Origin of the sequence: Demequina sp. (assembly GCF_047975725.1) — a bacterium.
Lineage (GTDB): Bacteria > Actinomycetota > Actinomycetes > Actinomycetales > Demequinaceae > Demequina.
In genome coordinates this window covers 113,963-170,166 of sequence record NZ_JBKEED010000020.1, presented here as the reverse complement: position 1 = coordinate 170,166, position 56,204 = coordinate 113,963, and the positions used below count along the sequence as shown (strand labels likewise).

Below are 56,204 nucleotides of genomic sequence, written 5' to 3'. Positions count from 1 at the left end.
ATGTCGAGTCCGGCCGAGCCGCCGTGATCGACCAACTCGAACGCACATCGTCCCTGGACAGGGCCGCTATCGAACAGGCGCTCGCGACCTACGAGGGCGACGACGCGGTGCAGCACCTGCTGTCCGTGTCGAGCGGTCTCGAGTCGATGGTCGTGGGCGAACGCGAAATCTCCGGCCAGGTGCGGCGCGCACACATCGACGCGCAGGCCGGCCAGCACCTGTCGCCCCTGCTTGACCGCCTGTTCCAGTCCGCGCTGCGGACGTCGCGCGTGGTCGCCTCCTCGACCGGCCTGGGCACCTCCGGCCGCTCCGTCGTCTCGGTGGCCTTCGACCTTGCCTCCGAGACCGTCACGTGGGAGGGCGCGCGCGCCCTGCTCATTGGCACGGGGGCCCTCGCTGAGACGGGCGTGGGCTCGCTTCTCGCTCGGGGCGTCACCATCACCGGCGTGTTCTCGCCGTCGGGTCGCGCCGCCGACTTTGGCGCGCGGCACGGCATCGACGCCCTTGACCAAGACCAGTTGCGCGAGCAGTTGGGCGCCGTCGATCTTGTGCTCGCGTGCTCCGGCGGAGAGTCGATCGTGCTGACCCCCGCACTCGTGGCTGCCGCCCGCCAGGACGTCGAGGCACCCTTGACCATCGTCGATTTGGCCCTTCACCGGGACGTCGCGCCTGGAGTCGCCCAGTTGCGCGATGTGCACGTCGTGGACCTCGAGGCGGTGGGCTCGCATGCGCCCGGCGAGTCGGTGGGTTCCATCGAGGCGGCTCGCGCCATCGTGGCGCACGCCGTGGCGCGTTTTGGCGACGGAGAGTCTGCGCGTTCGCTCGATCCCGCCGTGGTCGCTCTGCGCGAGCACGTCTTTGGCCTGCTCGAGCGAGAAGTCGCACGTATTCGCCCGGCCGCGGGCGCATCGGACGCCGCGATCGCCCAGTCCGAAGAAACCGAGCAGGCCCTGCGTCGCTTCGCCAAGACTCTGCTGCACACCCCGACCGTGCGCGCCCGTGAGCACGCCCAGGCCGGCCAAGCCGAGCGCTACCTCGAGGCCATTCGCGCGCTGTACGGCATTGGCGTGGATGTGCCCGCAGACGCCTGCCCCGCCCCCGAGATGGGCACCGACATCCAGGTAGACCTGCCCGCGCACGTCTCGTACGCGGACGAGCGCTAACCCCGCCCTCCCCCCCCTTTCGAGCCAAATGGATCCATTTGGCTCGTGAAGGACGTGGCGCCTGGCTGGTGAAGGGCGTGCCGCCTGGCTGGTGAAGGGCGTGGCGCCCACGCCTTTGGCGACCCCACAGGGCGGCAGCCCGCAGCAGCCGCCATTGTGGCCGCCATTTGAGCAAGGGCCGTGTTGGATTAATCGAGAATCATGGGTTAAGTTAGGCGAGCCTCACCTGCACATTTGGCGTGCACCCCCCACCCCCCACAAGGAGCCTGATGCGCCGCCGCGCCCTGATCGCGCTCGCCGCAGCCGCGGTGTTGCTGATCGCCATCGCGATGTCGCTGGCCATTGGCTCCCGCGCGATCGACCTCGGCACGGTGTGGGACTCGATCTTCACGTTCGATGCTGGCGACCCTGAGCAGCTGATTGTGCGCGATCTGCGCGCCTCACGCACCCTGATCGGCGTGCTCGCAGGTGCGGCTCTTGGCGTGGCGGGAGCGCTCATGCAGTCGTTGACCCGCAATCCGTTCGCGGACCCCGGCCTGCTCGGCATCAACGCCGGTGCCTCGCTCGCCGTGGTGCTCGCGCTGACCACGGGCTTTGCCACGGGTTTCGCCGCCCAGGTGCCCGTCGCGTTCATCGGCGCAGGCGCGGCCGCGGTGATCGTGTACGCGATCGGTGCGCGTGGCGCCGCTGCGGGAGCCCCCGTGCGCCTCGCCCTCGCCGGCGTCGCCCTCACCGCCCTCATCACCGCGCTGGTCAATGCCGTGCTGCTGGTCGACGACGCCACGCTCGACCAGTACCGCCTGTGGGTCGCAGGCTCGCTGACCGGACGCCAGGCACACGACGTCATGGCACTCATCCCCATCGTGCTGATCGCCCTCGCCGCGGCGCTGATCGTGTCGCGCCAACTCGAAGCCGTCGCGCTGGGTGAGGACGCAGCACGGGCACTCGGCGTGCGCATCGGCGCCATCCGCACCATCGTCATCCTCATCGTGACGCTGCTCGCGGCGGCCGCCACCGCCGCCGCCGGGCCCATCGTCTTCGTGGGCCTGGCCGTTCCCCACGTCGCTCGCGCGCTCGTGGGTGCTTCGCTGCCGTGGTTGCTGGTCGTGAGCGCCTTCGGCGGCGCCGCCCTGGTGCTGGTGTGCGACGTGATCGGCCGTGTGGTCGCTCCGCCGTCGGAGATCGGCGTGGGTATCACCACGGCATTCATCGGCGGCATCATCTTCGCGCTCATGTCGCGCCGCATGAAGGTGGTGGAGCTGTGAAGATCCTGCGCATCGGCCCACTGGGGATCACCACGCATCGGCGCACGTTTATCGCGGGGCTGGCCCTAGTCGCCATCCTCGCGGGCCTGCTGATCTTCGCGCTGACCGCCGGCAAAGCCGACATTACGGTGCTGGACTCCATCAAGGCCGCCATGGGCATTTCCGTGGGCGCACCCGCCGACTTCATCGTCGGCCAGGTGCGCGCACCGCGCGCGCTCACGGCAATCCTCGTGGGCGCCATGCTGGGACTGTCGGGCGCCATCTTGCAGTCGCTGACGCGCAACCCCCTCGCCTCCCCCGACTTCATCGGCATCACGATGGGTGCCGGTACTGGCGCGGTGCTGACCCTGTGGCTCGTGACGGCAGGCTCGCTATGGGTCACGGCAGCCGGCGCCATCGCGGGCGCACTCCTGACGTCGGCGTTGATTCTCGCGCTGTCGTGGAAGCGTCACGGAATCGTGCCCCTGCGCCTGATCCTGGCAGGCATCGGCGTGGGCTTCGTCGCCCAATCGATCACCCAGTACCTGCTGACCCGCATGGACGTTCACGACGCCGCCAACTCGCTGGGCTGGCTCGTGGGCACCACGACGGGACGCACCTGGACACACGTCACCGTGGCCGCCATCTGCTTCGCCGTGCTCACCCCTATCGTGCTGTGGAACGCCCGCGCGCTACGCACCATGGAAATGGGGGACGATGCGGCAAAGGCCCTGGGCATTCGGGTGGGTCCCGCTCGCGGCACCCTTGCCGTGTGCTCGGTGCTGCTGGCCGCATCGGCCGTCGCTATCTGCGGACCCATCGGCTTTATCGCCCTGGTCGCCCCCGCGCTCGCACTGAGGGTCACCCGCAATGCCGGTGCCACCCTGATTCCATCCGCGCTCATGGGCGCGACGTTGCTGCTGGCCGCCGATCAGTTGTCGCAGCAGATGCCGCAGATCTTGCAGTTCCCTGTGGGCATCTTCACCGCCGCGATCGGCGCCCCGTACTTGCTGTGGCTCGTCTGGCGAGCATCCCGAGGAGGTCCGTCATGAGCAGGCTCGAGACCAAAGGCGCGGTGATCGGGTACACCGGACCGCCCATCGTGCGCGGGGTTGACGTGTCCATCCCCGACGGCCAGATCACCGCGATCGTCGGCCCCAACGGCTGCGGCAAGTCCACGTTGCTGCGCGCATTGGTGCGCCTGCTCAGCCCCCGCGAGGGCAATGTGATCCTCGACGGCGACGACATCCACCGGATCCCCACCCGCGAGGTCGCTCGGCGCGTGGGCCTGCTGCCCCAGTCCCCCATCGCACCCGCCGGCATCACGGTGAAGGAACTCGTGGCCCGCGGCCGCACCCCGCATCAGAAGGTGCTGCGCCCGTGGAGCGACGTCGACGAGACAGCCGTCATGTCTGCCCTGCACTCGACGCAGCTCACGGAGATCCAGGACTCGGTGGTCGACGAACTCTCCGGCGGCCAGCGCCAGCGCGCGTGGATCGCGATGACGCTCGCGCAGGACACCCCGCTCATGCTCCTCGACGAGCCGACCACGTACCTGGACATCGCCCACCAGTACGACGTCATGGACCTGCTGCACCGGCTCAACACGCGCCAGGAACGCACCATCGTCATGGTGGTGCACGACCTGCACCAGGCCGCGCGGTACGCCCACCACGTGATCGCCATGTGCGACGGCGAGGTGGCGGCGTCGGGTGCGCCCAAGGAGGTCTTCACCGAGGAGCTCATTGCCCACGTGTTCAGCCTCAACGCCCGCGTACTCGACGACCCCATCACGGGGACCCCGATGGTGGTTCCCGCCCACGCGCCTGGAGCCACCCGATGACCGTCACCGCTCCCCAGTTGCGCTCCGCCGCCGCTCTCACGGCCGCCGTGCAAGGCCTCGCCTGCCGCGTCGACACTGCTGAGGGCCGATGCGTCATCGCCGGGGCGGCGACAGACGCCCAGATGTGTGCGCTGGCCTTCCGCCAGTTTGTGATCAAGGGCGACTGGTCGGACGTGGGCGCTCCCACGTGCCTCGCGATCGATGGTGTCGACCCCACCACGGGGTTCGCCGCCAAGCCCGGCGAGCGCTACCTCGTCAGCCCGCTGTCTCCCCAAGCCACGATCGCCGCATTGCGCGAGGCCGGCTGCGTAGCGCCGCCCTTCCAGGCCATGGTGCGCGGCGACGACGAACTCGCCGTGTCCGTCGTGCGCCTGAGCCGCGTGGGCGTGGACTCGCCCGCGCTCGAGGACCCCGAGCTCGACGAGTTGTCGCTGGAAGTCTTCTCCACCTGTCTCATCGCCCACCTCACGGGCACCACCGACGTCCCAACCCATCACCCCTGATAAAGAAGGAATCCCCATGCACTCCACCAAGCGCACCGTCGCAGGCACCTCGGCCGCTGTCGCCGCCGCGCTCCTGCTCGCCGCGTGCTCCGCTGACACCGGCGAGGCAGAGAACACCGACGAGCCCACCACGGCCCCCACCACCACCGCGACGGACGACGGCGCGACGACCGGCGCGTTCCCGGTGACCCTCGACACCGCCATGGGTGAGGTCACCGTGGACGCCGAGCCGCAGCGCGTCGTGACGCTCGGCTCGCACGAGCACGAGTACCTGTACGCGCTCGGCGTCGCCCCCGTGGCCGTGCCCGTGTCGTGGCAGGGCTACGACAACGGCACCGGCCCGTGGGCCGACGAGGACCGCATCGCCGCAGGCGCGGAGCCCGAGCTCTTCGAGCCCGGCACCACCACCTACGACGCCGAGGCGATCGCGGCCTTCGAGCCCGACCTCATTGTGGCCACCTACCCCAACCACACCATGACGCAGGAAGAGTACGACCTGCTGTCCGGCATCGCCCCCGTCGTGACCCGTCCGGCCACCGACTCGGCCGGTGCCGAGACCGTCGAGTGGGGCGTGACCCTGGCAGACGAGCTCACTCTCCTCGCGCAGGCGACCGGCACCACCGACAAGGCCGAGGAGATCATCACCGAGATCGACGAGGCCTACGCCGCCGTGCGCGAGGCACACCCCGAGTGGGAGGGCCTGAGCTCGCAGGTGGGCGGCTTCTACGAGGGCCAGGCCTTCGTCTACGCCGCCTCAGACACCCGTAACCAGTTCCTCGCCAACCTGGGCCTCGACGTGGCCGCGGTGGAAGGCACCGAGGCTGCATGGCTCCAGATCAGCGCCGAGCAGCTCGACGTCCTTGGCGAGCTCGACTCGGTCGTGTGGCAGGTTGCCACGACGCCCGACGCTCGCGGCCAGCTTGAGGCGCTGTCGCTGTTCCCGTCGCTCAAGGCCACCGAGGTCGGCGGCAACCTGTGGCTGTCTGACTCGGTCCTCGAGGGCGCCTTCTTCGCGAACTCCCCCTCGTCGATCCTGTACTCGATCGACGCGTTCGTGCCCATGCTCGAGCAGGCGCTCGACGGCGACCCCGCTACCGAGATCGTCGAGTTCTCCTCGGCGAGCTAACGCTCCGGTGAGGGCCGATGCGCGGGCAACTGCCGTATCGGCCCTCACCACCCGCTTCACCCATCCCCGATTCCTGGAGAACACCATGACCGACTCCTACGTGGTTCACGTCACCGCGAGCGAGCAGCTCAGCCCCCACCTGCGCCGCGTGACCCTCGGCGGTGACGCCCTGCGCACCTGGGAAACCACGGGCAAGCCCGACGAGTTTGTGCACGTCCACATCCCTGGCGAGAACCCCGCCGAGGGCTGGGAGGACGACCACGACATCGCGCGCCATTACACGATCCGCCGCTGGAACCCCGAGGTTCCGAGCCTGGAGATCGATGTCGTGACGCACGGTCACGGACGGGGCGCCTCGTGGGCCCGGGACGCCAAGGTGGGCGATGTGTGCGCCGTGTCGACCGCGCACGGGTACTACGGCACCCCCGAGGGATCGACGCACCGACTGCTCGTCGCCGACGCGACTGGGCTGCCTGCCGTCGCCCGAATTCTTGAGGAGGCCTCTCCCGAGGAGACCTTCGACGTCCTCATCGAGCTCATCTCGACCGACGACGAGATTGCGCTGCCCTCGCCCGCCACCGTCAATGTTGAGTGGCGCGTGTCGGGCAATGGCCGCGGCCCCTCGGCCCTGGTGAGCTGCATGCGCTCCATGCCGGTGCCGTCGCATGACACGTACGTGTGGGTGGCCGGCGAGTCCGCCGAGTCGCGCCGCGCGCGCACCTTCATCCGTTCCGAGTGGACGCGCCACCACAGCCTTTACCGGATTGTGGGCTACTGGCACGTCGATGCCGAGGAGCAGATGCGCAAGTGGGACGCCCTGTCCGACGAGCAGAAGGCCCGCTACATGGAGATCTGGGACGAGTCCCGCCCGGACGAGGTCAACTGGCTCGAGCTCGAGCCTTACCTCCAGGAGCTGGGCCTCTAACCCCTCCTTCCCGTCAAATGGATCCATTTTCTCGGGCGGGGACGCACAATCTCCCGTCAAATGGATCCATTTTCTCGGGTGGGGACGCACAGGGCCGATGCGGTGGTGACCACCGCATCGGCCCTGTGCTGTCTGAGGCGCCGGGTTGGGCTACAGGTCGAGCCTTTCGAGCATGTCCGTCACGAGCGCTGCGACGGCCGAGCGCTCGGAGCGTTCAAGCGTGACGTGCGCGAACAGCGGATGCCCCTTGAGAGCCTCGATGACCGCGGCGATGCCGTCGTGCCGTCCCACCCGCAGGTTGTCGCGCTGCGCGACATCGTGGGTGAGGATCACGCGGGAGTCCTGGCCGATACGGCTGAGCATCGTCAGCAGCACGTTGCGTTCGAGCGACTGGGCCTCGTCGACAATCACGAACGCGTCGTGGAGTGAACGCCCGCGAATGTGGGTCAACGGCAGCACCTCGAGCATGCCGCGCGCCATGACCTCCTCGACTACCTCGGAAGACACCATCGCGCCCAGGGTGTCGAACACGGCCTGAGCCCAGGGGTTCATCTTCTCGGACTCGTTGCCCGGCAGGTAGCCCAGGTCCTGGCCGCCCACCGCATAGAGCGGCCGGAACACCATGATCTTCTTGTGCTGGCGGCGCTCCATGACGGCCTCGAGCCCCGCGCACAGCGCGAGCGCCGACTTGCCGGTTCCGGCTCGCCCACCCATCGACACGATGCCCACGGTCTCGTCGAGCAGCAGGTCGATCGCGATGCGCTGCTCGGCGCTACGGCCGTGGACGCCAAACACCTCCTGGTCTCCACGCACCAGTCGGATCTGGCCGTCGTCCGTGACCCGGCCGAGCGCCCCGCCACGCGGCGAGTGAATGACCAGGCCAGTGTGCACGGGGAGCGTCGCGACGTCCTCACCACAGTCGGCCGCCGCAGGGGCGCCAATGCGCTCCGACTCATACAGGCCCGACATCTGCTCATCCGTGAGTTGAATCTCGCGCATGCCGGTCCAGCCGGAGTCGACCGCGAGCTCGGCCCGATACTCCTCCGCCTCGATGCCGAGAGCGGAAGCCTTCACGCGCATCGGCAGGTCTTTGGACACCACCGTGACGGCGAGCCCCTCGGCCTTGAGATTCGCGGCCACCGCAAGGATGCGGGTGTCGTTGTCCCCCAGCCGGAAGCCGCTGGGCAGCACGTCCTGATCCGTGTGGTTGAGCTCGACGCGCACCGTACCGCCCGCCTCGTTGGCGGGAACCGGCTCGTCGAGCTTGCCGTACTTGACGCGGAACTCGTCGAGCGTGCGCAGCGCCGAACGGGCAAAGTACCCCAGCTCAGGGTGATGGCGCTTGGCCTCGAGTTCCGTGATGACGACGACGGGCAGCACCACCGCATGTTCGGCGAACCGTTTGAGTGCCCTCGGGTCGGACAGCAGCACCGACGTGTCGAGCACGAACGTGCGCAACTCGGTCGCCGTCGCGGCGTTGGTGGAGGGGGTGGTGTCGGGCTGAGTGATACTCACAGGGGCTCCCCGCGGTTGGGCCGCAGGGCGCGAACGCCCTACGGCGTTCGGTTCAGACCGGGACCAAGGTGGTCCGGAATCGGATAGGTACCACGAGGCCGACGCTACGCCCGGGTCCTCGCGGGGCCCGCAGACACGCCGGGCGTCACGTGTTCGTCACATGGGGCTCGGTACGGCCCTGACTGACGAGTCGACCAAGCTCAGCGCCCGTGCCGACGCTCCCGCTGCGAGAAGGCGCGCAGCGCGCGCAGAAAGTCCACGTGCCGAAAGTCGGGCCAGTACGCGTCGCAGAAGTAGAACTCCGAATGCGCCGACTGCCACATCAGGAACCCAGACAGCCGCTGCTCCCCCGAGGTCCGAATCACCAGATCGGGGTCGGGCTGGCCCTTGGTGTACAGGTGCTCGGCGATGTGCTCCACCGAGAAGGTGTCGGCCATGTCCTCGACCGTCTTGCCCTCGGCGGCACCGGTACGCAGGAAGGCTCGCACCGCATCGGCGATCTCGTGACGTCCGCCGTAGCCCACCGCGATGTTGACGTGCAGGCCTTTCACGTCGGCGGTGCGCGCGACTGCGGCGGTCAGCCGTGCGGCGGCCTCGGAAGGCAACAGATCAATCGCGCCCACGTGCTGCAGGTGCCAGCGGCCGTCGTCGGCGAGAGATTCGACTGCGTCGCAGATGATGCCCAGCAGCGCGTCAAGTTCTGCGGCATCACGCGAGAGGTTGTCGGTCGACAGCATCCACAGCGTCACCACCTGGACGCCGGCCTCGGACGACCACCCGAGCACTTCTGAAATCTTGTCAGCACCACGCCGATGGCCGTGCGCAGCCGAGGCCCCAGAGGCCTTGGCCCACCGACGGTTGCCGTCGAGGATCACCGCGATATGGCAGGGAACCTCGCCCTGCTCGCGAAGGGTGCGAGCCAACTGCCGCTCATAGGGTCCGTACAGCAGACTCCGCAGTCCCATCGGTGTCCTTTCTGGTCCTGACACGCTGGTGCCCACGGTACTCCGGCCTCGTAACCTACGGTAACGTAGGTTCATGGCCGAGAACCTCCCCGTGCCCGGTAAGCCGCTCATGCGCGGTTGGCTGCACCTCGGAGCAGCCCCGCTCGCACTCATCGCCGGAATGGTCCTCGTGGTGTTCGCTCCCACGCTGGCCGGCCGCATCTCGACGGCAATCTTCACGCTGACCGCCGTCATGCTCTTTGGCACCTCAGCGGTCTACCATCGCGGCGACTGGTCGGATCGAACCAAGGCCGTCCTGCGCCGCATGGATCACGCCAACATCTTCCTCATCATCGCGGGCACCTACACACCACTGACAGTGCTGCTCCTGGACGGCACCACACGCATCACGGTGCTCATCATCGTGTGGTCGGGCGCCCTCATCGGCCTGCTGCTGCGCATCTTCTGGCTGGGCGCCCCGCGTTGGCTCTACGTGCCGCTGTACGTTGCGCTTGGATGGGTCGCGATGGGCTACATCGTGCCGTTCTACGAGGCAGGCGGCGCAGCAGTCGTCACGCTCATCATCGTCGGCGGCCTGTCGTACACCGTGGGCGCAGTCTTCTACGGCACCAAATGGCCGCGTGGGTCGGAGCGCTACTTTGGGTTCCACGAGATCTTCCACGCGCTGACGATCCTGGGCTTCCTGTGCCACTACATCGCGATCGCGCTGGTGGTGTTCCAGGCCCAGTAGGGCCGATGCGCGGGCAACTCCCGCACCAGCGCTCAGTAGCGCACGGGTTCAGGAATGCTGGGGCGCCTCGGGCTCGGCCGGCGATGCCGGAGTCGGCGCGGCCTGTGCGAGTGTCGATGGCGCGGCGGTGTCGGCCGGCGGGTGGGTGCGGACCTTGCGCAGGTGCTTGGTGAGCGAGCGGGACAACAGCACCGCTCCGACCACGAGCACGAATGTCGCCACAAAGGCGAGGAAGCCTGGGCCTCCCGTGAACTCCAGCACGCGCACCTCTCCATTCCCTAGGTGCTCTATCCTGCCTCATGATGAGCACACCACACGACCTCCCCGAGCTCGAGCCCAGCGGCGCGCGGCCGCGTCTCAGCGCGCGTGGGTGGACGCTCGTCGGCATCGGCCTGGCCGTACTGACGGCGGTGACCGTCTGGGTGGGGCTCGCCGTCTCCAGCCAGCCGGTGCGCTGGCGCGACGTGGGTTACGACGTGGTCTCCCCCACCGAGACCACGGTCACCTTTGACGTCTTCCTCTACACCGATGCCCCTGCGTACTGCCACGTACACGCCATGAATGTCCAGTACGCCGAGGTGGGCGTGGCGGAGGTCGAGATCGACCCGGCCGCCGGGGCAGAGCAGCGCATCACGGTGCCCATCGCGACCGTCGAAGAGGCGAACACCGCGCTCGTCCGCGGGTGCGGAACTCGGTAATTCACCAGGGACTTTTGCTTCCTGAGCCCTCCTGGTAGCCTGGCCTATTCTGTCCAGCAAGGAGAGACACGTGACCGAGACCACCAGTACCTGGCTGACCCAGGACGCTTTCGACCGCCTGCAGAAGGAGTACGACCACCTCGTGGGTGAGGGTCGTGCTGCGATCGCCAAGGAGATCGACGAGCGCCGCCAGGAGGGCGACCTCAAGGAGAACGGCGGCTACCACGCCGCCCGCGAGGAGCAGGCCAAGCAAGAGGCCCGCATCCTTCAGCTGCGCCACATTCTGCAGACCGCCACGGTCGGCGAGGCCGAGCACTCCGATGAGGTGCAGTCAGGAACCGTCGTGACCGCCCAGGTCGCCGGCCGCGAGATGAAGTTCCTCGTCGGTTCGCGCGAGGTCGTGGGCTCGACCGACCTCGACGTGTTCAGCGCGCAGTCTCCTCTGGGAGCGGCCGTGCTCGGCAAGTCGGTGGGAGACGAGAGCAGCTACACGGCACCCAACGGCAACGAGATCACCGTGAAGGTGATCGCCGTGGAGCCTTTCACCGGCTAACACCCCAACGCTCAAGCGAGCGGGGCCGGATCCTGGTGGATCCGGCCCCGCTCGCTATCTGGCGTGCCCGCATGCGCTCGTCAGGGTCGGGTGAGCACCACCGCGACTTCGCCGTGGCCTGTGTGCGGGAACATGTCGAACAGCCGCGCCTGCTCGGCGCGGTAGTTCGGCATCCACCCCAGGTCGCGCGCAAGCGTGTCAGGATTGCAGCTCGAATAGACGATGGTGCGCGCGCCGCTGGCGTCGAGCCAGCGGCTCAGCGACTCACCCAAGCCACGCCTGGGTGGGTTGACGACGATGCCCTCTGGCGCATCGGCCCTGCTCGAAGCCCAGCCGACGGCATCGCCTGTGATGAACTCGACGTCGGCCATGGCCTGGTCACCCTCGGCGAGCCGCTCGTCGCGGGTGCGTTGCGCCGAAACGATCGCCTGCTCGCTCACTTCGACGCCTGTGACCGCGCGACCAGGGGCGGCCGCGTGGAGCGCAAAGCCACCCACCCCGCAGTAGAGGTCCCACAACGAGGCCGGGCGCGCGTTGGCAATCCACGCTGACGCCTGGCGGTACAACGCCGCCGCGACGTCCGTGTTGGTCTGGAAGAAGCTCTGCGGGCGCAGGTGCAAGTCAAAGCCGTTGACGCTCATCGTGAGGGTCTCGCGCTCGGTGAGCACGATCTCCCGCTCACCCTCGACCACGGCTTTGTGCTCGGCAAGCACGTTGAGCGAAGCGACGGCCAGCGTCGGTAACTGGTCTTGTAGCCACGGGAGGTGCTTGCGGATCCGCGCGAGAGCCTCGGTTGACCGCATGACCCACCGGACCATGAGGGCACCGTCGGGGGCGACGGACACGAGCACGTTCTTGAGTTCGCCGGTCCTCCGTGGCACGGAGTAGGGCTCAAGCTTGGCGACCGTGACGAACTCGGCGAGCACGGGGAACGCCTGCGCGAGAGCGGCCGGGTAGAGCGGACAGTCGCGCAGGTCCTGCCCCGTGCCGTCGGCGGCGAGAATGCCGATCGTGGGCGCGTCGACCGTGCCAGCGATCACCATCTTGGCCTTGGTACGGAAGCCCTGCTCGGCACTAGCACGTGCCGGGAGCCACGTCAGGTCCGGTGCGAGCGGTGCAAGCAAGCCGGCCACGCGCTCCTGCTTATGCGCGATCTGGTCCGGGTAGGGTGTCTCGATGACGGTGCACGATGCGCACAGCCCGGCGGCGAAGTACTCGCACCTCATGCGGTCGTTCAGGAGTCGGGGTCGCGCACGTCACGCGGCTTGCGCGTCACGATCTGCTCGCTGTGGGTCTCGGTCTCGGGCGCCTCATCGGCGGTGGCGACCGGAGCCTGCGTGGTACCGGCGCCACGCACCGTGATCTCCCCCGTACGCGACATGCGTTGGCGCGCACGACGGATCGCTTCGCGCGATCGTTCGGCGATGACAGGCACTTGTGACGTGATCGGCGGATCTTCTTCGTCACCGGGCCGGTACTCCTCGCGCAGACCCCGGATGAAGGCGTAGCCGGTAGCCAGGATCGGCACAGCGATGACCGCGCCCACCAGGCCCAGCATGAGCGTGCCTGCCGACACCGTCAGCAGGATCACGAGCGGGTGGATCGACGCCGCCTTGCCAAACAGCCAGGGGTACAGCACGTTGCCCTCGAGTTGCTGCACCAACAGGACCGCCGCGAGCATCCACAGCGCCGAGGTCAGTCCGCCGTCCACCAGCGCCACGAGCGTGGCGATCGCGCCCGACAGGGTCGCACCAAACAGCGGGATAAAGGAGAACAGGAACACCAAGATCGCGAGCGGGAAGGCCAGCGGCACGCCGATGATGGCCGCCGCGACGCCGATGCCGACGGCGTCGACGAACGCCACAAAGACGGTGGTCTGCGTGTAGCGGCGCAGCGTGTTCCAGCCGTGCAACCCGGCCCGGTCGAGCCGGTCCGTGTTTTCTACCGGCATGATGCCGATGATCCACAGCCACATGGTGCGGCCGTCACGCAAGAAGAAGAACAGGCCAATGAGCGCGATCAGGGTGCCGGCGAACAGGCCGCCCACGGTCGAGCCGACGCTCAAGGCGCCGCTCGCGAGGCCCCAGGCGTTGTCCTCGACGGTGGCGCGGACGTTCTCGATGTACTGGTCGATCTGCTCCTGGCTCATGTGGATGGGCCCGGAGACCAGCCACTCAATAAAAGTGTCGAAACCCTCGACCGCAGCCTCTTGCAGGTCGCCAAAGCCCGAGACAATCGACGTGGACGCGCCGGTCAGCAGGCCCACCACCAGGAACACCAGGCCCAGCACCGAGACGGCGGCCCCGATCCCCCTCTTGATGTGCCAACCCTCCATGCGCGCCACCAGGCGTTCCATGGGTGCGGCGATGATCAGCGCGACAATAATGGGCACCGTGAGGGCGGCAAGGCTCGTAAACGACCGGAAGGCCGCGATCGCAATGATGCCGACCACGATCAGCCGCCATGAATAGGCGGCGGCGACCCGCAGCACGACGGGCACCCGGTCGACGATGTCGGCGGTCTCGCGGGGACGTGCCGGGGGCCGCTCAGTCGGCTCTTCTGCCTGCATAGGGTGGAGCCTAACGCCACCGAGTCGCGCACCCGCGACAAAGCACCGAATCCCCGGAACAACCGGGGGCCGCGCGGCGTTCGACCCCGGTGAGAGGAGCAACGATGCTGGGACTGAGCAAGACGACGATGGTGACCAAGGACAAGGCCCTGCCGGGCCGCGAGGCTCCCATGATGGTGACCGATCGTCACATGGTGTTGGGCACGTCCCTGACCGAGCCGTGGCCCGAGGGGTACCGCACACTGTTCGTGGGGATGGGTTGCTTCTGGGGCGCCGAGCGTATCTTCTGGCAGATCCCCGGGGTTCACTCAACCTCGGTGGGCTACATGGGTGGCTGGACGCCCAACCCCACGTACCAGGAGACCTGCACCGCGCAGACGGGGCATGCCGAGATCGTCCAGGTGGTCTACGACCCCGCGCAGGTGACGCTCGAGACGCTGTTCGCCGCCTTCTGGGACAACCACGACCCGACGACCCCCAACCGTCAGGGCAACGACGTCGGCACCCAATACCGCAGCGCGATCTTCACCACGACGGACGAGCAACTCGCCGCGGCCGAGTCCTCTCGTGACCGCTACCAGGCGCAGCTCACTGAGCGCGGCTACGACGCCATCACCACGCAGATCGTGCCCGCGTCGCAGGCGGGCGACGGGCGCTTCTACTACGCCGAGGACTACCACCAGCAGTACCTGTACAAGAACCCGGGCGGCTACTGCAACCACGGCTTCTGCCAGGTGAGTTACGCCCCTCAGCCGGCCTAACCCCCTCCCCCTTCCCGTCAAATGGATCCATTTTCTTGGAGAAGGGTGGGTGACAGCAGGCATGCAGCCGGGCCGATGCGCGGGCAACCAGCGCATCGGCCCTGCTACTTGCGTACGGGTCGGGTGGGTCAGGCCGTGACGGCCGCGACGAACTCAAGCTGGCGCATCTGCTGATGCGCCTGGCCGCCCTCGTGACCGTTGTAGCCGTAGACCTCGATGGTCTTGGACACGTCGCCCGCAGCGTGATCGCCGTACCAGTTGAACGCGGCGAAGCACGTGGAGGGCGGGCACACGGCATCCATCAACGCGGCCGACATCAGCAGGGGCGCGTGCGCCCGCTTGGCGTGGTTGACGCCATCGAAGTACTGGAGCGTCGACAGCAGCGACTCGCGCGGCTGTCGCGTGGTCTTGAGATAGATCACGAGCTCCTGATACGGGAACTCGTCGGTCAGGTCGATGGCGCGGTCAAAGTGGCACAGGAACGGCACCTCGGCGATGCAGCCAGCGAGGTCTGGCACCAACCCCGCGACGGCGAGCGAGACTCCGCCGCCCTGTGAGGTGCCGGAGAACACCACGCGAGTCTCGTCGACCTCGGGCAGCGAGCGCGCCGCATCGACGCCGCGCACCGCATCGGTGAACAGGCGGCGGTAGTAGTACGTCTCCGGGCTCTCGATGCCACGGGTCATCATGCCCGGCACCGTCGGGCCCGCCCCCACGGGGTCCCACGTGGCCGCGCCGTTTCCCCATCCCAGTCCCTGTCCACGGCTGTCGACGAACAGGTGCGCGTAGCCCGCGGTGGGCCACAGGATGCGCTCGATGGGCAGTCCGCGACCGCCGCCGTAGCCGTTGATTTCGACGACGCAGGGCAGCGGCCCCTCGGCCCCACGAGGGAGCACGAGCCATGCACGGATGGGGTGGCCGCCAAAGCCGGGGAACGTGACATCTTCGACCGTGACCTGCGCGAGCTCGACGGGGCCGGGTTCGCGGCGCACCTCCATGGGCACGTCGCGCGACTCGGCGAGGGTGGCCGCCCAGAAGTCGTCAAAGTCAGCCGGGTCGGCAACCTCGGGCCGGTACTGGCGCAACTGCGCCTCGGGCAGGTCGAACTTCGCCATCGTGGCTCGTGCGATCTCTCGGGTGGACGACTAGTCGCGGCCTTGCAGGATCGCGATGATCCGCAGGAACTCGACGTATAGCCACACGAGGGTCACGACGATGCCGAACGCGGCCTTCCAGTCGTAGTGCTGGGGCAGTCCGGCGCGCACGCCGTTCTCGACAAAGTCAAAGTCGCCGATCAGCGAGATGCAGCCCAGGATGACGGCAAAGGCACCAATGATGACGCCCAGCGGGATACCCGCGATGTCTGCCTCCGTGCGCAGGCCCCACGCGGAGCCAGTGGCGCCGAAGATCATCAGACCAAGGTTGACCAGCGAGAACAGCGCGTAGGAGATCAGGCCGATCATGAGGAACTTCTGCATCTTGGGCGTGTAGCGCACCCGACCGGACTTGTAGAGCCACAGGCACACCGCGAAGGTGCAGGCGGTCGCCAGCAGTGCCTGCAGCGCGGCTCCGGGGACGTTGAAAGCCGTCTCCACATAGATCGACAGCGAACCCAGGAAGTAACCCTCGATCGCCGCGTACACCAGGGCCAGCGCGGGCGGCGTGACCTTCTTGAAGGCCAGCACAAGACCCAGCACCATGCCAGCAATCGCGGAGACCACGAGTCCGGCGTAGGAGAAGAACATGTAGCCGGGGACCGCCATGATGAAGGCCAGGATCACCATGCCGGTGGTCTTGGAGATCACGCCCTCGTAGCTCATGAGGCCGCGATCTGCTGCCCCTGCGGAGGGCATCTCAAACTGCTGGCGCAGGTCGTCCGCCGTCACGGGGTTGCCGTTGACGTCGATGGTCTTGCCTGGCTTGAAGGCGCTGTCAGAGCTGAAAACGGGGCTCGCCACGGAGGTCCTCCTCGACTGGGATGGGCTTCGCCCAGCATACATTTGGGCCTCGCCAGGGCGTTATCCCCCGTGCGAATGACCTTCACGATCCGCAGCGACCAGGGACCACGGACCAGGGACCAAAGTCCGCCCCCATCCGCTGAGCGATTCGTATGGTGGCCGCCTACGTGCGCGCGAGGAGGTCGCATGGACGACACGCGGAGACGGACCCGGCCCATCCGCCAGTTGCACCACGACATGAATGACCGACCGTTCATCGTCATTTGGGAGGTCACGCGCGCGTGCGCGCTCGCCTGCCGCCATTGCCGCGCTGACGCGATCCGCGCCCGCAACCCGCGCGAACTCGACACCGAGGCCGGCAAGCGCCTGCTCGACAACATCGCCTCCTTCGGCACGCCGCGGCCGCTCGTGGTGTTCACCGGCGGGGATCCGTTCGAGCGGCCCGACCTCGCCGACCTCACCGCCTACGGCACCTCGCTGGGCCTGAGCGTGTCCTTGTCGCCTTCGGTCACACCGCGCCTGACGGCCGACGCGCTCACGCAGTTGCGCGAGGCCGGCGCCAAGGCGGTCTCCATCTCCCTCGATGGAGCGCATGCGGCCACACACGATAACTTCCGCGGTGTGCCAGGGGTCTTCGACGACACGTTGCTCGCCCTCGATGCCGTGCGGGATGCGGGCATGCGCCTGCAGGTCAACACCACGGTGACCGCCGGCAACGTGCTCGAATTGCCGCTGATCCTGAGCCGCATGCTCGACGCCAAGGTCTCCCTGTGGAGCGTGTTCTTCCTGGTACCCGTCGGGCGAGGCCAGGAACTCCAGGCTCTGTCAGCGACGGACGAGGAGGACGTGCTGCACTGGCTGCACGAGGTCTCGACGCTCGTCCCCGTCAAGGCGACCGAGGCCGCGCACTATCGGCGGCTCGCGCTCCAGCGCGCCCGCTCCGAGGATCTTGACGGCGACTTCCCTCCCGGCCCGCTGCGACGGCAACTGTGCGCCGCCACGGAGCGTCTTCTCACCGGCAAGGAGGTCGCGCATAGGCCCGCCCGAGCGCCCATGGACGTGGGTTCGGCGCGCGGCTTCGCGTTCATCGACCACGTGGGCGACGTGTACCCGAGCGGGTTCCTCCCGTGGGTTGCTGGCTCCGTGCGCGAGCGCCCCTTCACCGAGATTTACCGCGACTCCGAGGTTTTCACCACCCTGAGGGACCCTGACGCCCTGGGGGGCCGATGCGGTCAGTGTGAGTTCCGTACGGTGTGCGGCGGCTCGCGCTCGCAGGCCTACGCTCGCACGGGCGACGTCCTGTCAGAGGACCCCACGTGCGCGTGGGTGCCGGCGACGACCTAGCTCGCCGTGAGTGGGTGCGACGGGCTCACTCGTCCCGTCACCGCGCTGGCCTCCCGCACCAGTGCCGGCCGCTGGCCCACCGCCACGCCTGCGACCGAGGCGACCCCCGCATCGGCCCTCAGTAACGTGGCGAGGACCTGGCGGGGCCCCGCACCGCGATCGCGGGGGCAGAAATCACGACGCCTCGCGCGGGGCGACCTTGTCGATCGCCTTGAGGAGACGCTGGCGCTCCTTGTCGATCCATTGGCGGCCGCCATAGGCGCGAGCGAAGTCCTCAGCGAAGGCCACGGGGTCGTCGCCCACGATGTCGCGCACCGGGGTGGCGTCGACTGCGGCTCGCTCCCAGAAGTCGGCAAGGTCGGCGAACATCTCCACCATGACGGTGCCCTCGACCACGCCGCCGTGGTACATGAGGTAGCGGTTGAGGGCGGCGGCGGCGGTCGCGTAGGGCTCGGGCAGGGCCTCCAGTCGGGCCTTGGCCTGCCGGTACTGCTTCTTCTGCTCGAGTGGGCCGGTGACCTTCTCGATCCACGACATGGTCAGTTCCCTTCTTGGTGGAGACTGCTCAGGCGTTGGGCCAGGAAGCTCCACGTCTTCCAGAACTCGTCGAGATACTCGCGGCCCGCCGCATTGAGGGTGTAGACCTTGCGCGGCGGCCCCTTCTCCGAGGGGACCTTCTCCACGTCGACGAGAGACTTGGTCTCGAGGCGGACGAGCAGCGCGTAGACGGTGCCCTCCGCGATGTCGGCGAAGCCCTGCTCGCGCAGGCGCGCCGTGATCTCGTAGCCGTACGCCGGGCTGGACGCGAGCAGCGCCAGGACGATGCCCTCGAGGGTTCCCTTGAGCATCTCCGTCATCTGCTTGCCCATGCGGCGCCTCCAAGTACCTAGCGTTATTGACTACCAGTAGATAGTAACACTGACTAGCGGAGACGGCGCGGCCCGTCTCCCAGTGGGACATGAGTGCAACAAAACTGCCGAATGTGACGCTCATGTCCCACTGGGACGCACCAGCAGCGTCAGGCGAGCGTGCGCGAGTGCACGTCGCTATCGAGCGCCGTGCCGTTGAGCTCCAGATAGAGGTGCCCGTCGGTCACGGAGATGGTGAGCGCGTTGCGCCGCTCCACAAGCGCAGCCGCGGGCTCGACCAGGCCCTCATCGAAGTGCACCAGCGAGATCCGTTCCCGCTCATGGATGCGCTTGCCGTCCCAGCTCGCCAACAACTTGTCGGGGTCGCGGTGCGTGTAGATGGCGGTGCGCTCGGCGGCGCGGCTTCCGCGGTGCAGGCGCTCGGCGTCCGGCGCGCCCACCTCGATCCAGGCCGTGATGCGGCCGGTGAGGTCACGCACCAGCACCGCAGGCTCGTCGGCGGTGAAGATGCCCTCAGAGAATTCGATGCCCTCGGCGTGCTCGAGGCAGTACGCGAGCACCCGCGTCACCATGAAAGCAGCGGTCTCAGAAGGGTGACGTGCGACGCGCAACGAAAAGTCCTCGTAGATACCGCGATCGACATCAGCGAGGGTGATCTCAAAGGTGTGAACAGTCGCGCCGGCAGCCATGATGCTCCAGCCTAGGGCGCGCCGAGCGCCGCAGTGCCCCCGGCGGGACTCGAACCCGCACTGAACCGATTTTAAGTCGGCTGCCTCTGCCGATTGGGCTACGGGGGCGCGGCACCATCCTTGCGCATCTGCACTCCCGAGCGTGACAGCACAGGGCCGATGCGGTTGCCGGGTGGCGCTTGCTCGCTACAGACGCTCGGCGGCCGAGAAGGCGATGCCGTCGAGGATGTCGTGCTCGCTCGTGACGGTCGTGTCGAGCTCTCCTCCCGCAGCGGCGACGTCCGCGCGCACGCGCTCCATCACCTCGCGCCACACGAGCGCGCCGGCTCCGATGACGTCGACGCGGCCAGGGTGCATGAAGGGCATCGCGGCCCGTTCCTCACGCGAAGCGCCGAGCAGCCGCGCACACGCCTCAGCGGCGTCGTCGATCGACACGGTCGCACCGTTGATCGCGTCGCGGTCATAGCGAGGAAGGCCCAAGGCCGTCGCCGTCACCGTCGTGATCGAACCAGCGAGACCCACCAGGGTGCGTGCCTGGGCGAGCGGCACGATGGCCGCTGCCTCATCGAGCGCCGCACGCACATCGGCCTGCGCCGCCTGAACCTGCTCGAGCGTGGGCGGGTCGGAGGCGAGATGACGCTCGGTCATGCGCACGCAGCCCACGTCCATCGAGTGCGCCGCGTCGGGCACCTGCGAACCCAATACCAGCTCCGTCGAGCCGCCGCCCAGGTCGACCACCAAGTAGGGGCCGGGGCACGTGGGGTCGAGGGCCGAAAGGGCACCGCGGAAGCTGAGCAGCGCCTCCTCAGTTCCGGAGATCACCTCGGGCGCGACGCCCAGCCGCTCGCGCACGCCGCCGATGAAGACCTCACGGTTGCGGGCGTCCCTGGTCGCGGAGGTCGCCACAAAGCGGATGGCCTCGACGCCATGCTCGCGGCACTGGGCCGCGTAGTCGTCGGTGGCGGCGAACGTGCGCTCCAGCGCCTCCGCGGCAAACTCGCCGGTGCGGTCCACGCCCTGACCCAGGCGCACCACGGTCATCTGGCGCACCACGTCGGAGAGGCTGCCGGCGGCGACGTCGACATCAGCGATGAGCAGGCGGATCGAGTTGGTCCCGCAGTCGATGGCGGCTACGCGGGGCATCAGGCCTCCTGGGTGAACGCGTCGGGATCGGCGGCATCGGTGGCCACCGCGGGGCAGGTGCAACGGTCAGGGCGCCAGTGGCCACGGATCATCTCGAGCGCGTCGTCACCCAGCGGGTTCACGCCCGGCCCCGCCGCCAGCGAATGGCCCACGAGCACGTGAAGGCACTTGACACGGTCGGGCATTCCACCGGCGGAGATGCCGTGGATCTCCGGCACGTCCTCAAGGGCGTAACGCTCGCTGAGGTACGTCTCGTGGGCGCGCGCGTACTGGGCGGCGGTCTCGGGCTCCTCGGCCAGGCGCGCGGTGAGGTCCCTCATCACGCCCCGAGCCTCAAGCGTCGAGACGGCAGCCACAGCCTCCGGGTGCGTCAGGTAGTACTGCGTGGGGAAGGGGGTGCCGTCGGGCAGGCGAGGTGCCGTGTGCACCACCGTGGGCTTACCGCACACGCAGCGAGCGGCGATCGCCACCACGCCGCGGGGCTCGCGCCCCAATTGGGAGGCGAGCACCAGCAGGTCAGAGTCAGTCGCGGGAGTGTCCGTCACGTGCCGAAGTCTACGTTTCTTGGAACCTAGGCACCCGCATCGGCGGTGCTGTCGGCGCCCTCAGCGGCAGGCGCGGTCGCCTCGCCGGAATCCACGACGGAGCCCCACAGGCGGTCGTACCAGGTCGCTCCTGTGAGGGCCTCGGGGTCACGCTCGGCAGCAGGCGAACCCTCGGCGTGCCCCGTGACCGTCTCGGGGTCGATCACCCGGAATGGCGTCTCCCCTGGCAGCACGTACGCGAGCCGCTCGCGCGCCTGCGCGACCACATATGCCGGGTCATCCCAACGGGCGACGTTGGCTTCGAGGTCCTCGACCTCGGCGCGCGCATCGGCCGCTTCAGTGCGCAGCGACTCGAGCATGGCTTCCTGGTCCATGTAGGCCCTGACGGAGGGCGCCACCAAAGCGAACGCGAGGCCAACCACCACGAGCAGGACCGCGGAGCGCCACGTCACCATCGCCGTCCACGAGCCCTTGGGTCGTGACGGGTCGATGCGCGGAACGTCCTCTCGTGCGGCACGCGAAGCCCCGCTGGGGCCACCCGGGCGGCTCTGCGGCTTGGCGATGGGTCCAGTCGTCGGGCCCTTGCGCACCGGCTTGGCAGCGGTGCGGGGGCGCACATCGGGGCGCCGCGCGGCCCGGGGCGGGCTCTGGCGCGGCGCACCGGGACGGTTGGGCGCACTCACGGGGTCGATTCTCTCAAGCCTTGGGGCCGACGGGAGCAGGCGCGCGCTGGGAGTGGTGGGTTCGCTCGCGAAAGCCCTCATCGGCGCGCAGGGCGCACGCGCCTGCCGAATGTGGGCGAGGTCTACGCGAACCAGGTTCCAGGGTGGGGCCGGGGGGCGGGTGCGGGGGTGGGGCCGGGGGGCGGGTGCGGGGGTGGGGCCGGGGGGCGGGTGCGGGGTGGGGTTCGGCGGGGGTGGGGTGCGGGGTGGGGTTCGGCGGGGGTGGGGTGCGGGGGGCGGTGGCATGGCCGCACCCCGGACAGCACTGCGGCCGCGACCGCCCCGAAGGGCAGCCGCGGCCGCGGTGATGAAGCCTTACGCCGAGTAGCGGCGCGGGAAGGCGGACTTGCCGGCGTACTTCGCGGCGTCGTCGAGCTCCTCCTCGATGCGCAGCAGCTGGTTGTACTTCGCGATGCGCTCGCCACGGGCGGGGGCACCGGTCTTGATCTGGCCGGTGTTGAGGGCCACGACCAGGTCGGCGATGGTGACGTCCTCGGTCTCACCCGAACGGTGCGAGACCATCGAGGTGAAGCCAGCGGCGGTGGCCATCGACACGGCGTCGATGGTCTCGGTCAGGGTGCCGATCTGGTTGAGCTTCACGAGCAGGGCGTTGGCAGCCTTCTCCTCGATACCGCGCTTGAGGCGGGTGGGGTTGGTGACGAACAGGTCGTCGCCGACGATCTGCGTGGTGTCGCCAATGGTCTCCACCAGGTGCGACCAGTCGGCCCACTCGTCCTCGGACAGCGGGTCCTCGATCGACACGAGCGGGTAGTCGGCGACCAGCTGCTCGTAGTAGGCGGTCATCTCGGCGCCGGACTTGGCGGCACCCTCGAACTGGTACGCGCCGTCCTTGAAGAACTCGGTGGCGGCAACGTCGAGCGCAAGCGCGACGTCCTCACCGGGGGTGAAGCCAGCCTTCTCGATGGCGACCAGGATCAGGTCCAGGGCCGCACGGTTCGACTCGAGGTTGGGGGCGAAGCCGCCCTCGTCGCCCAGGCCGGTGGCCAGGCCGCGCTCCTTGAGCACGGACTTGAGGGCGTGGTAGACCTCGGCGCCGTAGCGGTAGGCCTCACGGAAGGTGGGGGCGCCCACGGGGGCGATCATGAACTCCTGGATGTCGACGTTGGAGTCAGCGTGCGATCCACCGTTGAGGATGTTCATCATGGGAACGGGCAGCAGGTGCGCGTTCGGGCCACCGATGTACTTGAAGAGGGCGAGGTCGGCGCTGTCAGCGGCGGCCTTGGCCACGGCGAGCGAGACACCGAGGATGGCGTTCGCGCCCAGCTTGCCCTTGTTGTCGGTGCCGTCGAGTGCGAGCATCGTCTGGTCGATGATGCGCTGCTCGGTGGCGTCGAGGCCCACGATCTCGGGGGCGATGTCGTCGATGACCGCGTCCACGGCCTGCTCGACGCCCTTGCCCAGGTAGCGCGAGCCGCCGTCACGGCGCTCCACTGCCTCGAACGCTCCGGTGGAGGCACCGGAGGGAACTGCGGCGCGTGCGAACGTGCCGTCCTCAAGCGCGACCTCGACCTCGACGGTCGGGTTGCCGCGCGAGTCAAGAATCTCGCGTGCGCCAATAGCCTCAATGCTGGCCATGATGCTCCTTCGTTGTATGGATAGGGGTTTCTTTGGACAGTCTAGGAGGGCGCTACCGGGCTCGCTCAGCGACCGAGGTCCCGGGTGGGTGAACCCTCGGTGACGGGTTCGCTACCAGCCGATGCGCTCTCGGCTTCTCGCGCCGCACTCTCGTAGGCGCGGGTTGCCTCCCGCAGCGCGGCTTCCGCGTCCACGCCTTCGGCCTGGGCGCGCGCCACGAGCGCGAACAGTTGCTGGCCTAGCCCCACGCCGGCCTCGTCTCGCACCTCAAGCCCCGCGCGGCTTGCCCGCGAGATCACCTTTTGAGCGCGCGCGAGGGCGGGCTGAGCCACCGGGATGCCGTCCATGACGGACTCCCGCGCCTTGGTCTCCTTCTTGATGCGCTCCCAGCGCGCGTGCAGGTCCTCAAGCGAGCCTGCCTCGACCTCACCGAACACGTGGGGGTGGCGCTCGACGAGCTTGTCGGCGATGCCGTGGGCGATGTCGTTGAGGTCGAAGGGTGCGTCGGGGTGCTCCTGCGCGACCCGGGCGTGGAAGACCACCTGGAGCAACACGTCACCGAGTTCCTCGCGCAGGTCGGTGCGGTCGCCGGATTCGATGGCCTCAAGGAGTTCGTAGGTCTCTTCGAGGGCGTAGGGGGCAAGGCTGGCGTGGGTCTGGTCCGCGTCCCACGGGCAACCACCCGGGGACCGCAGGCGATCCATCACCTGGACGAGTCGTGAGACTCCGTCACTCACTGGCGATCCAGGCCACGTCCTCGTCGTACAGGCCCGGCGCTCCGGCGAACAGGAGGAACCAGTAGGTCTCCCCCGCCGAGGCGGCGTTGGTCGCGATGGTCGCGACCTGGGACAGCAGCTCGATGTAGCCGTCGGCCTCGAACGAGCCGGCACGGGTGTCCGTCACAGCGTCGGCCTCGACGTCCTGGGCGACAGCGGTGATGGCCGACAGGTCCGTGGGCAGCACCGTGAACGCGGCGACCAGCAGGCTGCCCTCCATCACGTCGATGAGCTCCTCGCTGGGCTCACCCGTCTCACCCTTTTCCTCCATCAGCATCTCGGCGTACAAGCGTGCGTCGGAACGGGTGTAGTCGAAGCCGATCTGGTCGGTGGCGGCCGCAAGCGGCTCGCGCAGCAACTCGAGCGAGATGATCTCGCGGCGCGAGATCTCCCGGTCCGTCGCGAACGTCCACGCGTCCGCGAGCGCGTCGACCTCTTGGTTGGTGAGGACCATGTCACCACGTTCGGCGGCGATGTTGGCGGCGACGGGCTGGCCGGGAACGGCACAACCGGTCAGCATCACGGCGGAGCCCGCGAGGGCACCCAGCAGGTAGCGGCGACGAGGCACAGACATGTCGCTCATCCTACTGGCGCGACGGAGGTCGCCAGGATGACCTGCCTGACCCAGTCGAGCACCTCGGGACCCTCGACCGGCTTGCCCCCAACCCTGGCCGTCATGGGCGCGGGAACCAGCACCTGTCGCACCGCCGGCTTGATGAGTGTGCCGGGGTACAGGCGGGTGATGCGCATGGCCGCGGAGTCGGGCAACTCAAGCGGGCTGAAGCGCACGTAGCGGCCCTGAGCGACCACGTCGGTGATGCCGGTCTCGCGTACCTCAAGCCGCAGGCGCGCCACAGCCATGAGGTGCTCGACGGGCTCGGGGAGGTTGCCGTAGCGGTCGCGAAGTTCCTCGACGATAGCGTCAAGAGTGGCGCCGTCCGCCGCATCGGCGATCTTGCGATACGCCTCGAGCCGCAGCCGCTCGTGCTCGATGTACTCCGTGGGGATGTGCGCCTCTATGGGCAGGTCGATCGTCATGGGCGCACGCTCCTCGCCGCCCTCGCCGCGGAAGCCGGCGACGGCCTCGCCGACCATGCGGATGTACAGGTCGAAGCCCACGCCCTCGATGTGGCCGGACTGCTCCGAGCCGAGCAGGTTGCCGGCGCCGCGAATCTCGAGGTCCTTCATGGCGACCGCCATGCCGGCACCCAGGTCGGTGTTGGCCGCGATGGTCTGCAGGCGGTCGTGCGCTGTCTCCGTCATGGTGCGGTCCGGCGGGTACAGGAAGTACGCGTAGGCCCGCTCGCGGGCGCGGCCCACCCGCCCGCGCAGCTGGTGCAACTGGCTGAGCCCGAACTTGTCCGCGCGCTCCACGATCAGGGTGTTGGCGTTGGAGATGTCCAGGCCGGTCTCGACAATCGTGGTGCACACTAGGACGTCGTAGCGGCGCTCGTAGTAGTCGACGATCACCTGTTCGAGCTGCTTCTCGCTCATCTGGCCGTGCGCGACCGCGATGCGCGCCTCCGGCACCAGTTCGCCGAGCTTGCGAGCCGCAGACGTGATGGTCTTGACCGAGTTGTGAATGTAGAACACCTGGCCGTCACGCATGAGCTCGCGACGAATCGCGGCGGCCACCTGCGGGTTCTCCTGCGGACCCACGTAGGTGAGGATCGGGTGGCGCTCCTCGGGAGGCGTGGCAAGGGTCGACATCTCGCGGATGCCGGTGACCGCCATCTCGAGCGTGCGCGGGATCGGCGTAGCGGACATGGCCAGCACGTCCACGTCGGTGCGCATGGCCTTGAGCGTCTCCTTGTGTTCGACGCCAAAGCGCTGCTCCTCGTCGATGATGATCAGGCCCAGCCGCTTGAAGCGCACCTGGCCCGTCACCAGGCGGTGGGTGCCGATCACCAGGTCGATGGTGCCGTCTGCGAGGCCCTCGATGACTTCCTTGGCTTCCTTGTCGGTCTGGAAGCGCGACAGGGACGCGACCTTGACGGGGAACTGCGCGAAGCGCTCGGAGAAGGTGTCCGTGTGCTGCTTGACCAGCAGCGTCGTGGGGCACAGGATCGCGACCTGCGCACCGTCCTGGATCGCTTTGAAGGCCGCGCGCACCGCAATCTCGGTCTTGCCAAAGCCGACGTCGCCACAGATGAGGCGGTCCATCGGGACGCCCTTCTCCATGTCCGCCTTGACCTCGTCGATGGTGGACAGCTGGTCGGGGGTCTCGACGAAGGCGAAGGCCTCTTCGAGTTCACGCTGCCACGGGGTGTCGGGGCCAAACTCGCGGCCCTTGGACGCCATGCGCGCGCTGTACAGGCGGATCAGTTCTGCGGCGATCTCCTTGACCGCCTTGCGGGCCTTGCCCTTGGTCTTGGCCCAGTCCGAGCCACCCATCTTGTTGACGCTCGGCGCCTCACCACCCACGTACTTGGTGACCAGGTCGAGCTGATCGGTGGGCACCGACAGTCGGTCCGCTGGCCCGCCTCGCTTGGAGGGGGCGTACTCAATGACCAGGTACTCGCGTTCAACCCCGCGCACGGTGCGTTTGGTGAGCTCGACAAAGCGGCCCACGCCGTGGCTCTCGTGCACCACAAAGTCGCCGGTACGCAATTGCAACGGGTCGACGGCGTTGCGCCGACGGCTCGGTACCTTGACCTTGGGGCCCGCGGCCGCAGCGGCGCGGCCTGTGAGGTCGGACTCGTTGACCACGAGCACCCGAGCCTCGGGCGCCTGGAACCCCGCTCCAGTCAGGTGCGGGACGATCTCCACGACGCCATCGGCAGGCTCCCACGCCTCGGTCACCCGGGCGGGAATCTCCAGCTCCGCGCACTGCTCGGCGATGCGGTGGGCACTGCCCGTGCCTGCCGCGGTGATGACGACCGTCCAGCCCTCCGCGAGCCGCGTACGAATGGCGCCCAGCGCCGCCTGCAGGCGACCACGGTGGTCCTCGACGTCCGCAAACGGCACGGCCACCGCATCGGCCGTGCCGAAGGGGCCGAGCGTCGACCACAGGACGCCGCGTGCGGCGGCCGACTCCTCGACCTGCTCGAGAGGCAGGAAGGCGCCGTCGACCGGCTCGAGCGGCGCATCGGCTCCCGCGGCGGCGCCCACCCACGCGGCGGCCAGGAACTCCTGGGCGGTACGGTGCAGGTCCTCGGCGCGGCGGGCGAGCCGCTCGGGCTCGATCGCGACCACCCGGGTGCCACGCGGCAGGGAGTCCGTGACGGGGACCAGACCGTCGACGAGCACGGGGATGAGGCTCTCCATGCCCTCGACGGCGACGCCGCTTGCGATGCGCCCCAGGATGTCGGCGGCGGCAGGGATGTCGCCCTGGAGCGAGGCGGCGCGGTGCTTGATGTCGTCGGTGATCAGCATTTCGCGGCACGGGGGCGCCCACAGGTGGTCGACCTCGGCGAGCGAGCGCTGGTCGGCGACCGAGAAGGACCGCAGCGAGTCCACCTCATCGCCAAAGAACTCGATGCGCACGGGGTGCGGGTCGGTGGGCGCGAAGACGTCGACGATCCCGCCGCGCACCGCAAATTCTCCGCGCCGCTCGACCATGTCCACGCGGCTGTAGGCAGCGTTTGCGAGGGCCTGCGTCAGTTCCGTGAGGTCGTGAATCTCGCCCTTGTGGATCGCCACGGGCGCGAGGTCGGCGAGCCCAGGGATGACGGGCTGCAGGATGGCACGCAGCGGCGCGACCACCACGGACAGCGGCGGCAGGCCGGCCTCGCGCTGCACCAGGTCGGGGTGAACCAGGCGGCGCAGCGTCGCGAGGCGTCGCGCGACGGTGTCCGACCTGGGGCTCAGCCGCTCGTGCGGAAGGGTCTCCCACGCGGGCAGCACCGTGACGGTCGCGGGGTCGATGAAGGAGCCGAGCGCGGCGGCGAAGGTGTCGGCGTCGCCCGAGGTGGCGGTCACGACCACCACGGGCGCCTGAGCCACGCTTGCCGTCCGCGCGACGAGCGCAGGGGCGGCCGCCGTGGGTGCGACGAGGTGCTCCACGGCGATGACGGGCGCATCCAGGCGCTCGAGCAGCGCGGTCAAGGGTCGGGTCACGGCGCCTCCCGGGCATGCCAAGTGACCGGAATCTCCGGCCCCACCATCCTAAGTGGTGGGGCTGCGAGCCTTCCGCGCCGCGGAACTCACTTCTCGCCGTTGGGCTCTCCGCAGGCTCCCGCCAGGAAGATGATCTCGGTTCGCAGGATCGTACGCGGCGATCATCAGCGACACCCCGAAGACGATCGCCACCAGCCCCGTGCGGCTAGCGCTGCTCTCAGGGTCGATAACCAAGCCAAATGGACTCCACGGGCCCGCGTCCAAGGGCGAGAGCACGCCTGACCCAAAGAGAATCACGACGGGCAGCCAAGAGAAATGCACGCCGAGTGCGGCGCATGCTGCGAGGGCTACGGCGCCGAAGGCAAGGTAGGACCGGGCACCCGCCAAGAAGTCCAAGCTTGGCGTCAGCGCCGCGGCCAAAGCGATGGCGGCCATCAGGGCCGTGGCGGGGATCAGGAACATCAAGCACCGCAACACCACCGACCGCGCTGTCCGGGTCACCACCCTGCCAAGAGAGGGCGTGCAGGCCATGGCCGTTGCCGTGGCCCCCAACGCTCCCACAGCGACACCCCACGGGATTCCTGGCTCGAACACCAGGGGGCCTACGGTGCGGATCACCTCGGTCCGCGCTCCCAGCGCCATGGCAACGCAGAGCGCCGCCAGCACGAGTGCGGGGGCGTGAAGCTGGACGCGCACCAGCACCGTGAATCGACCCCACGCTAGCGAGATCGCTCGCGTCAGAATGCGTGCGTGCATGTGCGGAACTCTGTGATGAGCCTTCCAGCATCTTCAGGGGAAAGTACCTCGTCTGGAGAGGGGGCCGTCGGCGTGCCATACGACTCCGCCAACGCGACCCACGTGTTCACTAACGCCTCAAGATCGTGCCAGTACTGCTCGCTGGGCGGCAGGTCCTGTTGAACCTGGGGACACTGCAGCGGAGACACGAGGTCGGAGGTGATCTGCCGAAGATCCGAGGCTCCTCCTCCCAGCACGTCGGACGACACGTAGAACACGCCCGTGCTCGCGTCTGCGGGCCACCGCACCTGGCTCGCCTCCTCGATCACTTCAGGCACCAACGTGTCGTATCCCGCCTCTCGAGCGGACTCGATCAGCACGATGAGGTGCTCCGCGTAGGAGTCCATGACCCACTCGTGCTCGGGGTAGTAGCACCATGAGACGGTGACGAGGCCACCGCATGTAGTGGGCTCACGCTCCACGGCCATGTACCTCTCCCCGGGTGCCCATGCGCTGGCCATCGCTGCACCGACCATGCCGGCCACCGCCGCTGCGGCCACTGCAGTGACGGGCCACCTTCCATAGGGCCTGGTCGCAACGATGGTGAGCACGCACACGAAGACTGCGAGAGCCACCACCTGCACGGCGAGCCATGCGCCGTCGTAGGCATAGCCGATGCGCGGCACCGTGGCACCACCCGCATAGAAAAGGGAGTAGCTACTTCCGGAGGAGCCCGTGAGAGTCACGACGATGACGGCGGCACACGCCGCGACGATAGGCGCGAGTGCCACCCGCAGATGCGCCCCGCATGCCGTTCCCAGGCCTACGAACCCCACGACCATGAAGCACTGTGCCACCATCGCGAGCAGAGCGGCCCAGGAGAAGCCCGGTGGGAGCCACAGGATGGTGGTCAGGGCGAACATGAGCACCTGGATTGCACCCACGACCGCGGCGTAGGTGCTCCCGACGAGCAGCACAGGTGATCGGGTCACCCGAGTGGGAAACTCTCGCATGCCACGTGTCATCCGTGCCACGTCCATGGCGACCGCACCGGCCACGATCGGACCCACAAGAATGTGACTGATCGCGAACCAGTCGATGGTCCAGACGAGGTCGTGCCGCCAAGGGGCGCCCCGCAAGGTCAGCACCCACGCCTCGATCACGAGGAACAGGCCGCCGCACCACGCCAACCAACCCCGCCGCAGGACGACGGCGGTGAGCGCGCGCCATTCAGTCATGGGTCTCGGGCCGTCTCTCGCTCAGGAGGCGGACGAGTCCACTCTCCAGTGCCTCCGCTGTCGGGCTTTCGCCGTCACACATGCCCGACGGCGGACCCAAATAGACCTGCTCCCCATGGTGGAGCACCAGGAGTCGGTCCGCGATCGCCACCACATCCTCTACGAGATGCGTCGACACCAACACCATGCGCTCGGCACCCAGTTCCCTGATGAGCTCACGGACGCCGCGTCGTTGCATGGGATCGAGACCCACCGTGGGCTCGTCGAGCACGAGCCCTGAGGTCGACCCGATGAGCGACTGCGCTATGCCGAGCCGGCGCACCATACCGCCCGAAAGCTCGCGAACCCGCCGGTGAGCCAGTTCGGTCAAGCCCACGCTTGCGAGCGCCGTGTCGATGGCCCGAGGCTCAATGGGGTCCGCGCGCGTGGATCTGGCCCACGCGACGAATTCGAGGTACTCATGCGCAGTGAAGCGTCCCCACGGAGCGAACTCTTGCGGAAGATAGCCTGCACCACCCTTGGGCGCGCCGAGTCGCCAGTCGACGCTCCCGCCGTCCGGACGGAGGACCCCAACCATGGCACGCATGAGGGTCGTCTTGCCCGCTCCGTTTTCCCCGAGAAGGGCGGTCACGCCATTTTCCAACTCGACGCTCAATGGGCCGAGCGTGAAATGCGCAAACTTATGCGTCAGTTCCTCGAGACGAACCCCGCCTCCGGTGAGAGCGGCCCCGGCCACTAGAAGGTGTCCGCAGCGCTGATGAACTGACCGGAGCAGGGGTCAAACTTGAGGGGCACGTCGATGCAGACCCGCACCCGGGCTCGACCTCGATCTGAACCGGTGTTGGGCTTAGCAGACTTGATCAGGAGTTGCCGACTCGTCGTGCCGTCTGACTTGCCCGTCGCGCGCGGAAGGTCAGCACCCTCGTAGAACGTCGCCGCGCAACTGCCCGAAGCGCCGACTTCGACACCTTTCACTCTGATGGTGAGGCCCATGCCACCGCATGTCCCTGCATTCCATTCGGAGGTGCCGAGAAAGTAGGGAACGTGATCGTCGCCCTGAGAGAACTTGTACTTCGAGTAGTGGTAGAGGCGCAGGCCCGCGTCTCCGTTGTAGATCTTCACGTAACCGTAAGCTTGTCCCGTCGATCCATAGCCGGAGAGGGAGAAGGGCTTGTGAGACTCCCGCCAGTAGCTCGCTGTGTCGTAAGCGTGTGATGCCGTGGAGGTGGCCGCGATGGCACCGAGCACGAGTACGGTAACGATCCTGACCCGGGTCCATCGCCGAGAGTTGTGCGCCGTCACCAGGTCCTCCCGAGTGATTTTCCCGTGCAAGTGTCTGGCCTCAGCGGAATATCGAGACATGTATTGACCGTGACCACATATCGGTCGGAGCCAGCAGTCGGAAAGCCCGACCCTGTGTGCGGCAGCACAATGGCCTTGGACGAGACATTCGTCCACGCCGACTGTTTGGCTGTGGTTCCTGCCGTTCGCCGCTCACCGCTGCGCTCGGAAAGCGTGCGATAGTCAAGCGCCGAAGTGTTCAGGCGCATATAGAAGTGATGATTGTCACCTTGGGTCAACTTGTATTTCACCGACTCGATCTGGCCCGTGAAATTGCCGGTGGCCGAATCCTTCATATACCACGATCCGTAGGAACTCGCGGTGCTCCCGTACCCGGTGGTTACCTGCGGACTAGCTGACGAGGCGTAGGCGTCACCGTCCCTCATATCGGCGTGCGCCACGCCCGGCGCGAAAGCCACGATGGCGAGCGCCAGCAAGGGCACCCGGGCTCCCCTCAAGTGGTGTCGTGCACGGCGACGTGATTGTGACACCATTGAATTCCCCCTCGGAATCACCTGTGCTCGCCCTAGAACTGCGCTCATCCGGTGAACGATGACGGAACTATGACACCCCCCCCTGGGGCCTGTCAATGGGTCAGTCCCGCGGTTTTTTTGCGTCTTATCCAACGCATGGCCACAGAGACACAGTGCACGCCCCCGCCCTCAACCTCCTCTAGGACCATTCTCGGCGCGGTTCGAATTCGTCGCGCACGCTGGCGGAGCTGGAGCGGATGCCCCTGTCGGTCGCGTTCCCACAGACCCATCCACAGCGGGGTCATCGCCGGGTCGACGTGCTTGGTGGCCTGCGCATGCCAGGCCACGATGCGCTCCTAGGAGACGTCGACGGTGAACGCCACACGAACGCCGTGTTCAGCGACGTGTAGGACACCCCCGTACCGCGCGCACCGAAAACTCTCGTCCTACAGGAGCACCCCCACGGGTCAGCCGCGCAGAGGACGTTTCTACAGTGACGCCAAACTTAGACTTGGCTCATGACCGATGCGCGCGGCGAGGCGGAGCGGCTGCTGCGCCGCTTCGCCCGCGACACCAACTTGCTGATCGCCGGACGACCCATGCGGGTGGCTGGCGATGGCCCCGTCGCGCCAGCGCTGCGCGACATGCTCGCGGGCATGGGCGCGCTGGTCACCGCCGGTCCCCACAGGCATGACACCAGCGCCGATGCGGTGGTTGTCGATGTCTCCTCCGGCGCCATCACGCTCGATGGGCGCCCGCTGCCAAGCCGGGGCGACGCGGGCGGACGAGTCTCGTTCGCCGGCGCCCATATGCCCGTCACCCGGGCGCTTGCGCGCGAGCTCGCCGCCGAGCGCTGCGTCGCGGGCCTGCGGATAGGCGTCGCCATGACCCTCGAGCCCAAGACCGCGAACCTCGCGCTCATGCTGCGCGACGCTGGCGCTCAGGTGGCTGTCTACGCCCACCCGGACGAGACCGACCCCGAGGTCGCCGCCGAACTGCGCGCCCGCGGCGTCCCGTGCGACGCGGACGACACCCTGACCGCTGACCAGGAACGCGCCTCGGCGAGCGCCTTCCTTGAGCGCGGCTTCGACGTGCTGGTGGACGACGGCAGCCATCTGACCCGCCTGGGCCACGAGTTGGGGCTCGCGCACGAGTGGATCGGCGCCACCGAGGAGACGACCTCTGGCCTCACGCCGCTGCGGGCCATGAAGGCTGCGGGCGAGCTGGTCATCCCCGTGATCGCCGTCAACGACGCGATCACCAAGACCGGCTTCGACAACCGTTACGGCACCGGGCAGTCGTGCGTCCTTGCGATCGCTGACCTGCTCGACGATGCGGGCGTCTCCGTCCGCGACCAACCGGCGCTGGTGATCGGTTACGGCCCCGTGGGTGAGGGCGTCGCCGCACACCTGCGCGCGCTCGGCACCGTCGTGCGGGTCGCCGAGCGCGACCCCGTGCGCGCACTCCTGGCCGCCCACGACGGCTTCGAGGTGGTGGGGGCCGATGCGCACTCGGCCGAGGGCGCTCTCGTGGTCTCGGCGACGGGCTGGCCGGGCACCATCACTGCCGCGATGATCGCGAGCGCCGCCTCCGTCGCCGTGGCAGGCGGGGTGCCTGGCGAGATCGACCTCGACGAACTGCTCACATCCGGCGAGAGCCTTGAGCCCGTCGCCACGAGCGTCGAGCGCCTGAGCGGCTCCGGCACGCTCGTGCTCGACCGCGGCGGCTGCATCAACGTCACTGCCGCCGAGGGCAACCCCATCGAGATCATGGACTTGTCGTTCGCCACGCAACTCGCGGCCGTCCGCGAACTCGTCACCGGCCACGGACCCACGGGCAGGCGCGGGCCAGGCGTTCACGCCCTGAGCCACGCGGCCGTCGACCACGTGGGCGCCGTCGCCGCACGCGAGCGCGGCGTGCCCGTCACCGCGGGCGAGCGCGCCTCGGCCACCTCGGCGGGCGATTGGCGCTCGCCCCGCTACCGCATCGGCCCCCAGGACGAGACCACCCAGCACCACCCAGGAGCTTCATGACCGGCTACCCCGTCACCCTGTACTCGGCAGACCTCGTGCTGCCCATCACCGCGCCTCCCATCCTCGACGGCGCGATCGCCGTGCGCGGCGAGCGCATTTTGCACGTGGGCGAACGCGCGTGGGTGGAGCGTTCGCTCGCCGAACGTGGCGTGCCCGTCACCCACGTGCGCTGGCCTGGCGTCCTCACGCCAGGGCTGGTCAACGCCCACACCCACCTGCAGTACACGGGGATGGCAGAGGTCGCGCAGCGCACCTACCAGGGATTTGACGACTGGATCACGGGCTTCAACCCCGTATACGAGCGCGGCCACGACTGGGGAGCCGATGCCGCGGCAGGGGCCGCGATGCTCGTCGCCACCGGCACCACCGCCGCGGCAGACATCGTCACCGACCCCGAGGCCGCCCACGCCCTCCACGACGCAGGCCTGCAGGGCATCGCGTACTGGGAGGTCATGGACTGGACCAACGACGAGTGGTCCAAGCGTGGCCGCGCCGAGGTCGAGGCCGCCCTGGACTCGCTGCCCGACCGACCCGGCACCGGGCTGAGCCCCCACGCGCCGTATTCGCTCGAGATTGTGCCGCTGCTCGAGATCCCCGACATCGTGCGCGAACGCGGCCGGCGCCTTCACATTCACCTGGGCGAGTCGGGAATCGAGCGCGAGTTCGCGCACGACGCCGCCGAGCCGTGGCAGTCGCAGGGCCTGGGCAGCCTCATCGAGTTGCGCCAGGCGGGATTTGGCACCTCCGCCACGGACTACGTCGACCACCTGGGCGTTCTAGGCCCCGACTGCCATGTGGCGCACGGCGTCTACATGTCCGAGCGCGACCGCGCGATCCTGCGTGCGCGCGGCACCACAGTGGCGCTGTGCCCCCGCTCGAACGAGGTGATCGGGCTCGACGCCCCGCCCGTCGCGGCCTACCTGCGCGAGGGCTCGCCCATCGCGATCGGCACCGACTCGTTGTCCTCGTCCCCCTCCCTCGACCTCATGGGAGAGGTCAAGGAACTCATGCGGGTCGCGCGCGGGCAGGGTTATTCGGGCGACGACCTCGCCGAACGGCTGCTGCGCGCCGCAACCCTGGGCGGCGCCCACGCCATGGGCATCGACGAGGGCGCCCACCGCACGGGCTATTTGGCCGTCGGCGCCAGGGCCGACCTTGCGTTCTTCGACGTGCCCGTCACGACCGCGGACGAGACCCTCACCGTGCTCGCCGAGTCCGGTGACGGCCGTTGCGCCGCGACCGTGATCGGCGGACGCGTGCGTCACGCCACCGCTGCCTTCGTGGACGCGGGAGGGGCGGCGGCCATCCCGCCCGGCCCGCGCATCGGCCCTCCCTTCCCCGCTGCCCGTGCCCAGGAGGCCTGACATGACCACCCCCGCGACCGCATCGGCCCTGGACCTTGCCCCCCACCCCGAGGGCGGCTGGTTCCGCCGGACCTACACGTCCCCCATCCCCGTCGACACCGACGGCGGCAAGCGCCCAGCGCTGACGGTCATCCACTATCTCCTCACGCCGGGCGAGAGCTCCGCGTGGCACGTCGTGAGCTCCGACGAGATGTGGCTGTGGCACGGGCCAGGCACGCTCGAACTGCGCCTGGGTGGCGACGGCGAGAGACCCGCCGATACGGCCGATGCGCGGGTGGTGGTGCTCGGTCCCGTCGCCTCGGGTGCGGCGGCACAGGTCCTGGTGCCGGCCGGCGTCTGGCAGTCCGCCACACTCGCAAGCGACGAGGAGTGCCTGGTCAGCTGCGTGGTATCCCCCGGCTTCGACTTCGCCGACTGGCGGCTGGCGGGCGCAGACGGGACCGCAGGCTCAAGTCATCCCTCCACCGCCGAGTAGGATGCGCACGTACCGCGAGCGATCAGCGTCGATCACGCTCCACACGCACACCCATGGAGAAATGATGATCACCACTTCACTGCGCCGCGCCACCGTCGCGGCTGTTGCCCTGTCGACTCTCGCGCTCGCGGGCTGCTCCGGTACCTCCGACGAGGACCCCACGCCCGCCGCGACCGGCACTCCCGAGACCACGTCCACCGACGTCGCGCTCGAGACCGTGGTCGAGGGCAAGCTCACCATCGCCACCGGCGAGCCCGCCTACGAGCCCTGGGTGATCGGCGACGACCCCACCACTGGTGAGGGCTTCGAGGCAGCCGTGGCCTACGCCGTTGCCGAGGAGCTTGGCTACGACGCCGCGGACGTGGTGTGGACCCGTACCACCTTCGACACCGCGATCGCCCCTGGCGCCAAGGACTGGGACCTCAACCTCCAGCAGTTCTCCATCACCGACGAGCGCAAGCAGGCCGTCGACTTCTCCTCCTCGTACTACACGACCGCGCAGGCGATCGTCTCGGTCGAGGGCAACGCCGCGGCCGAGGCCGGCTCGCTGGCAGACCTGACCGACTCCGTGGTGGGCGTCGCCGTGGGCACCACCTCCTACACCGCGGCCGTCGAGGCGCTCGGTGAGGACAACGTCCAGGTCTTCAACAACGTGGGCGACGTCGTGGGCGCGCTCAACGCTGGCCAGATCGACGCCTTCGTGACCGACCTGCCCGGCGCGTTCTACTCCGCGGCCGTCGAGGTCGACAACGGCGTGATCGTGGGCCAGTTCGCTGGCGCCGAGGGCGACGAGTTCGGCATTGTGCTTCCCAAGGGCTCGGCCAACACCGCTGCAGTGACCGAGGCCGTTGACACGCTGCGCGAGGACGGCACCCTCGCCGCGCTCGAGACCGAGTGGCTCTCCGAGGCCGTCGACGTGCCCGTCCTCGACTAAGGACTGCTGATGACGACAGGCGGGGCGCCCCAGATCACGTGGCAACCCAGTGCTCTCGAGCTCGACCGCCGGGCCCACCGGCGCCGGGCCTCGGGGCGCTCCGTCCTGATCGCGCTGGTGTCCACGGTGGTATTCGCCGCCGTGGTCGGCACGCTCGTGCTCAACTCCCCGGGCTGGGAGTCCGTCCAGCAAACCTTCTTCAACCCTCAGGTCGCCAAGGACTCGTTCCCGCGCATTCTCGAGGGGCTGTGGCTCAACATCCGGGTGCTGTTCTTCGCGACCATCGCCGTGGCGGTGGTAGGAACCCTGCTCGCGGTCCTGCGCTCGTTGCGTGGACCCGTGTGGTTCCCGCTGCGCATGTTTGCCACCGCCTACACCGACCTGTTTCGCGGCCTGCCGGTCCTGATTGTGCTGTACCTCGTGGGCTTCGGCATCCCGGCCCTCGACCCCACCCAGCGCTACCCCGCCGCCGTGCTCGGCACCATCGGCATCTCGCTGTGCTACTCCGCGTACGTCGCTGAGGTGCTGCGTGCAGGCATGGAGGCCGTGCACCCCTCGCAGCGCATCGCCGCGCGGTCGTTGGGGCTCTCGCATGCCAAGACGCTGCGCCTCGTGGTCATCCCCCAGGGACTGCGCAAGGTCGTTCCGGCGCTCATGAACGACTTTGTGTCCATGCAAAAGGACGTGGGCCTGATCTCCGTGCTGGGCGCCGTCGACGCGATCCGCGCCGCGCAGATTGTCCAGGCGACCACCTACAACTTCACGCCCTACGTGGTGGCCGGCCTGTTGTTCGTGGCCCTGAGCTTCCCGATGATCCGCCTGACCGACTACGTGTCGGCCCGCATGGCCAAGCGCGAGCAGATGGGAGGAACGGTGTGACCGGCTCTCCCGTCCTGGCCCTTCACGACGTCCACAAGTTCTTTGGCGACAACCACGTCCTCAAGGGAGTCGACCTGAGCGTCGACGCCCACGAGGTCGTCGTGCTCATCGGCGCCTCGGGCTCCGGCAAATCCACGCTCATGCGCACCATCAACCTCATTGAGCGGGTCGACGACGGCACCATCAGCCTCTCGGGCGACGACATCACGGATGTGCGCGTGGACGTCGACCGGGTGCGCTCTCGCATTGGTGTCGTGTTCCAGCACTTCAACCTCTTCCCCCACATGTCGGTGATCGACAACGTCACCCTCGCGGCACGCCAGGTGCACAAGATCCCCACGGCCGATGCGCGAGCCCGTGGCGAGCAATTGCTCGCTCGGTTTGGGCTTGAGGACAAGGTGGGGGCGTACCCCGATCAGCTCTCGGGCGGCCAGCAACAGCGCGTTGCGATTGTGCGCGCGATCCTGACCGACCCCGAGTTGCTGTTGCTCGACGAGATCACCTCAGCCCTCGACCCCATGCTCGTGGGCGAAGTCTTGGACCTGGTGCGCTCGCTCAAGGAGGGTGGCTCGACCATCCTCATGGCTACCCACGAGATGCACTTCGCTCGCTCCGTCGCCGACCGCGTGGTGTTCATGCACCAAGGTCGCATCCTCGAGCAGGGCACCCCCGAGCAGATCTTCGGCTCCCCTCAGGAAGCTGCTACCCAGGAGTTCCTTGCTCGCGTGATGCAGCGGTAGCCAGCCAGTGCATCGGCCCTGCTAGTGCTCGTCCTCCCGGTAATGGTGGACAACCTCGTCGAGCTGGATCTCGTGCGTGAGCGTGGTCTCCTCGTTCACGGTGGCGGGCAGCGAGGGCGTGATGACCGTGCCGTCCGCGCGCACCGTGCCGTGGTACTTGGTGGGGTCGGGCGCGCCTGGAATGCGCTCGCCCTGGCCGTCGAGAGGCACCGTCAGCGGCGCCAGTTGCGTGAGCGAGAAGCGCTCGCCACGCACCTGCACCGACAGTCCGGGGCCCTCCTCGATAGTGAAGGAGATCTCCTCTTGACGCACCGTCACCCGCACACGGGTGCCGCGCTGGGACAGGCGGAAGGTCAGCGAGTCCCAGTCCTCGGGAAGGCGGGGGTCAAAGCACAGCACCTCGCCCTGGTCGCGCAGGCCACCGAAGCCGTGGACGAGCGCAGCCCAGACTCCGCCGGTCGAGGCCACATGCACACCGTCAGAGGCATTCGAGTGAAGGTCGCCTAGGTCGACGTAAAGGCCGTCCCAGAAGTAGCGCAGCGCGAGCTCGTGATAGCCCACCTCTGCGGCGACAATCGACTGCACCACACCCGACAGCGTCGAGTCTCCCGTGGTGATCGGGTCGTAGTACTCGAAATCGGCCTTCTTCTGGTCGAGCGTGAAGTCGTCGCCCTGGAGGAACATGGCGAGCACCACATCGGCCTGCTTGAGCACCTGGAAGCGATAGATCACCAGCGGGTGGAAGTGCAGCAGCAGCGGGCGCTTCTCCGCGGGAGTGTTGGCGAGGTCCCACACCTCGCGCTCGTTGAACAGGGCGTCCTGGGGGTGGATGCCCAACTGCTCGTCCCACAGGATCGCCATGCCGTCGGCGGCCCGCTCCCACTCCTCGATTTCGCTTTCGGTGACCTGCAGCCTCGAGATGAGCCTGGCGTGCTGCTCAGGCCAACGGTCCTGGAGTTTGCGCACATTCTGCGCGGCACACCGCAGATTGAAGCGCGCCATCACGTTCGTGTAGAGGTTGTCGTTGACCACCGTCGTGTACTCGTCGGGGCCGGTCACGCCGTGGATGCGGAACGACTCTCCCTTGCCCGGCACGGTGCGCCAAAAGCCCAGGTCGGCCCACATGCGTGCGGTCTGCACGAGGATGTCGATGCCCTCGCGGGCGAGGAAGTCGTCGTCACCGGTGGCACGCACATACTTGTCGATCGCAAAGGAGATGTCCGCGTCGATGTGATACTGCGCGGTGCCGGCCGCGTAATAGGCCGACGCCTCTTCGCCGTTGATGGTGCGCCACGGGAACAACGCGCCGTTTTGCGCCATCTCAGCCGCGCGACGCTCTGCCGCGCCCAGCATTCGGTAGCGATACCGCAACGCGTTGCGCGCGATCACGGGGGACGTGTAAATGAAGAACGGCAGCGCGTAGATCTCGGAGTCCCAGAAGTAGTGGCCTCCGTAACCAGAGCCGGTGACACCCTTCGCGGCGATGCCGTGCCCGTCACCACGCGCCGCTGCCTGCGCGAGCTGGAACAGGTTCCACCGCACGGCCTGTTGGATCGCGTCGTTGCCGCCAATCTCGACGTCGGAGCGCTCCCAGAAGTCCGCGAGCCACTGGCGCTGGTCCGCGAACTGTGTGTCCAAGCCCTCTGCGCGCACCCGGTCAAGGGTGCGGTTGCAACGGTCGGCAAGCTCTCTCGCAGGCACCGCGCGCGAGGTGTGATAGCTCACGACCTTGGTGAGGGTAAAGGTCTGGCCGGGCTTGGCGCGGGCTCGGAACACGTGCTTGGCGTAGTCCTGCTCCACCTCCTCGACCCGGTCGTAGTCGTCCTCGAAGTCGACCCAGTGCTCCATCGCGGTCGCGAGCGTCATGCCCGACGTCGCGCACTGGTAGCCCAGGACGATCCGGTCGCCCTCGGCGTGCTGGAGGCGCGGCTCGAGCACGCGCTTCTCCATCCGCTCCGCCTTACGCGGGTCGGCGATCACGTCAGGAGAGGGGTTGGCACGGTACTCGTCCAGGCCCGCCTGGCGATTGAGCATCTGCGACGAGATGGCGATGGGCGCCTCCTCGTCGAGCAGCGTCACCTCAAACGTCATCACGGCCAGGTGGCGCTGGGCGAACGACACCATGCGGGTCGAGCGCACCCGCACTCGATTACCCGAGGGCGTGCGCCAAATCAGATCGCGCGACAGCACGCCGTCGCGCATGTCGAGCACCCGCGAATAGCTCACCAGGTCGGCGATCGACAACAGCAGCGGCTCGTCGTTGACGTACAGCCGGATGATCTTGGGGTCGGGCACGTTGACGATGGTCTGGCCCGTGCGCGCGAAGCCGTATGCCTCTTCGGCGTGCAGAATCTTCCACGTCTCGTGGAAGCCGTTGATAAACGTGCCGTGCGCGTGGGCGTCGTGCCCGTCCTCGACGTTGCCGCGTAGTCCCAGGTAACCGTTACCTACGGCGAACAGGGTCTCGGTGACACCCAGGTCTGCCTTGGAGAACTCCGTCTCCACCAGGCGCCACGGATCGACGGGGAACCGCAAACGGTCAAGGTAGTCGGGGGCGCTCGTGTCGCTCTGGTCGCGCTTGGCTGCTTTCACGGGGCAATCAGCTCCTCAAGGTCGGTCACCACCACGTCTGCACCCCCCGCGAGCAGCGCTGCCGCGCCCGCTCCCCTATCAACGCCCACCACCAAGCCGAAGTCCCCCGCGGCCCCGGCTGCCACACCGGACAGCGCGTCTTCGATCACCACGGCATCGTCGCTCTCGACGCCCAGTAGTTGGGCGGCGAGCTCGAACATGTCGGGGGCCGGCTTGCCGCGGATGCCCTCCGTCGCCACCACCGAGCCATCGACCACGACCTCGAAGCGGTCAGCGAGGCCTGCGGCCTTGAGCACCTCGGGGGCGTTGCGGGAACTCGACACCACTGCCATCGGCACGTCGAGCGACTCGAGGTGATCGATGAGCCGCACGGAGCCCGTGTACGGGTCCACGCCCTCGTCGCGCAAGATCGCCGCAAATGCGTCGTTCTTGGTATTGCCAATCCCGCACACCGTCTCCGTGCCAGCGGGGTCCGTGAGGTCGCCCTCGGGCAACACCACGCCGCGAGAGGCCAGGCACGCACGCACGCCGTCGTAGCGTGCCTTGCCGTCGACGTACGCGAAATAGTCGTCGTCGGTATACGCGGGGGTGATGCCATGCGCCGCGAAGTAGTCGGTGAACATCCGGTGCCAGGCCTTCATGTGGACCTCGGCCGTCGGCGTCAGCACACCGTCCAGATCGAACAGCGCAGCGCCGTAACGCCGGTGATCGCTCTGGGGAATCTCCCAGGCATTGTCGGTGGTGGTCACGCGTCCTCCCTCGTGCATTCGCCGTGGTTCGACGCAGGCGCAACGGCGGCCCGCACCAGTACTTTCGATAGTAGTGACGCGCGAGGGGGGTGTGTCCATTCCAACGCCCCAGCAGCGCCGATGCACTCTGGCCTTAAGTGACGTCGCTCAGCTCTTCGAGTGGAAGCGCTGCTGGGCGGCCTCGAGGCCGTCGCTCAGCACAGCCTCGACAGCATCGGCCGCATCGTCGATGAGGAAGGGAAGCTCCTTGCGCTCGGTCGACGAGAACGGCTTGAGTACGAAGGCTGCGGCATCCATGCGGCCGGGCGGGCGGCCGATGCCCACCCGGATGCGGACGTAGTCCGGTGTCGCCAGGGCCTTGGAGACGTCTTTGAGGCCGTTGTGGCCGCCCGAGCCACCGCCCCTCTTGAGGCGCACCTGGCCAAACGGGATATCGAGTTCGTCGTGGATGACGATCACGGATGCAGGCTCGACCGAGTGGTACTTCGCGAGCGCGCTTACGGGCCCTCCGGACACGTTCATGTACGACATGGGAGCACCGAGCACGACGGGCTGGCCCGCGAGTCGCACGGTGGCGGCGCGGGTGCGGGTCCTCTTGTGCACGGACAGGGCGCCGCCGCCGCGAGAGGCGAGTTCGTCGAGCACCATCTGGCCCACGTTGTGACGTGTGAGGGCGTACTCCTCGCCCGGGTTGCCCAGCCCGATCACCAGCGCGCTCATGGTCTCCTGCTCTTCTGCGGTTCCACGACGAAGCGCCCGCCACCAGGGGTGACGGGCGCTTCGCATGAGAGAGATCTTAAGCCTCGTCGCCCTCGGCAGCCGCGGCGGCCTCCTCGGCCTCGTCCTCGGCGGCCTCGTCCTCGGCAGCGCCACGGGGCACGGTCACGTGGACCACGAGCAGCTCGCCGTCAACGGCAAGCTCGACGCCCTTGGGCAGCTCGACGTCGGCAGCGGTGATCTTGGCGCCCTCTTCGAGGCCCTCGATCGAGACCACGAAGGACTCGGGCAGAGCGGTCGCCTCGGCGAGCACCTGGAGCGTCGCGTTCTCGAGCACGTGGATGGCACCGGGGGCAACCTCACCCTCGAGGTGCACGGGCACGTCGACGGTGATCTTCTCACCCTTCTTGACCGTCAGCAGGTCCACGTGGACGATGATCGGCTTGATGGGGTGGCGCTGGACGTCCTTGGCAACCGCGAGCTGCTTGTCACCGTCGATGTCGATGGTGAGCAGGGCGTTGGGGTGCTTGAGCGCCATCATGGTCTCGTGGCCGGGCAGCACCACGTGCTTGGGCTCTTCGCCGTGGCCGTAGATGACGGCGGGGATGCCGGCTGCGGCGCGGATGCGGCGGGCGTAGCCCTTGCCGAACTCGGTACGGACCTGGGCGGTCAGCGTCAGCTTGTCAGACATGTGAATCTCCTCGGAATCGGTCAGATGGCCACGGCAAGGCAGGCGTGTTGCGCATCTGCCGCGTCGATCACGGAGCGCCCAGTGGGCCTCCCTCGCCGAGGAACCGGACCATCATACCGGAAAGCCGAGCGTGGCGCATCGGCCCTCCCCTGCCCTCCTTGCCCGGTCCTCCTTGCCCGGTCCTCCCCAGCCCCCTTGCCCGGTCCTCCCCTGTTGATACCCGTCTCGACGGGATCGGGGCGCGCGGGGCGCGCCTGATACCCGTCTCGACGGCGGCGCGGCAACTCGACCGTCACGCGCACTCGTACACACGCTGCGCGGCGTAGGCGTCGATCGCGACCACCCACTGCCCGTCCGCGCGCTGCCACGTCATCACGGAGCGCGCCTCCAGAAACGCCTCGTAAGTGGCGTAGGGGAACTGCTCCATCTCGAGGCCCTGGACGTCCTCTGGGTTGCCCCGCATGGCATCGAAGACCGCACGCGCCACCTCATTGCCGCCGTCGCGCGGCAGGTAGACCGTCTGCCCCGCCACCGTCGACCCTGCCGCCACCCAGCCGGTGGGGTCGTGACGGGTATCAAGTGTCTCGGCGGCACCAAAGCAGGTGCGTGTCGCGGGCAGGAGTCCATACTCCTGCTCAGACGATGACGCCCCTTCCGGAGCGGGATGGGTCCACGTATCCCGACCGTCGTCCCACGCGACCGCGCCCGCGCCGTACGCATCAGCGAGAGCCCACGGAAGGTCGATCTCGCCGCCAAAGGGCGTCACGATCCGATAGCGCGCATCGGTCAGGCCCTCGACCCAGCCGTCGATCCTGTCCTCGACCAACACACTGTCGCCAAGCGTGGCCAGTTCGCGCCGCTCGCCCATGCCGAGGAAGTCGCGGTCGTCCACGGTCAGCTCGATGCCTGGAGCGGCCACCAACGCGCCCGCGTACTCGTGGGCGTATGCGGTCCTCTGGCCGTACCCCTGAGGCGTGGCCGTCTGGACCGTGAGCCCCTCGGCCGTGGTCACCGAGTTGGGATAGCTCAACGAATCCACGTGCACGGTCCCGTCCTCGGCGAGGCCCTCCGTGTCGTCGGCGACGATGCAGGTGTCATCACTTTGGGAACTGGGACACGTCAGGAGGCGCACCTCGCCATCGCGCATGAGCAAGAGGTGCTCGACCGGGTAGCCCCCGGAGAAGTACTGGAACTCCGGCCACACCGTCGCGACGATCTCCCACGTTCCGACGCTGCCAATGTCGTAATACTGCAACTGCTCGCTACCACTGCCGCCGACCAGCCCGAGCGCCCCCAGCGCGACTGGCGCATGCCAGGTCTCGCCCGTCGTGGGTGACACCACTCGCTCGAGCCACTGCGCATCGTCCCCCATGGCCGATGCGGGTGCTGGCGTGCCCTCTCCCGTCGAGTTCGTGGGGGTGGGGCTGGGGGACGAGGAGGCAGTGGCGGCGGGCGTGGGGTCTTGCGTAGGCGACGGCCCGGGCATGGCAGGTTCGGGTTGGAGCGTGCCGTAGCCGACCCACGCCAGGGCGCCGATCGCGACGGCTGCGACGGCGCCGCCGGCCCCCGCGAGCACCGCGCGTGTGCGGCGACGCCCGCGAACGGCACCCTTGGCAGAGTCGACATCGAACTCCGCAGCGCCGGCCTTGGCTGCGGCGAGGGCGCGCTCGCGCTCCCGCAGGACATCTCCCAGATCGTTCATCGCGACTCTCCCTTCGCGGCGTGCACGGTGGTGGTCTCGGGTTGCGCTGAGGTGGTGCCCAGCGCATCGTTCATGAGCGCCAGTCCGTCGGAGGTGTAGCGCTTGACGGCACCCTCGGACAGCCCCATCACGTGTGCGGTTTCGCGTACGGACAGTCCCTCGAGGTGACGCAACACGACGCACGTGCGCACTCGCGCAGGGAGCGCCGCGAGGGCGGCATCCACAGCGTCGTTGGTCGCTATCCGGTCCGCGTGATCGGGAACCGCCTGCGGAACACTGGCCTGCCGATCTCGCTCACGGGCACGTCCGGCCTTGCGCATGTGGTCCACGTGTTTGGTCGCGATGGCCCGTCGCACGTAATGCTCTGCCTGCACGACATCGGTGAATCCGCGCCGCTTGGAAAAGGTCGCGATGACAGCCTCTTGGACCAAGTCCTCAGCAACGCTGGCGCCTGCAAGCATGGTCGCGAAAGCCACGAGCCGACCCCGGCGCACACCTGCCAGCTCGTCCAGCATCGGCTCCCACTGTTGCCCCATGACCGTCCCCTCTGTCGCTTGTCACCCTTGAGACGCTACCGACAGCCCATCGGTTGGGTCGCCAGCGGTCCTCATGGGTATCAGGCACGCGCCGATGTGCTCGATCACGTCCTGACGGGTATCAACCGGGGGACGGTGGCGCGGGAGGTGGGGGCTCAGGGCTCAGGGCTCAGGGCTCCGGGAACCAGCGGTGCAGCGCCGCAGCAAAACGCTGCTCAAAGAGGGTGTCGTCGTGACGCCCCCGCAGCCACGCACTGAAACTGCCTCCCGCGACCGCGTCGATCAGTTCGCGGCATTCGTCGGGCTCGGTGACGGCGCTCACGAGCATCTCCTCTGCCTCGATCATGTTGCGGTACAGGAACGGATACTCGTCGGGCAGGAGTTCCCTAGCCCATGAGCGGTCGGGGAACACCCCCACCGCGCCAGCGACCAGGGCCTCGACGTACTCGAGTCCGTACGACTCGTCGCGAGCCGTCGCCAAGAAGGCCGTGGTGCGCGCGAGCCGGTAGTAGTAGTCCTCGCGGGTGGCCGTCAGCGGCCCCACCCACGCCCACTCGCGCCTCGACAGGCGGATGGCCTGCTCGGAGATGAGGTGCGACTCCTCGAGCCGCATCTCCACCCGGATTGGCACCCGCTTGCGCACCCGCTCGACGATGTCGAGGAACACCTCCGGCTGTTTGCGCTCCGACAATCGAATCGCCGGGTAGAGCACCACCGGATCGCCCGTGCTCTCGCGCGGCTGGACGTGCGACAGGCGAATGCCAAGGTTGGCCCATTCGATGCGTGCGGTCTCCGCGAGGGGCGAGACCGTGTCACGCATGACAATCTCGCGAATCTCCGTGGCGGTCCGGTGCGAGTTCGCGAACGTGGGAAACAGCGCACACGACAGCGCGAGCGAGGCTCGCTGAACCCTGTGCGTGTACTGCGACGTGTTCCACCACACGAAGTTCATGACCTTGGGCTCAGCACCACCGGCGGCGAGCGTGCGCCACACTGCCGGCGAGTTGATGACGTCCATGTTGATCACGACGGTGCGGGCCGGATCAATCAGCTCGAGCGGCACGACGTCGAACCGATCCGCGCGCTGAGCCCGTGGCCCGACAATCGCGGCCCCAGGAAAGAGCCGCTGGAGTCGGCGGACCAGCGTGGCACCCGCGTCGTGCCCCGCGATCCTGCCATCGACAACGCTCACGCCGTCGCACAGGATCGCGAGGTCACGCATCACTCAGCCTCGACGAGCGTGGCGTCGCGGTCAGCGGCAGGTGAGGGCGCATCGGCCGTATTGACGGGCGAGGCGTCCGGGTCGTCCTCCTCCGTGAGCGAGGCGCGAATGCGCATGCCGTAGAAGGAACGGTGCACAAAGAAGCACGAGACCAGGAAGAACGCCGCCGCGAGCCAGTGCACCAATGCCGCGCTGCCCTGCTCGGTGAGCCCGACCGCAAGCTCGACCGCGAGCAGCCCGAACAGCGTCGTGAACTTGATGACAGGGTTGAGCGCGACCGACGACGTGTCCTTGTAGGGGTCGCCGACGGTGTCGCCCACGATGGTGGCCTCGTGCAGCGGGGTGTTCTTGGCGTGCAGGTCCACCTCGACGATCTTCTTGGCGTTGTCCCAGGCACCGCCCGCGTTGGCCATGAAGATCGCCTGGTACAGGCCGAACAGCGCGATCGAGATCAGGTAGCCGATAAAGAAGTACGGCTCCACGAAGGCGAACGCGAGGGTCGCGAAGAACACCGCGAGGAAGATGTTGAGCATGCCCTGCTGCGCGTACTGCGTGCAGATCGCGACCACCTTGCGCGAGTCTTCCGTCGAGGCCTTGGTGACCCCGTCGAGTTTGATGGTGTTCTTGATGAACTCCACCGCGCGGTACGAGCCGGTCGTGACGGCCTGGATCGAGGCGCCGGTGAACCAGTAGATGGTCGCGCCACCGGCGATGAGGCCCAGGAGGAACGGCGGGTGGATCAGCGACAGGTTCTCGATGCCGGTGGTCAGCCCCTCGGTGAGCGAAATGATGATCGAGAAGATCATGGTGGTCGCACCCACCACGGCCGTGCCGATCAGCACCGGCTTGGCGGTGGCCTTAAAGGTGTTGCCGGCGCCGTCGTTCTCCTCGAGCATGCGCTTGGCACGCTCCCATTCGGGGGCGAAACCAAACTCGTCGCGCAGCTCGGCATCGATGTCCTCGATGTCCTCGATCACGGACAGTTCGTAGACACTCTGGGCGTTGTCGGTGACCGGGCCATAGGAGTCGACGGCGATGGTCACCGGCCCCATGCCCAGGAACCCGAACGCCACCAAACCGAACGCGAATACGGCCGGGGCGAGCATGATGTCCTCGAGTCCCAGGCCGGAGATCAGATACGCCGCGCCCATGAGGGCCACGATTGCCATCCCCAACCAGTAACCCGAGAAGTTGCCCGCCACGAGGCCGGACAGGATGTTGAGCGACGGGCCGCCTTCGCGAGAACTCTTGACGACCTCGCGTACGTGCCGGCTCGACGTCGAGGTGAATACCTTGACCAGTTCAGGGATGAGCGCACCGGCGAGGGTGCCGCACGAAACGATCGTCGAGAGTTTCCACCACATCCCGTCTTGCATGTCGCCAATGACCCAGTACGCGGTCGCGTAGGTCGCGGCGATCGAGATCGCCGAAGTGAGCCACACGAGCGAGGTGAGCGGGTGCTCGAAGTCCATGCGGTCGGCCTTGGCGTAGCGCCACTTGGCCCACGCGTCGTTTGCCAAGTAGGACAGGGCCGATGCGATGAGCATCGCCGCACGCACCGCGAAGATCCACACCAGCAGCGTCGCTTGGATGGACGGGTCGTGAACGGCGAGCAGCAGGAACGTCACGAGCGCGACGCCCGTCACACCGTAGGTCTCGAAACCGTCGGCCGACGGGCCCACGGAGTCGCCAGCGTTGTCGCCCGTGCAGTCGGCGATCACGCCGGGGTTGCGGGCGTCGTCCTCCTTGATCTTGAACGCGATCTTCATGAGGTCGGAGCCGATGTCGGCGATCTTGGTGAAGATGCCGCCCGCGATACGCAGGGCAGCAGCGCCCAGGGACTCGCCGATCGCAAAACCGATGAAGCACGCGCCAGCGATGTCGCGCGGCAGGAACAGCAGGATGACCAGCATCATGAGCAGTTCGAGGCTGATGAGCACCATGCCGATGCTCATGCCCGCCTTGAGCGGGATGCGGTGCAGGGCGAGCGGCTTGCCGCGCAGCGCCGCGAAGGAGGTGCGCGAGTTCGCATAGGTGTTGACACGAATGCCGAACCACGCCACTGAGTACGAGCCCGCCATTCCGATAAGGCTGAACGCGATCACTACCGCGGTGCGGCCCCAAGAGAACCCGACGAGGACGCCGTAATACAGGATGATGACCGCCGCGATCACACCCCACAGCGCGAGCAGGAACTTGCCCTGCTGCACCAGGTAGGCCTTGGAGGTCGCGTAGATGAGCTCCGAGACCTCGCGCATGGATTCGTGCACGGGCATGCGTCGAATCTGGCGCAGCACGGCGAAACCAAAGGCGAGTCCCAGCACGGTGATCGCGAGGCCGCCCAGCAGCAGCGTGAAGCCGGACAGCCCGCCGGACGCCGTCACCCCTGACAGGTCCGGAAGTTCGAGGCTCGCCTCGCCACCATCGATGTGGCCGCCGGCGCCACAGCCGGACAGGGCCAGCGTCCCGGCTCCTGCTCCGGCGATGATGGCTGCTCGTCGCAACCACGGCCGATGCGCGGGCCGCCTTTCGGTGGACACGCTACTGCCGAACACATTCCGCCAATGGAACATCATCACCCCTGATGAGAGCCGACCTACTGTCTCTCCGGAGGCTAGGAGGGGTGGAAAACGTGTAAATGTGACCTAGGGCCCTGGCAGCGCATCGGCCGGACGCCCAGGAGCCCGGGACGTCCCGCGAAAGGCCGAAGGGCCCCCGGCGCTTGCCGGGGGCCCTTCGCACAGCGGGGGTGGGCTCAGACGCTGCCCTGGAACAGGGAGGTCACCGAGCCGTCGTCGAACACCTCGTTGATGGCGCGCGCGAGCAGCGGCGCGATCGACAGCACCGTGAGCTTGTCGAACTGCTTGTCCTCGGTGATGGGAAGCGTGTCCGTGATGACGACCTCGGAGATACCCGAGTCGCGCAGGCGCTCGACCGCGGGGCCCGACAGCAGGCCGTGCGTCGAGGCGACGATGACGTCCTTGGCGCCGTTCTCGAACAGGGCCTCAGCGGCCTGAACGATCGTGCCACCGGTGTCGATCATGTCGTCAACCAGCACGCAGGTGCGGCCCTCGACCTGACCCACGAGCTCGTGGACCTTGACCTGGTTGGGAACCGAGGGGTCGCGACGCTTGTGGATGATCGCGAGCGGGGCACCCAGGTGGTCGGACCACTGGTCGGCCAGGCGCACACGGCCCGCGTCGGGAGAGACGATGGTGAGGTTGTCGGGGGCGACACGGGTGCGCACGTACTGCGCGAGCATCGGCATGGCCCACAGGTGGTCGACCGGACCGTCAAAGAAGCCCTGGATCTGCGCGGTGTGCAGGTCGACGGACATGACACGGTCGGCGCCCGCGGTCTTGAACAGGTCCGCCATGAGGCGCGCGGAGATCGGCTCGCGGCCCTTGTGCTTCTTGTCCTGACGGGCGTAGCCGTAGCAGGGGATCACTGCAGTGATGCGCTTGGCGGAGGCACGCTTGAGGGCGTCCACCATGATCAGCTGCTCCATGATCGCCTCGTTGATGGGCGCCGCGTGGGACTGGAGCACAAACGCATCCGCTCCACGCACGGACTCACCAAAGCGCACGTACAGCTCGCCGTTGGCGAAGCTGTACGCGGTGGTCGGGAGAAGGTCGATCTCGAGTTCGGCAGCGATGGCTTCCGCTAGCTCGGGGTGTGCGCGACCGCCCGCCAACACCATTCGACGTTCGCTCGCGTGCGAGATCCCTACGCTCATGCCTCTCCCTGAGGTTGTTCGGCCGTGGCGGCCTTTGTTGCTGACGATAATGCGTCCGGCCCGTCCCCCGCCTGTTCAGCGAGGTTCGCGGCCTTGGCGGACGGGCTGCCGGCACGCCGGCGCTCGACCCATCCGTCGACGATCTGCTGCGGTGCGTTGCTCAGCGCGAGCGCCCCCGAAGGCACGTCGCGGCGGATGACAGCACCCGCACCGGTGTAGGCACCATCACCGATGGTGACGGGCGCGATCAGGCAGTTGTCCGAGCCCACACGCACGTGGTCACCCACGGTGGTGTGGCTCTTGGACACGCCGTTGTAGTTCACGAAGATGGTCGCAGCACCGATGTTGGTGTGCTCGCCGATGGTCGCGTCACCCACGTAACTCAGGTGCGGCACCTTGGAATGCGCACCGATCGAGGCGTTCTTGGCCTCGACGAAGGCGCCGATCTTGCCGTCAACACCCAGATGGGTGCCGGGGCGCAGGTAGGAGAAGGGCCCGACGGTGGCGCCCGCCTCGATGACGGCACCAGAACCGTGCGTACGGACCACCGAGGCTCCCGCGCCAACAACCACATCGGTCAGCGTCGTGTCGGGGCCCACAGTGGCCCCCGTCGCGATCTCCGTCGCGCCGCGCAACTGGGTGCCCGGTTCGATGGTGACGTCGGGCGCAAGGGAGACATCCGCGTCGATCCAGGTCGTGGCCGGGTCGGTCACCGTGACCCCTTCACGCATCCAGTGCTCCACGATGCGGTCGTTGAGGCGCTTGCCCGCTGCGGCCAACTGGACCCGGTCGTTCACTCCCTCGACTGCACTCGCGTCGGGCGCGACAAAGGCGTGCACGCGGCCGCCAAGGCCACGGGCGATCGCAACCACGTCAGTGAGATACATCTCGCCCTGAGAGTTGTGCGTGGTCAGGCCCATGAGGGACTCGCGGAGCACGGCAGCGTCGAACACGTAGATGCCCGCGTTAATCTCGCGGATGGCGCGCTGGTCCTCGCTAGCGTCGCGCTGTTCGACGATCTCGACGACCTCGCCTGTGCCCGCGTCACGAATGATGCGTCCGTACCCGGTGGGGTCGGGAACCTCAGCCGTCATCACGGTGACGGCAGCGCCCGTGGTGGCGTGCGCATCGGCCAAAGCGGCCAGCAACTCGCCGTCGACCAGCGGTACGTCGCCGCTCGTGACGACCACACCACCCGTCACCAGGGTGCCCATGACGGCGGTATCTCCCACCTCGCCATTCGCGACGCGAGCCGCGACAGCGGTGGCGTCGAGCGTGGACAGTCCGCAGAACACGGCGCGGCCCGTACCGGGGACTTCGTCCTGATCGGCCAGCAAAGCATGCGGGGCGATCTGCTCGATGTGCGCCGCCACCTTGTCGCGGTCGTGACGGACCACGACGACAATGCGCTGGGGCTCGAGCGCCGCGGCCGCATGCAGCGCGTGTCCCACGAGGGACCGGCCAGCGATGGGGTGCAGCACCTTGGGGGTGGCGGACTTCATCCGCGTGCCCGCGCCGGCGGCGAGGATCATCACGGCGGCGGGTGGCGTTCGGCTCACCGGACTCCCTTCCGTGGCCCTCAAGGGGGCGTTGAGCAGATGCGGGATCCAGTTTACCCGGGTGTGCGACCTGCCCGGTCCCGAAGGTCCCGTCCGCCCCCCAACCCAAGAAAATGGATCCATTTGACCGGGCGGGAGCGGCCCCCACGCAAGAAAATGGATCCATTTGACGGGATGGGGACGGGCTCCGCCCACAGGATTCGAACCTGTACTGCGAGGCTCCAAAGGCCTGCGTGCTGCCGTTACACCAGGGCGGAATGGGCCGGCGCGCGGGCCCGAGGGTCCAGTGTGCCAGGAATCACGGCACACTAGGGACGTGACCGATCCTCCCAGAAAGGCTCCGCGTTCCCGTATGACGGCCCGCGAGCGACGCGAACAACTCCTGTCTGTGTCGCGCGTGCTGTTCGCCGAGCGCGGCTTCGAGGGGACCTCTGTCGAGGAGATTGCCGCTCGCGCGGACGTCTCCAAACCGGTGGTCTACGAGCACTTTGGCGGCAAGGAGGGCGTCTACGCCGTCATCGTCGACCGCGAGGTGCAGTCCCTCCTGGGCTCGCTCACCGGCGCCCTGTCGGAGCGCGGCCACCCCAAGCAACTGGTCGAGCGTGCTGCATTTGCGCTGCTCGACTACATCGAGTCCTCCCCCGACGGTTTCCGCATTTTGGTGCGCGATTCGCCCGTCGCGCAGGCCACCGGGACCTTCTCATCGCTCATTGGCGACGTCGCGACCCAGGTCGAGCATCTGCTGGCCCACCAGTTCGCCAAGCGCGATCTGGACCCCTACGCCGCGCCCATCTATTCGCAAATGCTCGTGGGCATGGTGGCGCTGACAGGCCAGCATTGGGCGGAGGTGCGCGAGCCCTCGAAGGAAGAGGTCGCGGCGCATCTGGTCAACCTCGCCTGGAACGGCCTGAGCGACTTCGAGCGCGATCCCGTGCTGCCCTCCCGCGAGCCTCAGCAGGGCTAGGGCCCTATCCTGCCCTTGACCGAATTTCACGGTAAGGAGAGGGCAATGATCCAGGGATTCAAGGAGTTCATCAGCCGCGGCAACGTCGTGGACCTCGCAGTGGCGGTGGTCATCGGCACCGCGTTCACCGCGATCGTCACGGCACTCGTCGACAACATCATCAACCCGCTCATCGCGGCAATCTTCGGGGAACCGGACTTGTCCAAGGTGCTCACCATCACGCTCAACGATGGGGGCACGGCAGACACGGCAGACGACGCCATCCTGTCGTTCGGGGCCGTGCTCGACGCCGCGCTCGACTTCTTGCTGGTGGCCGCCGCGATCTACCTCCTCATCGTGATGCCACTCAACAAGCTCGCGGAGCGCCGCAAGAAGGGCGAGCCTGCCCCGGATGAGCCGGTCGCACCCACGGAGATTGAACTGCTCACGGAAATTCGTGACGCCCTGCGCGCGGAAAAGCCCTAAGCAGGCCCGATTACCACTACGTTGGTCGCTGGCGCCCGCGATGGCGTCAGCGACCAACCGAGGAGTGGCATGACCGGCGCCCCGGCCCCCGTGGCCTACGACAAGTTTCTGGTGCGCATTCGCGAGGTCGAGGTGGTGCGTTGCACGCCCGTCTCAGCGACGATGCGCCGGCTGACTTTGGGAGGCCCCGGCGCCGTGGCTTTCGAGTCGGGCATTTTCGACGAGCACGTCAAGCTCATCTTCCCCGACCCCGAGACCGGCGAACTGCGCCTACCCACCGAGAACGACGAGGGCAGCCTCGACTGGCCGCGTCCCTTCCCCACGAGCCGCGAGTACACCATCCGCGCCTACCGGCCCGAGGTCGACGAGTTCGACATCGACTTCGTGATCCACGACGGTGGACTCGCCTCTGATTGGGCTCGCGACGCGCAGCCCGGGTCGCGGCTACACGTCGCCGGCCCACCCGGTGGTTATCGGGTGAGCGACCTGTACGACTTCTACGTCGCGGTCGCCGATGAGACCTCCCTGCCTGCCCTCGCGCGGTGGCTTGAGGAGATGCCGCGCACGCACCGTGGCCATGCGGTCATCGCCGTGTCTGGGCCTCAGTCTCAGCAAGAGCTCGCAGCACCCGAGGGCGTCCAGGTCACGTGGCTGCACCACGGCGAGGGCGCTCCCACCGTGCTCCACGGCGTTCCCGACATCGTGACGATCCCCGCGGGTGCTCGCGTGTTTGCGTGGCTCGCTGGCGAGGCCGGATCGATCAAGCCGCTGCGCGCGTGGGTGCGCCAGGACCTGGGGCTGGGCAAGGAGCACTCCTCGATCACGGGCTACTGGAAGTTCGGTTCGGCCGACACCCACGAGCACCTCGACGACGACGAGGACTAAGCCAGCACCACCGCGCCAGTCGCGGGCCCCGAGGCGGTGACCACCGCATCGGCCGTGCCCGAGGCAGTCAGATGAGCCGCAATGGCGAGCGCGTGCTGGCGCGAGCGTGCCAGCGCGGCGACCGTGGGCCCGGAACCGGAGACCATCACGCCCAGCGCATCCGCCTCAAGTGCCTGTTCCATGACGGCACGCAGGTGCGGCGCCAGGCTCAGGGCGGCACCCTGCAGGTCGTTGGTGAGCGCGTCACCGAGCGCCTCGGCGTCCCCCGCACGCAGCGCGAACATCACCTCCTCGCAGATCTCGGGCGCGAGTGGTGCGCGCTCCCCCGCCACGATCATGCGATCGAACTCGCCGTAGACGGCCGCGGTGGACAGCCCCTGGGCCTGCGTGGCGAGCACCCAGTGGAACTCGCCACGCGTCATCGCTGGAGTGATCTGGTCTCCCCTGCCAAGCCCTACCGCGGTGTGGCCGTGAAGGATGAAGGGAACGTCGGCGCCCAACGTGGCGGCGATGGCGTCGAGTTGGCTCCGCGTGGCACCCACCTCCCAGGCCTCAGCACATGCGAGCAGGGTGGCCGCAGCATCGGCGCTACCGCCCGCCATGCCGCCCGCGACGGGCACGCCCTTCACGATCGCGAGATCGATGCCGTCGTCAACCCCGTACTCCGTTTGAACCGCACGCGCGGCCCGCACCGCGATGTTGGTCTCGTCGAGCGGCACGCCGTCGAGATCGACCTGCACACCGCGCGCGGCACTCACGGTCACGGTGACCTCAGCGTCCTCGCGCACGGTGGCCGTGACGGTCTCGTAGAGGTCGACGGCCTGGAAGATGGTCGCGAGCGGGTGATAGCCGTCCTCGCGCACGGGACCCACCGACAGCTGGAGGTTCACCTTGCCAGGGGCACGCACGGTGACGGAGCGGGTCATGCCCCCACTGTGTCAGAAGCGGCGGCCGCGCGGGAATTCAGGGCCTCCGCAATGCGGGCGAACTGGGTGATATCGAGCTGTTCTCCGCGGGTCAGCGGCTCGATGCCGCACGCACGCAGTGCCTCCTCAGCGGCGATGCCGGAACCCGCGAGCCCCGCGAGTGCCCCCCGCAGGCCCTTGCGACGCTGAGCAAAGGCAGCGTCGATGACGGCGAAGACCTGCTCCCGGGTCGCCGTGGTCTGCGGCTGCTCGCGTCGCTCCATGAGCACCAGCGCACTGTCCACGCGGGGCACAGGCCAGAACACCGCGCGGCCCACGTCGCCGGCTCGCCTGGTCGCCGAGTACCACGCGGCCTTGGCGGAGGGGATGCCGTAGGTGCGCGATCCAGGAGGCGCGGCAAGCCGGTCCGCGACCTCGGCCTGCACCATCACGAGCACGCGCTCGATGGAAGGGAAGGTCTCGAGCAGGTGCAGGATCACCGGCACGGACACGTTGTAGGGCAGGTTCGCGACCAGCGCCGTCGGCGGAGTGGGCAGTTCAGTGACCTTGAGGGCATCCTGGTGGATGACCGTGAGCCGCTCGCTTTCGGCCGATGCGCGGGTCGCCACCGTACTCGGCAGCGCCTGGGCGAGCAACGGATCAATTTCGACGGCCGTGACGGTAGCGCCGGTCTCGAGCAGGGCCAACGTCAGTGAACCGAGGCCAGGGCCGACCTCGACCACATGGTCGCCCTCGCCGACGCCCGCGATACGGGCGATACGGCGCACCGTGCCAGCATCGACGACGAAGTTCTGTCCCCACTTCTTGTGAGGGGCCGTCTCTAGTGACTCAGCAAGACTGCGGATGTCAGTGGGACCAAACAGGTCCGCCACTGGCCTAGTACCAACCGACGCGCTGCGAGTGGCCCCAGGCGGCACAGGGGGTGCCGTAGCGGCCGGAGATGTACGACATA

General features: G+C 68.1%; 56 protein-coding genes, 2 tRNA genes and 1 pseudogene (2 of these 59 running past the window's edge). 21 read left to right on the top strand and 38 right to left on the bottom strand.

Translation table 11 applies throughout. The features are described 5' to 3' along the window. The 7 genes from ACK5NO_RS07095 to ACK5NO_RS07065 all read left to right on the top strand — a co-directional run. Window positions 1-1,163, top strand: partial view of a glutamyl-tRNA reductase gene (locus ACK5NO_RS07095; RefSeq protein WP_416812011.1) — the 3' portion only. It extends 163 nt beyond the left edge of the window; 1,163 of the gene's 1,326 nt are visible here — the last part of the coding sequence; its start codon lies off the left edge, out of view; the stop codon is at window positions 1,161-1,163. Window positions 1,164-1,432: 269 nt separating this feature from the next. Continuing rightward, complete coding sequence (locus ACK5NO_RS07090) at window positions 1,433-2,428, top strand: FecCD family ABC transporter permease (RefSeq protein WP_416811957.1); 996 nt, start codon at window positions 1,433-1,435, stop codon at window positions 2,426-2,428. After that, window positions 2,425-3,459, top strand: coding sequence for a FecCD family ABC transporter permease (locus ACK5NO_RS07085; protein ID WP_416811956.1), 1,035 nt, complete (start codon window positions 2,425-2,427; stop codon window positions 3,457-3,459). The genes ACK5NO_RS07090 and ACK5NO_RS07085 overlap by 4 nt, the downstream gene beginning before the upstream one ends. Then, window positions 3,456-4,250 carry an ABC transporter ATP-binding protein gene (locus tag ACK5NO_RS07080; RefSeq protein WP_416811955.1) on the top strand — a complete coding sequence of 265 codons (795 nt, stop codon included), beginning with the start codon at window positions 3,456-3,458 and terminating at the stop codon, window positions 4,248-4,250. Before ACK5NO_RS07085 ends, ACK5NO_RS07080 begins: the two co-directional genes overlap by 4 nt. Further along, a complete protein-coding gene (locus ACK5NO_RS07075) occupies window positions 4,247-4,753 on the top strand; it encodes a hypothetical protein (RefSeq protein ID WP_416811954.1) in 507 nt (168 codons plus the stop codon). Before ACK5NO_RS07080 ends, ACK5NO_RS07075 begins: the two co-directional genes overlap by 4 nt. Window positions 4,754-4,769: 16 nt before the next feature. Further along, window positions 4,770-5,879 carry an ABC transporter substrate-binding protein gene (locus tag ACK5NO_RS07070; protein ID WP_416811953.1) on the top strand — a complete coding sequence of 370 codons (1,110 nt, stop codon included), beginning with the start codon at window positions 4,770-4,772 and terminating at the stop codon, window positions 5,877-5,879. Window positions 5,880-5,964: 85 nt separating this feature from the next. Beyond that, window positions 5,965-6,804: a siderophore-interacting protein gene (locus ACK5NO_RS07065; RefSeq protein ID WP_416811952.1), complete on the top strand. Its 840-nt coding sequence runs from the start codon at window positions 5,965-5,967 to the stop codon at window positions 6,802-6,804. Window positions 6,805-6,954: 150 nt separating this feature from the next. Here the strand turns inward: ACK5NO_RS07065 and ACK5NO_RS07060 are convergent, their stop codons facing one another. Continuing rightward, window positions 6,955-8,313 carry a PhoH family protein gene (locus ACK5NO_RS07060; protein ID WP_416812010.1) on the bottom strand — a complete coding sequence of 453 codons (1,359 nt, stop codon included), beginning with the start codon at window positions 8,311-8,313 and terminating at the stop codon, window positions 6,955-6,957. Between the two features lie 206 nt (window positions 8,314-8,519). Then, window positions 8,520-9,284 (bottom strand): isoprenyl transferase, encoded by a 765-nt coding sequence (locus tag ACK5NO_RS07055; protein WP_416811951.1) that lies wholly within the window; start codon window positions 9,282-9,284, stop codon window positions 8,520-8,522. A gap of 73 nt (window positions 9,285-9,357) precedes the next feature. On the opposite strand from ACK5NO_RS07055, the gene trhA reads away from it, so the two are divergent. Next, a complete protein-coding gene (gene trhA / locus ACK5NO_RS07050; protein WP_416811950.1) occupies window positions 9,358-10,014 on the top strand; it encodes a PAQR family membrane homeostasis protein TrhA in 657 nt (218 codons plus the stop codon). A gap of 48 nt (window positions 10,015-10,062) precedes the next feature. Here trhA and ACK5NO_RS07045 read toward each other — a convergent pair whose 3' ends face one another. Beyond that, on the bottom strand, window positions 10,063-10,281 hold the full coding sequence (locus ACK5NO_RS07045) for a hypothetical protein (protein WP_416811949.1): 219 nt from the start codon (window positions 10,279-10,281) through the stop codon (window positions 10,063-10,065). A gap of 35 nt (window positions 10,282-10,316) precedes the next feature. On the opposite strand from ACK5NO_RS07045, the gene ACK5NO_RS07040 reads away from it, so the two are divergent. Next, a complete protein-coding gene (locus tag ACK5NO_RS07040; protein ID WP_416811948.1) occupies window positions 10,317-10,712 on the top strand; it encodes a DUF4307 domain-containing protein in 396 nt (131 codons plus the stop codon). Between the two features lie 70 nt (window positions 10,713-10,782). Continuing rightward, window positions 10,783-11,265 (top strand): transcription elongation factor GreA, encoded by a 483-nt coding sequence (gene greA / locus ACK5NO_RS07035; protein ID WP_416811947.1) that lies wholly within the window; start codon window positions 10,783-10,785, stop codon window positions 11,263-11,265. An 80-nt stretch (window positions 11,266-11,345) separates the two neighbouring features. Here the strand turns inward: greA and rlmC are convergent, their stop codons facing one another. Continuing rightward, window positions 11,346-12,491 (bottom strand): 23S rRNA (uracil(747)-C(5))-methyltransferase RlmC, encoded by a 1,146-nt coding sequence (gene rlmC / locus ACK5NO_RS07030; protein ID WP_416811946.1) that lies wholly within the window; start codon window positions 12,489-12,491, stop codon window positions 11,346-11,348. Window positions 12,492-12,499: 8 nt separating this feature from the next. Beyond that, window positions 12,500-13,834, bottom strand: a complete 1,335-nt coding sequence (locus ACK5NO_RS07025) for an AI-2E family transporter (RefSeq protein WP_416811945.1) — start codon at window positions 13,832-13,834, stop codon at window positions 12,500-12,502. A gap of 104 nt (window positions 13,835-13,938) precedes the next feature. Between ACK5NO_RS07025 and msrA the strand changes: the two genes are divergently transcribed. Continuing rightward, a complete protein-coding gene (gene msrA, locus ACK5NO_RS07020) occupies window positions 13,939-14,595 on the top strand; it encodes a peptide-methionine (S)-S-oxide reductase MsrA (protein WP_416811944.1) in 657 nt (218 codons plus the stop codon). Between the two features lie 128 nt (window positions 14,596-14,723). Here msrA and ACK5NO_RS07015 read toward each other — a convergent pair whose 3' ends face one another. Both ACK5NO_RS07015 and ACK5NO_RS07010 read right to left on the bottom strand, forming a co-directional pair. Next, a complete protein-coding gene (locus tag ACK5NO_RS07015; RefSeq protein WP_416811943.1) occupies window positions 14,724-15,710 on the bottom strand; it encodes an acetylxylan esterase in 987 nt (328 codons plus the stop codon). A 30-nt stretch (window positions 15,711-15,740) separates the two neighbouring features. Then, on the bottom strand, window positions 15,741-16,553 hold the full coding sequence (locus ACK5NO_RS07010; protein WP_416811942.1) for a Bax inhibitor-1/YccA family membrane protein: 813 nt from the start codon (window positions 16,551-16,553) through the stop codon (window positions 15,741-15,743). 186 nt (window positions 16,554-16,739) lie between these two features. On the opposite strand from ACK5NO_RS07010, the gene ACK5NO_RS07005 reads away from it, so the two are divergent. Then, window positions 16,740-17,897: a TIGR04053 family radical SAM/SPASM domain-containing protein gene (locus ACK5NO_RS07005; protein WP_416811941.1), complete on the top strand. Its 1,158-nt coding sequence runs from the start codon at window positions 16,740-16,742 to the stop codon at window positions 17,895-17,897. 174 nt (window positions 17,898-18,071) lie between these two features. Here the strand turns inward: ACK5NO_RS07005 and ACK5NO_RS07000 are convergent, their stop codons facing one another. The 17 genes and pseudogenes from ACK5NO_RS07000 to ACK5NO_RS06920 all read right to left on the bottom strand — a co-directional run. Next, entirely contained in the window at window positions 18,072-18,440 is a 369-nt protein-coding gene (locus ACK5NO_RS07000; protein ID WP_416812009.1) for a DUF1048 domain-containing protein, read from the bottom strand. Beyond that, on the bottom strand, window positions 18,437-18,766 hold the full coding sequence (locus tag ACK5NO_RS06995; protein ID WP_416811940.1) for a PadR family transcriptional regulator: 330 nt from the start codon (window positions 18,764-18,766) through the stop codon (window positions 18,437-18,439). The genes ACK5NO_RS07000 and ACK5NO_RS06995 overlap by 4 nt, the downstream gene beginning before the upstream one ends. 149 nt (window positions 18,767-18,915) lie before the next feature. Next, window positions 18,916-19,455, bottom strand: coding sequence for a YaeQ family protein (locus ACK5NO_RS06990; RefSeq protein ID WP_416811939.1), 540 nt, complete (start codon window positions 19,453-19,455; stop codon window positions 18,916-18,918). A gap of 34 nt (window positions 19,456-19,489) precedes the next feature. Next, window positions 19,490-19,563, bottom strand: a tRNA-Leu gene (locus ACK5NO_RS06985). Between the two features lie 78 nt (window positions 19,564-19,641). After that, entirely contained in the window at window positions 19,642-20,598 is a 957-nt protein-coding gene (locus ACK5NO_RS06980; RefSeq protein ID WP_416811938.1) for an exopolyphosphatase, read from the bottom strand. Further along, on the bottom strand, window positions 20,598-21,143 hold the full coding sequence (locus ACK5NO_RS06975; protein WP_416811937.1) for a DUF501 domain-containing protein: 546 nt from the start codon (window positions 21,141-21,143) through the stop codon (window positions 20,598-20,600). The genes ACK5NO_RS06980 and ACK5NO_RS06975 overlap by 1 nt, the downstream gene beginning before the upstream one ends. 26 nt (window positions 21,144-21,169) lie before the next feature. Then, window positions 21,170-21,826, bottom strand: a complete 657-nt coding sequence (locus ACK5NO_RS06970; protein ID WP_416811936.1) for a septum formation initiator family protein — start codon at window positions 21,824-21,826, stop codon at window positions 21,170-21,172. A gap of 354 nt (window positions 21,827-22,180) precedes the next feature. After that, complete coding sequence (gene eno / locus ACK5NO_RS06965; RefSeq protein WP_416811935.1) at window positions 22,181-23,461, bottom strand: phosphopyruvate hydratase; 1,281 nt, start codon at window positions 23,459-23,461, stop codon at window positions 22,181-22,183. Window positions 23,462-23,526: 65 nt separating this feature from the next. Further along, a complete protein-coding gene (locus ACK5NO_RS06960) occupies window positions 23,527-24,198 on the bottom strand; it encodes a MazG family protein (RefSeq protein ID WP_416811934.1) in 672 nt (223 codons plus the stop codon). Next, entirely contained in the window at window positions 24,191-24,811 is a 621-nt protein-coding gene (locus ACK5NO_RS06955) for a hypothetical protein (protein WP_416811933.1), read from the bottom strand. Before ACK5NO_RS06955 ends, ACK5NO_RS06960 begins: the two co-directional genes overlap by 8 nt. 5 nt (window positions 24,812-24,816) lie before the next feature. Continuing rightward, window positions 24,817-28,296: a transcription-repair coupling factor gene (mfd, locus tag ACK5NO_RS06950; RefSeq protein WP_416811932.1), complete on the bottom strand. Its 3,480-nt coding sequence runs from the start codon at window positions 28,294-28,296 to the stop codon at window positions 24,817-24,819. A gap of 48 nt (window positions 28,297-28,344) precedes the next feature. Continuing rightward, entirely contained in the window at window positions 28,345-29,052 is a 708-nt protein-coding gene (locus ACK5NO_RS06945; protein ID WP_416811931.1) for a hypothetical protein, read from the bottom strand. Further along, the gene (locus ACK5NO_RS06940; RefSeq protein ID WP_416811930.1) at window positions 29,034-30,269 is read right to left on the bottom strand and encodes a hypothetical protein; all 1,236 of its coding nucleotides are present in this window, start codon (window positions 30,267-30,269) and stop codon (window positions 29,034-29,036) included. Before ACK5NO_RS06940 ends, ACK5NO_RS06945 begins: the two co-directional genes overlap by 19 nt. Further along, window positions 30,262-31,005: an ABC transporter ATP-binding protein gene (locus ACK5NO_RS06935; protein ID WP_416811929.1), complete on the bottom strand. Its 744-nt coding sequence runs from the start codon at window positions 31,003-31,005 to the stop codon at window positions 30,262-30,264. The genes ACK5NO_RS06940 and ACK5NO_RS06935 overlap by 8 nt, the downstream gene beginning before the upstream one ends. Then, window positions 31,005-31,391: a hypothetical protein gene (locus ACK5NO_RS06930; protein ID WP_416811928.1), complete on the bottom strand. Its 387-nt coding sequence runs from the start codon at window positions 31,389-31,391 to the stop codon at window positions 31,005-31,007. Before ACK5NO_RS06930 ends, ACK5NO_RS06935 begins: the two co-directional genes overlap by 1 nt. A gap of 176 nt (window positions 31,392-31,567) precedes the next feature. Next, window positions 31,568-32,053, bottom strand: a complete 486-nt coding sequence (locus tag ACK5NO_RS06925; RefSeq protein ID WP_416811927.1) for a hypothetical protein — start codon at window positions 32,051-32,053, stop codon at window positions 31,568-31,570. A 263-nt stretch (window positions 32,054-32,316) separates the two neighbouring features. Then, window positions 32,317-32,472, bottom strand: a pseudogene (locus tag ACK5NO_RS06920) (IS3 family transposase); the annotation flags it as partial. Between the two features lie 129 nt (window positions 32,473-32,601). On the opposite strand from ACK5NO_RS06920, the gene ACK5NO_RS06915 reads away from it, so the two are divergent. From ACK5NO_RS06915 to ACK5NO_RS06890, 6 genes are all read left to right on the top strand, one after another. Further along, on the top strand, window positions 32,602-34,116 hold the full coding sequence (locus tag ACK5NO_RS06915) for an adenosylhomocysteinase (RefSeq protein WP_416811926.1): 1,515 nt from the start codon (window positions 32,602-32,604) through the stop codon (window positions 34,114-34,116). Beyond that, window positions 34,113-35,480, top strand: coding sequence for an amidohydrolase family protein (locus tag ACK5NO_RS06910; RefSeq protein ID WP_416811925.1), 1,368 nt, complete (start codon window positions 34,113-34,115; stop codon window positions 35,478-35,480). The genes ACK5NO_RS06915 and ACK5NO_RS06910 overlap by 4 nt, the downstream gene beginning before the upstream one ends. Before the next feature lies 1 nt (window position 35,481). Next, complete coding sequence (locus tag ACK5NO_RS06905; RefSeq protein WP_416811924.1) at window positions 35,482-35,955, top strand: cupin domain-containing protein; 474 nt, start codon at window positions 35,482-35,484, stop codon at window positions 35,953-35,955. 64 nt (window positions 35,956-36,019) lie between these two features. Further along, complete coding sequence (locus tag ACK5NO_RS06900; protein ID WP_416811923.1) at window positions 36,020-36,889, top strand: ABC transporter substrate-binding protein; 870 nt, start codon at window positions 36,020-36,022, stop codon at window positions 36,887-36,889. Window positions 36,890-36,898: 9 nt separating this feature from the next. Beyond that, entirely contained in the window at window positions 36,899-37,768 is an 870-nt protein-coding gene (locus tag ACK5NO_RS06895) for an amino acid ABC transporter permease (RefSeq protein WP_416811922.1), read from the top strand. Continuing rightward, complete coding sequence (locus tag ACK5NO_RS06890) at window positions 37,765-38,508, top strand: amino acid ABC transporter ATP-binding protein (RefSeq protein ID WP_416811921.1); 744 nt, start codon at window positions 37,765-37,767, stop codon at window positions 38,506-38,508. Before ACK5NO_RS06895 ends, ACK5NO_RS06890 begins: the two co-directional genes overlap by 4 nt. A 21-nt stretch (window positions 38,509-38,529) precedes the next feature. Here the strand turns inward: ACK5NO_RS06890 and ACK5NO_RS06885 are convergent, their stop codons facing one another. The 11 genes from ACK5NO_RS06885 to ACK5NO_RS06835 all read right to left on the bottom strand — a co-directional run bounded on the left by ACK5NO_RS06885 (window position 38,530) and on the right by ACK5NO_RS06835 (window position 52,269). Then, window positions 38,530-41,100 (bottom strand): glycoside hydrolase family 65 protein, encoded by a 2,571-nt coding sequence (locus ACK5NO_RS06885; protein WP_416811920.1) that lies wholly within the window; start codon window positions 41,098-41,100, stop codon window positions 38,530-38,532. Further along, the gene (locus ACK5NO_RS06880; RefSeq protein ID WP_416811919.1) at window positions 41,097-41,849 is read right to left on the bottom strand and encodes an HAD family hydrolase; all 753 of its coding nucleotides are present in this window, start codon (window positions 41,847-41,849) and stop codon (window positions 41,097-41,099) included. Before ACK5NO_RS06880 ends, ACK5NO_RS06885 begins: the two co-directional genes overlap by 4 nt. Before the next feature lie 147 nt (window positions 41,850-41,996). Further along, window positions 41,997-42,569, bottom strand: a complete 573-nt coding sequence (pth, locus tag ACK5NO_RS06875; RefSeq protein ID WP_416811918.1) for an aminoacyl-tRNA hydrolase — start codon at window positions 42,567-42,569, stop codon at window positions 41,997-41,999. A 76-nt stretch (window positions 42,570-42,645) separates the two neighbouring features. Further along, window positions 42,646-43,257 (bottom strand): 50S ribosomal protein L25/general stress protein Ctc, encoded by a 612-nt coding sequence (locus ACK5NO_RS06870; protein ID WP_416811917.1) that lies wholly within the window; start codon window positions 43,255-43,257, stop codon window positions 42,646-42,648. A gap of 292 nt (window positions 43,258-43,549) precedes the next feature. Continuing rightward, window positions 43,550-44,959 (bottom strand): hypothetical protein, encoded by a 1,410-nt coding sequence (locus ACK5NO_RS06865; RefSeq protein WP_416811916.1) that lies wholly within the window; start codon window positions 44,957-44,959, stop codon window positions 43,550-43,552. Beyond that, on the bottom strand, window positions 44,956-45,495 hold the full coding sequence (locus tag ACK5NO_RS06860; RefSeq protein WP_416811915.1) for a sigma-70 family RNA polymerase sigma factor: 540 nt from the start codon (window positions 45,493-45,495) through the stop codon (window positions 44,956-44,958). The genes ACK5NO_RS06865 and ACK5NO_RS06860 overlap by 4 nt, the downstream gene beginning before the upstream one ends. A 169-nt stretch (window positions 45,496-45,664) precedes the next feature. After that, window positions 45,665-46,717: a glycosyltransferase family 1 protein gene (locus ACK5NO_RS06855; RefSeq protein WP_416811914.1), complete on the bottom strand. Its 1,053-nt coding sequence runs from the start codon at window positions 46,715-46,717 to the stop codon at window positions 45,665-45,667. Further along, window positions 46,717-49,257: a sodium-translocating pyrophosphatase gene (locus ACK5NO_RS06850; RefSeq protein WP_416811913.1), complete on the bottom strand. Its 2,541-nt coding sequence runs from the start codon at window positions 49,255-49,257 to the stop codon at window positions 46,717-46,719. Before ACK5NO_RS06850 ends, ACK5NO_RS06855 begins: the two co-directional genes overlap by 1 nt. A gap of 215 nt (window positions 49,258-49,472) precedes the next feature. Beyond that, entirely contained in the window at window positions 49,473-50,453 is a 981-nt protein-coding gene (locus tag ACK5NO_RS06845; RefSeq protein ID WP_416811912.1) for a ribose-phosphate diphosphokinase, read from the bottom strand. Continuing rightward, entirely contained in the window at window positions 50,450-52,012 is a 1,563-nt protein-coding gene (gene glmU / locus ACK5NO_RS06840; protein ID WP_416811911.1) for a bifunctional UDP-N-acetylglucosamine diphosphorylase/glucosamine-1-phosphate N-acetyltransferase GlmU, read from the bottom strand. Before glmU ends, ACK5NO_RS06845 begins: the two co-directional genes overlap by 4 nt. 185 nt (window positions 52,013-52,197) lie before the next feature. Next, window positions 52,198-52,269 (bottom strand) — tRNA-Gln (locus tag ACK5NO_RS06835). Between the two features lie 95 nt (window positions 52,270-52,364). Here ACK5NO_RS06835 and ACK5NO_RS06830 point away from each other — a divergent pair. The 3 genes from ACK5NO_RS06830 (at window position 52,365) to ACK5NO_RS06820 (ending at window position 54,326) form a co-directional block, all read left to right on the top strand. Then, window positions 52,365-52,976: a TetR/AcrR family transcriptional regulator gene (locus tag ACK5NO_RS06830; protein WP_416812008.1), complete on the top strand. Its 612-nt coding sequence runs from the start codon at window positions 52,365-52,367 to the stop codon at window positions 52,974-52,976. Window positions 52,977-53,021: 45 nt separating this feature from the next. Continuing rightward, window positions 53,022-53,441 carry a large conductance mechanosensitive channel protein MscL gene (gene mscL, locus ACK5NO_RS06825; RefSeq protein ID WP_416811910.1) on the top strand — a complete coding sequence of 140 codons (420 nt, stop codon included), beginning with the start codon at window positions 53,022-53,024 and terminating at the stop codon, window positions 53,439-53,441. Window positions 53,442-53,510: 69 nt separating this feature from the next. Next, window positions 53,511-54,326: a siderophore-interacting protein gene (locus ACK5NO_RS06820; RefSeq protein ID WP_416811909.1), complete on the top strand. Its 816-nt coding sequence runs from the start codon at window positions 53,511-53,513 to the stop codon at window positions 54,324-54,326. Here the strand turns inward: ACK5NO_RS06820 and ACK5NO_RS06815 are convergent. The 3 genes in view from ACK5NO_RS06815 to ACK5NO_RS06805 are tightly spaced (at most 4 nt apart) and all read right to left on the bottom strand, a layout consistent with a single transcriptional unit that may run on beyond the window. Continuing rightward, a complete protein-coding gene (locus tag ACK5NO_RS06815) occupies window positions 54,323-55,252 on the bottom strand; it encodes a 4-(cytidine 5'-diphospho)-2-C-methyl-D-erythritol kinase (RefSeq protein WP_416811908.1) in 930 nt (309 codons plus the stop codon). The two genes, ACK5NO_RS06820 and ACK5NO_RS06815, sit on opposite strands and share 4 nt — an antisense overlap. Continuing rightward, entirely contained in the window at window positions 55,249-56,124 is an 876-nt protein-coding gene (gene rsmA / locus ACK5NO_RS06810) for a 16S rRNA (adenine(1518)-N(6)/adenine(1519)-N(6))-dimethyltransferase RsmA (RefSeq protein WP_416811907.1), read from the bottom strand. Before rsmA ends, ACK5NO_RS06815 begins: the two co-directional genes overlap by 4 nt. A 4-nt stretch (window positions 56,125-56,128) precedes the next feature. Continuing rightward, on the bottom strand, window positions 56,129-56,204 hold the 3' end of the coding sequence (locus tag ACK5NO_RS06805) for a G5 domain-containing protein (protein ID WP_416811906.1). The gene runs 716 nt beyond the window's last position; 76 of the gene's 792 nt are visible here — the last part of the coding sequence; its start codon lies beyond the right edge, outside the window — the gene reads right to left on this strand; it ends in the stop codon at window positions 56,129-56,131.

Excerpts from the sequence above, each read along its gene's own strand:
- ACK5NO_RS07090 (WP_416811957.1), top strand. The coding sequence starts at position 1,433 with ATGCGCCGCCGCGCCCTGATCGCGCTCGCCGCAGCCGCGGTGTTGCTG.
- ACK5NO_RS07080 (WP_416811955.1), top strand. The coding sequence starts at position 3,456 with ATGAGCAGGCTCGAGACCAAAGGCGCGGTGATCGGGTACACCGGACCG.
- ACK5NO_RS07075 (WP_416811954.1), top strand. The coding sequence starts at position 4,247 with ATGACCGTCACCGCTCCCCAGTTGCGCTCCGCCGCCGCTCTCACGGCC.
- ACK5NO_RS07070 (WP_416811953.1), top strand. The coding sequence starts at position 4,770 with ATGCACTCCACCAAGCGCACCGTCGCAGGCACCTCGGCCGCTGTCGCC.
- ACK5NO_RS07065 (WP_416811952.1), top strand. The coding sequence starts at position 5,965 with ATGACCGACTCCTACGTGGTTCACGTCACCGCGAGCGAGCAGCTCAGC.
- ACK5NO_RS07055 (WP_416811951.1), bottom strand. The coding sequence starts at position 9,284 with ATGGGACTGCGGAGTCTGCTGTACGGACCCTATGAGCGGCAGTTGGCT.
- trhA (WP_416811950.1), top strand. The coding sequence starts at position 9,358 with ATGGCCGAGAACCTCCCCGTGCCCGGTAAGCCGCTCATGCGCGGTTGG.
- ACK5NO_RS07040 (WP_416811948.1), top strand. The coding sequence starts at position 10,317 with ATGAGCACACCACACGACCTCCCCGAGCTCGAGCCCAGCGGCGCGCGG.
- rlmC (WP_416811946.1), bottom strand. The coding sequence starts at position 12,491 with ATGAGGTGCGAGTACTTCGCCGCCGGGCTGTGCGCATCGTGCACCGTC.
- ACK5NO_RS07025 (WP_416811945.1), bottom strand. The coding sequence starts at position 13,834 with ATGCAGGCAGAAGAGCCGACTGAGCGGCCCCCGGCACGTCCCCGCGAG.
- msrA (WP_416811944.1), top strand. The coding sequence starts at position 13,939 with ATGCTGGGACTGAGCAAGACGACGATGGTGACCAAGGACAAGGCCCTG.
- ACK5NO_RS07015 (WP_416811943.1), bottom strand. The coding sequence starts at position 15,710 with ATGGCGAAGTTCGACCTGCCCGAGGCGCAGTTGCGCCAGTACCGGCCC.
- ACK5NO_RS07005 (WP_416811941.1), top strand. The coding sequence starts at position 16,740 with ATGGACGACACGCGGAGACGGACCCGGCCCATCCGCCAGTTGCACCAC.
- ACK5NO_RS06995 (WP_416811940.1), bottom strand. The coding sequence starts at position 18,766 with ATGGGCAAGCAGATGACGGAGATGCTCAAGGGAACCCTCGAGGGCATC.
- ACK5NO_RS06990 (WP_416811939.1), bottom strand. The coding sequence starts at position 19,455 with ATGGCTGCCGGCGCGACTGTTCACACCTTTGAGATCACCCTCGCTGAT.
- ACK5NO_RS06980 (WP_416811938.1), bottom strand. The coding sequence starts at position 20,598 with ATGCCCCGCGTAGCCGCCATCGACTGCGGGACCAACTCGATCCGCCTG.
- eno (WP_416811935.1), bottom strand. The coding sequence starts at position 23,461 with ATGGCCAGCATTGAGGCTATTGGCGCACGCGAGATTCTTGACTCGCGC.
- ACK5NO_RS06955 (WP_416811933.1), bottom strand. The coding sequence starts at position 24,811 with ATGTCTGTGCCTCGTCGCCGCTACCTGCTGGGTGCCCTCGCGGGCTCC.
- ACK5NO_RS06945 (WP_416811931.1), bottom strand. The coding sequence starts at position 29,052 with ATGCACGCACGCATTCTGACGCGAGCGATCTCGCTAGCGTGGGGTCGA.
- ACK5NO_RS06940 (WP_416811930.1), bottom strand. The coding sequence starts at position 30,269 with ATGACTGAATGGCGCGCGCTCACCGCCGTCGTCCTGCGGCGGGGTTGG.
- ACK5NO_RS06915 (WP_416811926.1), top strand. The coding sequence starts at position 32,602 with ATGACCGATGCGCGCGGCGAGGCGGAGCGGCTGCTGCGCCGCTTCGCC.
- ACK5NO_RS06910 (WP_416811925.1), top strand. The coding sequence starts at position 34,113 with ATGACCGGCTACCCCGTCACCCTGTACTCGGCAGACCTCGTGCTGCCC.
- ACK5NO_RS06905 (WP_416811924.1), top strand. The coding sequence starts at position 35,482 with ATGACCACCCCCGCGACCGCATCGGCCCTGGACCTTGCCCCCCACCCC.
- ACK5NO_RS06900 (WP_416811923.1), top strand. The coding sequence starts at position 36,020 with ATGATCACCACTTCACTGCGCCGCGCCACCGTCGCGGCTGTTGCCCTG.
- ACK5NO_RS06895 (WP_416811922.1), top strand. The coding sequence starts at position 36,899 with ATGACGACAGGCGGGGCGCCCCAGATCACGTGGCAACCCAGTGCTCTC.
- pth (WP_416811918.1), bottom strand. The coding sequence starts at position 42,569 with ATGAGCGCGCTGGTGATCGGGCTGGGCAACCCGGGCGAGGAGTACGCC.
- ACK5NO_RS06870 (WP_416811917.1), bottom strand. The coding sequence starts at position 43,257 with ATGTCTGACAAGCTGACGCTGACCGCCCAGGTCCGTACCGAGTTCGGC.
- ACK5NO_RS06865 (WP_416811916.1), bottom strand. The coding sequence starts at position 44,959 with ATGAACGATCTGGGAGATGTCCTGCGGGAGCGCGAGCGCGCCCTCGCC.
- ACK5NO_RS06860 (WP_416811915.1), bottom strand. The coding sequence starts at position 45,495 with ATGGGGCAACAGTGGGAGCCGATGCTGGACGAGCTGGCAGGTGTGCGC.
- ACK5NO_RS06855 (WP_416811914.1), bottom strand. The coding sequence starts at position 46,717 with ATGCGTGACCTCGCGATCCTGTGCGACGGCGTGAGCGTTGTCGATGGC.
- ACK5NO_RS06845 (WP_416811912.1), bottom strand. The coding sequence starts at position 50,453 with ATGAGCGTAGGGATCTCGCACGCGAGCGAACGTCGAATGGTGTTGGCG.
- ACK5NO_RS06830 (WP_416812008.1), top strand. The coding sequence starts at position 52,365 with ATGACGGCCCGCGAGCGACGCGAACAACTCCTGTCTGTGTCGCGCGTG.
- mscL (WP_416811910.1), top strand. The coding sequence starts at position 53,022 with ATGATCCAGGGATTCAAGGAGTTCATCAGCCGCGGCAACGTCGTGGAC.
- ACK5NO_RS06820 (WP_416811909.1), top strand. The coding sequence starts at position 53,511 with ATGACCGGCGCCCCGGCCCCCGTGGCCTACGACAAGTTTCTGGTGCGC.
- ACK5NO_RS06815 (WP_416811908.1), bottom strand. The coding sequence starts at position 55,252 with ATGACCCGCTCCGTCACCGTGCGTGCCCCTGGCAAGGTGAACCTCCAG.